The organism is Microbacterium sp. bgisy207 (assembly GCF_057706855.1).
The window spans coordinates 1-55907 of the sequence record NZ_JBYIPB010000006.1; the positions used below are offsets into that span (position 1 = coordinate 1).

Below are 55907 nucleotides of genomic sequence, written 5' to 3' on the forward strand. Positions count from 1 at the left end.
CCTAGGCCTCGATGACCAGCGGCACGATCATCGGGCGTCGTCGGAGCGACTGGTTGACCCAGCGCCCGATCGTGCGTCTGACGACCTGGGACAGCGCATGGTTGTCGCGTACGCCGGATTGCGCGGCATCCGCGAGCGCCGCCGCGATCTTCGGCTTCACGCTCTCGAACACGGCCGCGTCCTCCGCGAACCCGCGCGCGTGAATCTCGGGGCCCGAAATGATGCGGCCCGTCGCGGCATCGACGACCACGATCACGGAGATGAACCCCTCCTCGCCGAGGATCCGCCGATCCTTGAGGTCGGCATCCGTGATCTCGCCGACGCTGGAGCCGTCGACGTACACGAATCCCAGATCGAGTTGGCCGACGTTGCGCGCGACGCCGTCGCGCAGATCGATGACCGACCCGTTCTCGGCGACGATCGTGTTCTCGGCCGGAACGCCGGTCTGCTGCGCGAGCTGGGCGTTGGCCATGAGGTGTCGGTACTCACCGTGCACGGGCAGGACGTTGCGGGGCTTGAGGATGTTGTAGCAGTAGAGCAACTCCCCTGCTGCCGCGTGCCCCGACACGTGGACCTTCGCATTGGCCTTGTGCACGACGTTGGCGCCGAGCTTGGTGAGCCCGTCGATGACCCGGTAGACGGCGTTCTCGTTGCCGGGGATGAGGCTCGAGGCGAGGATGACGGTGTCTCCGGGCCCCGGCTCGATCTCGTGGTCGAGGTTGGCCATGCGCGAGAGCACCGCCATCGGCTCGCCCTGCGAACCGGTCGACATGTAGACGATCTGATCGTCGGGGAGGTTCCGCGCCTTCTTGTAGTCGATGAGCAGCCCGTCGGGCACATGCAGATAACCCAGTTCCTCGGCGATCGTCATGTTGCGCACCATGCTGCGCCCGAGCAGGGCGAGCCGGCGCCCGTGCGCGGCGGCGGCATCCATCACCTGCTGCACCCGATGGACGTGGCTCGAGAAGCTCGCGACGATCACACGCCGCGGCGCCTTGCCGATCACCTGGTCCAGGACCGGGCCGATGTCCTTCTCGAGCGGGGTGAACCCGGGGACGTCCGCATTGGTCGAGTCCACGAGGAACAGGTCGACACCCGCTTCGCCCAGCCGGGAGAACGCTCGCAGGTCGGTGAGCCTCCCATCCAGCGGGAGCTGATCCATCTTGAAGTCACCCGTTGCGAGCACCGTGCCGGCACTGGTGCGGATCGCGACGGCGAGCGCATCGGGAATGGAGTGGTTGACCGCGACGAACTCGAGCTCGAACGGTCCCAGCCTTTCGACCTGACCCTCTTTCACGGTCAGGGTGTACGGGCGCAGCCGGTGTTCCTTCAGCTTGGCTTCCGTGAGCGCGAGGGTCAGACCGGACCCGATGAGCGGGAGGTCCCCCTTGAGTTTGAGCAGATACGGAACGGCGCCGATGTGGTCCTCGTGACCGTGCGTGAGGACGACACCGACGATGTCGTCGAGGCGCGCCTTGAGCGGTTCGAAGTCGGGCAGGATGAGGTCGACTCCCGGCTGGTGCTCCTCGGGGAAGAGCACTCCGCAGTCCACGACGAGGATCTTGCCGTCGAGCTCGAAGATCGTCATGTTGCGGCCGACCTCGCCCAGGCCTCCCAACGGGATGACGCGAAGTGTTCCCCGCTCGAGCGGGGGCGGGGCCAGAACGGCGTTGGACATACGACTCCTATCGGCGCTGACGGTTCAGCGCGTGGTGCCCGAGACCTTGGGCAGAGCGCCGCCCGCGGCGGCATTGCGGTCGGGGCGGAAGTTGGAGAAATCGGCGCCGGGAACTCCCGAGACGAGCGCGAGTTCGTCCTCGATCTTGGCGGCCTCCCATTCCTCGGGCCCCACCAGGGGCAGGCGCACGCGGGGGCTGGTGATCCGGCCGAGCCCGTGCAGGATGTACTTCGCGGCCACGGTGCCCGGGACATGCGTCATGACAGCGCGCACGAGCGGCTCCAGTTGTCGATGCGCGGCGGTCGCCGCAGCGAGATCTCCGGCGTTGACGGCATCCACGATCACCCGGTACGGCTGGGCAGCGATGTTGGCCGTCACCCCGATCAGCCCCGTCGCCCCGATCGACAGGTGGGGCAGCACGTTCGCGTCGTCGCCGGAGAAGTACATCAGATCCGTCTGATTGAGCACGCGGCTCACCTCGCTGAAGTCGCCCTTGGCGTCCTTGATCGCGAGGATGTTCGGGTGCTTGGCCAAGCGGAGGATCGTCTCGTATTGGATGGGCACACCCGTGCGTCCCGGGATGTCGTAGAGGATCACCGGAAGGTCGGTGGCGTCGGCGACGAGGCGGAAGTGGGTGAGGATGCCGGCCTGCGTCGGCTTGTTGTAGTACGGGGTGACGATCATGATGCCGTCGGCGCCGACCTTCTCACTGGCCTTGTACAGCTCGATCGCGTGCGCCGTCTCGTTGGACCCGCCGCCGGTGATGATCGCCGCGCGGCCGGCCGCGACATCCTTGCCCACCTCGACGAGGCGTATCTTCTCGGCATCGGTGAGCGTCGAGGTCTCGCCGGTGGTCCCGGTGACCACGATGCCATCGGCCCCGGCGACGATCACGTCGTCGATGTGCTTCTCGACGGCAGGCCAGTCGACCTCGCCGTCGGCGGTCATCGGAGTGACCAGCGCGACCAGCACCTGCCCGAACGGGTTTGTCGAGTGCGTCATGGGTTCAGGCTATCGGTTCGTCATCCGCGGCAGCCCAGAGGTGGCGCCCACTCCCTCTAGCCTGGTGACATGGCGTGGCGTACCGAGTCCTCCCGATCCGTGTACGAGAACCGGTGGATCGCCGTCCGAGAGGACCGTGTCGCCGGGCCCGCGGGCGAGGGTATCTACGGCGTCGTGCGGATGCAGCATCCCGCGGTCTTCGTCATCGCCGTCGACGAGGACGACCGGGTCTGCCTGGTCACCCTCGACCGCTACCCGACCGGCAATCGATCGATCGAGGTTCCCGCCGGCGGTACCGACGGTGAGAGCCCGCGCGAGGCGGCGGAACGGGAACTGCGCGAGGAGACGGGGCTGCGAGCGCACGCGCTCACCGAGATCGGCTTCATGTACGCCCTCAATGGCATCGCCGACGCCCCCGAGCATGTGTTCCTCGCGACCGGGCTCGCGCCGGCACCGGGCGCCGACACCGCGGATCGCCAAGACGAGGGGATCGACGAGGTCTCGTGGGTGCCCTTCACCGAGGTGTTCGAGATGATCCGGGACGGCCGGATCACCGACGGCGAGACGATCGCCGCACTGATGTTCGCCGCGATCGAGCGGGGACGCGTGTCCTGAGGCGGCCGCCGGTCACCGTCCGCGACGGCCGACCGCTGCCGAGACGGATGCCGGGAGCACGCGGGCCACCGCGGTGATCGCCTTCCATCTGATCGAGGGGATGGACACCGCCTTGCCGCGCGCGGCATCGCGCAGCGACTGGGACACGACGTCGGAGGCATCGAGCCAGAGCCAGTCGGAGACCCCTTCCTTGCCCGGCGGGAGGCCCATCCGTTCGTGGAAGTTCGTGTGGGTGAAGCCGGGACACACCGCGGTCACGGTCACGCCCCGGGGCGCATAGGCGGCATTCGCCCACCGCGAGAACTCCACGACCCATCGTTTGGCGGCTCCGTAGGTCGAGCGGGGGGTGTACGCGGCAACGGAAGCGACGTTCACGATCCGCCCGTGCCCCCGGCTCAGCATCGGGCCGAGCGCAGCATGCATGAGGCGCATGGGCGCCTCGACGTGGAGCGCGAGGTGGCGCGCCTCGTCCTCGATGTCATTGCGCTCGAAGTCCAGCGGGAGCCCGAATCCCGCGTTGTTGACCAGCACCTCGATGGGACGGTCTGGCTCGGTGAGACGTCGCTCGACCTTTGCGCGCTGCCGCGGTGTGGTCAGATCCGCCGTGATGATCTCGGCTCGCACGCCGTGTCGCTCACGGATCTGCGCCGCGACCGCCTCGAGCGCGGCCGAGTCGCGTGCCACCAGAACGACGTCCGCGCCGCGCGCGGCCAGACGGCGGGCGTACTCCGCGCCGAGGCCCGAACTGGCCCCGGTCACGAGTGCGGTCTTCGGCATGCGTGCTGAGCCGGTCAGGGGGCGACGCGACCGCCGGCCACGAAGGCGGCGTGGGTCATCGGCATGAGCGTCGCCCACAGCTGTTCCATTTTCTCGGCGCACATCTCGATCTCCCGCTGCGGGAAGGACGGAAAGCGCGAACCCTCGACCTTGGTGCGTAGCGAGAGGAAGTTCATGAGGGAACGGGCGTTCATCGTCACATACATCGACGAGTAGGTGTTCAGCGGCAGCACGATCCGCGCCACCTCGCGCGCGACACCTGCGTCGAGCATCCGCTGGTAGGCGGCGAATGCGTGCACGGATGCCTCGCGCGTCGCTTCGTCGACCAGCGCCGTCTGCTCGGCGGTGCCGTCCACGAAGTCGTAGGCTCCCGGCTTTCCGACCTGCACCAGCTTGCGCTCGGGCGCGGGTACATAGAACACGGGCCGCAGTTCGCGGTAGCGTCCCGACTCCTCGTTGTAGGAGGCGATCCGGTGGCGCATGAACTCACGGAAGACGAAGATCGGCGCCTGCACGTAGAAGGTCATGGAGTTGTGCTCGAACGGAGACCCGTGTCGATCCCGCATGAGGTAGTTGATCAACCCTCGGTCGCGATCGGAGGCCTCCACGCCGGAAGCCGCGTCGCCGAGAGTCTGCTCCCCCAGGGTGGACACCCGCGCGGCGAAGAGGACGTCGGAATCTGCGGCGCTGGCTCGGACAAGCTCGACGGTCACGTCGCTGCGGAACTCGATGTCGGTCACGGCTCACACCCTACTCGCGCAGGCGGTTCCGCACCCGCCGCCGCCGGGCGCGTCTTGCGTCCTGTCGCGTCGCGTCATACTCCGTCACGCGCGCCGACCCGGCGACGACGTCGCCTAGTGTGGGATGCCGTGGAACCCGTCTCCGCCCTCCTGAGCGTGGCCGCGCTCGTCGCCGTCACCGCCGCAATCGGCGTGCTGCTGCGTGCACGACAGGGACGGATGCGACGCGACGTGCATCACGAGGTCGTCGACCCCGCACGGCTCGGCGCTGACAGACTCGGCGACGCCGCGACCCTCCTCCAGTTCAGCACCGAAATGTGCAGCAGATGCCCTGGCGTCCACCGCACGCTCGCCGAGATCGCCGCAGCCCACCCCGGCGTGCGGCACCTGGATGTCGACCTGACCCATCGGCCCGATATCGCCCGCCATTTCCATGTGCTGCAGACCCCCACGACTCTCGTGCTCGATCGGAACGGCGCCGTGCAGACGCGCTTCGGCGGCGTCCCGAACCGCCACGTCCTCGAGCTGGAACTGTCGCGACTGACCCGGGAGAACGCCAATGCCTGAGAACCCCCGCGGCATCGACCCTCGAGGTCCGCGCTTCGCGGCCGCCATCACCTCGGTCCTGCTGCTCGTCGACGTCTTCCTGGCACTGATCGGGGCGTCGGTCGCGGCATTCATCCTGCTCGCGGTGATCACCCTGCTGTTCGTGTGGGGCGTGGTGTCGCCGCGCACGGCGCCGTGGGGCGCGCTCTACCGCGCGGCCGTCCAGCCGCGACTCGCGCCTCCGGCCGAGCTCGAGGACCCGCGACCGCCTCGTTTCGCGCAGGGCGTCGGGCTGCTGGTCACCGCCGTCGGGATCGTCCTGTTCCTGGCGGGGGTGTCGTGGGGCGTCCTCGCCGCGGCGGCCGCTGCCTTCGTGGCGGCCTTCCTCAACGCCGCATTCGGGCTGTGCCTGGGGTGCGAGCTGTACCTCGTGCTGCAGCGCGCGGGGGTTCTGGGCCGTCGCCCTGCCGGCGCCGCGTGACGTGCGCATCCGGTCGCGGCACGAGTTTCGTCACGACGCTGCCGTCGCCTGCGAATCGCCGTTAGGCTGACCGCGGAAGCGCCCACCCGGGGTGCATGACGACCAGGGAGGTCCCCATGTCCGTGACGAGCGAAGCCACCACTGTCTGGAGCGGAAGCCTGACCGAGGGGTCGGGAACCGTCACATTCGACAGTTCGCATCTGGGCACCTTCGATGTCAACTGGAAGGCCCGGAGCGAGGGCTCCTCGACGGTGACGACGCCCGAGGAACTCATCGCGGCAGCGCACGCCTCGTGCTTCAGCATGGCCTTCTCGCACGAGCTCACCCAGAACGGCACCCCGCCGGAGTCGGTGCGTTGCTCAGCGGCGGTGACGTTCATCCCGGGCACCGGCATCACCGGGAGCCACCTGAACGTCCACGCATCGGTTCCCGGCCTCTCACAGGAGGACTTCGACCGCATCGCCAACGCAGCCAAGACCGGTTGCCCGGTCTCCGCTGCTCTCGCGGGCATCGAGATCACCCTCGAGGCCACGCTTGCCTGAGTCGCAGCTGCGACATGTCGTCATCGGCGGAGCGTCCGGCCTGATCGGCCGGGCGCTCGCCGAGAGCCTGCGCGCGGACGGGGTCCGCGTCACGACACTGGTCCGCACCCGCGAGACCGGCGCAGACGAGGCCGCCTGGCTCGTCGACTCCGACGTGCTCGACCCCGCCGTCCTGGCGGGCGCGGATGCTGTCGTCGGCCTCAACGGCGCGAGCATCGGCCGGTTCCCCTGGAGCCCCTCCTACAAGCACACGCTGCTGTGGTCGCGCATCACGCCGACGCGCGCGATAGCACGGGCGGTGCGCGAGCTGGGCGAGGATGCACCGCATTTCGTGTCCGCGTCGGCCGTCGGCTACTACGGTGCGAAGCCGCCGGGTGCCATCGGCGAGGACGCGCCGCGCGGAGACGGCTTCCTCGCCGATCTGTGCGGCGAGTGGGAAACCGCCGCGCACGGGGCGGGTGATGACGCGCGGGTCACGACGCTGCGGACCGCACCGATCATCCACCGAGACGGCGTTCTGAAGCCCCTGATCGCGCTCACCACGCTTGGACTCAGCGGTCCGATCGGGCGCGGGACACAGGTGTGGCCCTGGATCTCGCTGGATGACGAGGTGCGGGCGATCCGCCACATCCTGGACCATGGCATCGCCGGACCCGTGAACCTGTGCGGACCCACGCGCGCGTGCGCCAACGACATCGGCTTCGCCCTCGCCCGGGAGCTGAACCGGCCGTATCTGCTGCGCGCACCCGAGTGGGGACTGAAGCTCGTGCTCGGCTCCGACGCGACCGAGTCGCTGTTGACGACCGACGCCTACGTCATCCCCGAAGTTCTCGCGGCATCCGGGTTCGAATGGTCGCACGAAACCGCCGAGTCCGCCGTCCAGGCGGCCGTCGCGCGGGCCTGAGGCCCGCCCAGCTGCCTACCGCGAGGATCGCTCGCGTCGCTCGAGCCGAATCGCGGCGCGCACCGCGGCACGAGCGCGGCGTCTGTCCCCGGCCGCGTCGTAGACGACGCCGAGGCGGTACCACACCCGCCAGTCCCCCGGAGAGTCCTCCGCGTCGGCTTTGAACCGCGGGAACAACGCGTCCCCGTCCTCCCGCACGACCCGCCCACTGGGCCGAACCGCGACCAGGTCGTCCGGCACACCGCCCTCCGCCTCGAGGCGACGCCCCAACTGCTCGGCCCGCACGCCGAACCACAGCTCGCGGCCGAGCGCCCAGACGGCGATCACCGGCAGAACGACCAGCACCGCCCCCATCGCCACGCCGATCGGGTCGCCGCTGATCAACAGCAGCCACGCCCGCTGCGCGACGAGCGCGATGTACAGCAGCAGCAGCGCCGCCATCACCCCGACGGCGATGCGCGAACTCATGCGCCGGTGGCGCGGGCGACCTGCCCCGGCACGCCTCCCTCGTCGATGGACGCGGCGTCCGCGAACGCCGGCAGACGGATGCCGATGTCCAGGAAGCTGTCGAGGCCGACGACGATGCCCGGCTGCCTGCCCGCGTCGCGGTGTGCGACCACGCCGAGCACAAGACGGATGCCCGGCGCGTACGCCGCCGCGGGATCGACCGTGTCGTGCGTGACCGTCAGCGTCTCACCCGGCCCTGACAGCAGAACGCTTTGGCTCGCGATCACTCCGGGGCGCCGCAGCGAGTGGATCGGGATACTCGCCACCTGCTGACCCCGGGCTCGTTGATCCACGTGCGGTGCCGCGACAGGTCCGGCATCCTCCCGCGCAGCGGCGATGAGCTCGGCGGTGCGCACGGCCGTTCCGGACGGCGAATCGACCTTCGTTTCGCGGTGCGCTTCGATGATCTCGATCGAGGAGAAGAACGGAGCGGCGGCGGCGGACAGCGCCGAGCCGATCACCGAGCCCAGCGAGAAGTTCGGGATGAACACGGCCCGGATCCCCGCCTGGTCGATCTCCGGCCGGATGCGCGCGATCCGCTCGGCCGACCAGCCCGAGGTCCCCACGACGATGTCGATGCCACGCTCCGCGGCCGCCCGCACGACATCGGCCGAGACGGCGGGCGTGGACGCGTCCACGACGAGATCCGCGCCATCGAGCGCAGAGAACGGGGAACGCGAATCCAGCTCGGCGTGCACGGCGAACCCCGGTTCTGCCGCGACGACGTCACGGATGATCCCGCCGAGCTTTCCGGTGGCACCGACGATGGCGACGCGTGTGGTCATGGCCTCCAGCCTATCCGGGGCATTCGATGCCCCGGATAGGCGGTCCGATCAGAACGCGTACGATTCGGGCAGCCCCGTGCGGTCCTCGACGGGCAGGTGGGCGAGGTCGTTGTGCGAGAGCAGCGTCCACGGTCTCCCGTGCTTCTGCGCCAGCACCGTCAAGCCGCAGTTGGCCTGATTCAAGGTCATCCACTTCCACTCGGGAGCCTGGAGGACCTCCCGCACGAACCAGCCGATGACGAAGTTGTGGGTGACCAGCAACTCGTGCACCTCACCGGACTTGCGGACCAGGAAGGCGTTGACGGCGTCGGCCATCTGCGCTCGACCTGCTTCGATCTCCTCCTCGGTCACCGCACCGAAGAAGGGCTCGAACACCGACGGGGTCTCCTCGACCATGCCGGTGGGGACGCAATCGAACAGCAGCGCGGAGGGGGTCGGCGTCAGTGACGGCATGCGCTGGGCGATGACCCGCGCCGTCTCCGCCGCCCGGTCCAACGGCGAATGCCAGAGGGCATTGAAGGGAATCCCCGACAGCCGGTCGGCCAGCAATGACGCCTGCCGCGTTCCGCGGGGGGACAGGGGCCCGTCGACCAGGCCATGCTCGGCATCCAGGTGTTCACCGTGGCGAACGAGGTAGATGTAGTGGGTCACGGGGCCGCTTCCTCGACGTGCAGGGAACAGTCCTACCCTAACCGCTCGGGTTCGGCCGCAGGGGTCTCAGTCCGCAGCTCGCGCGATCTCGGCCAGCTGGGCGCGAGTGAGCCGCACTCCGACGCCTTGCACGAGCTCGTCCACTTGATGCGGGGCGTAGGCGTTGACGATCGGTGCGGTCACGATGCGCTGCGCGAGAAGCCATGCGACGGCAACTGACGCGTTGGTGACTCCGAGCTCTGCCGCGATCGCGTCCATCGCCTTGAGCGTCCGTGTGCCGCGACGATTGACGTTCGCCGTGATCTGCTTGGCCCGCACCGACAAGGGACCGTTCATGCGGTCGCGGTGCAGTCCCGACAAGAACCCGTGCTCGAGCGCATGAGAGGGCGTCACGGCCATCGACTGCGCGCTGGCTACGAGCCGCAGATCTCCGTCGAACTCATGCCGACGCAGCACATTGAACGGGACGTCCAGGACCGATATCCGCGGATACCCCGCCGAGCAGAGAATGCGCGCCTCGACCAGCTGCGCCGCCTGGTAGCCGATCGCCCCGATCGCGCGCACCTTGCCTGCACCGATCAGCCATTCGGCAGTCGCGAGCGTCTCCTCGACCGCCGTGGTGGAATCGGCGCGGGCGTCGAGGTAGAGCACGTCGATGCGATCCGTACCCAGGCGGGTGAGCGATGCCTCCGCGGCTCGAACGAGATCGACCGGTCCCAGGCCCGGGTGGTCGGGGTGAGCACCGACGCGGACGGCGAGCACGATGTCGTCGCGGATGCCGCGCTCGGCCATCCATCGACCGATGATGTGTTCGCTGCGTCCGCCGGAGAAACTGTCAGCGGTGTGGATCGCGTTGCCGCCCGCGCGCACATAGGTATCGAGGATCTCGTGGCTGGCCGCGGTGTCGACGGTCCACCCGAACTCCCCACCGCCGAGGATGAGCGGGAATACCGACATCCCCGTCTCGCCGAGAGCGACCCGGACGGTGGATCCGAGAGGCTGACCGAGCACGGGAATCGGAGCAGAAGGATGTGCGGGACTCACCGCTCCGGCTCCCGCGGTGACCGCGGCCCCAGTGCCGAAAACAGCCATTCCCTCACCCCCTTCACGGTATCCGCTGTGGTGAGCGACGGATGCCGACGCGCTCCCCGGCGCGTGTTTCGAGGTTACGGCGTACCGGCCGTCGCCAGGCGACGCCAGGCGACACAGGCGTGAATATTACATAACGCTTCGATCACGCCCGCACACGAGAACGCCCGCCCCGGGTCGGGGCGGGCGTTCTCGTCAGGGAATCAGCCTTCGGCCGGAGCCTCGGGACCGGGGTTGGCCGCGTCGCGACCCTCCTGGTCGGCTGCCTCCTCGAGCACCGGCTCGAGCGAGAGCTTGCCGCGGTCGTCGATCTTGGTGATCCGCACCAGCAGCTTCTGGCCCACGCCCAGGACGTCTTCGACGTTCTCCACGCGCTTGCCGCCGGCGAGCTTACGCACCTCGCTGACGTGCAGCAGGCCGTCCTTGCCGGGCAGCAGCGACACGAACGCACCGAACGTCGCGATCTTGACGACGGTTCCGAGGAACTGCTCGCCGACCTCGGGGTTGGTGGGGTTCGCGATCGCGTTGACCTGCGCACGAGCCGCCTCCGCCGAGGGGCCGTCGGTCGCGCCGATGTAGACGGTGCCGTCCTCCTCGATCGAGATGTCGGCGCCAGTGGCGTCCTGGATGGCGTTGATCGTCTTGCCCTTGGGGCCGATGAGCTCGCCGATCTTGTCGACGGGGATCTGGACGCTGATGACGCGCGGCGCGGTGGGCGCCATCTCGTCGGGGCCGTCGATGGCGGCGTTGATGACGTTCAGGATCGTCAGTCGTGCATCCTTGGCCTGCGTGAGCGCGGCCGACAGCACCGACGACGGGATGCCGTCGAGCTTCGTGTCCAGCTGGATCGCCGTGACGAACTCGCTCGTGCCCGCCACCTTGAAGTCCATGTCACCGAGCGCGTCCTCCGCACCCAGAATGTCGGTCAGCGCCGCGTAGCGGGTCTGACCGTCGACCTCGTCGGAGACCAGACCCATCGCGATCCCGGCGACGGGGGCGCGCAGCGGCACGCCCGCGTTCAGGAGCGAGAGGGTCGAGGCGCAGACCGAGCCCATCGACGTCGATCCGTTCGACCCGAGAGCCTCGGAGACCTGACGGATGGCGTACGGGAACTCCTCGCGCGGCGGCAGCACCGGCACGAGCGCACGCTCGGCCAAGAATCCGTGACCGATCTCGCGACGCTTGGGGCTGCCGACTCGGCCGGTCTCACCGGTCGAGTACGGCGGGAAGTTGTAGTGGTGCATGTAGCGCTTGCTCGTCGTGGGCGAGAGCGAGTCGATCTGCTGCTCCATCTTGAGCATGTTCAGCGTCGTGACCCCGAGGATCTGGGTCTCGCCGCGCTGGAAGATCGCCGAACCGTGCACGCGCGGAATCACCTGAACCTCGGCATCCAGCGGACGGATGTCGGCAAGCCCACGACCGTCGATACGCACGCCCTCGGTGAGGATACGGCCGCGCACGATCTTCTTCGTGACCGACTTGTAGGCAGCGGAGAACTCCGCCACGGCCGACTCGGGGAGCTCCCCCGCCTCGACGGCGGCGAGCAGCTCGGCCTTGACCGCGTCCTTCAGCTCGTCGTCGGCGTTCTGGCGCTCGACCTTGTCGGCGATCTGGTAGATCGGCACGAGCTTGTCGTACGCGCGCCCGGCGACGAAGTCGTAGGTCTCGTCAGCGTAGGCGGGGAAGACCGGGTAGGGCTGGATCTCCTTGGCCGCGGTGTTCGCAACGACGTTCTGCGCGGCGACGAGTTCCTTGATGAAGGGCTTGGAGGCTTCCAGTCCCTGCGCGACGATCTCTTCGCTGGGCTTGGTGGCCCCGCCCTTGATGAGGTTCCAGCTGTTCTCGGTGGCTTCTGCCTCGACCATCATGATCGCGACGTCGCCGTCAGGCAGCACGCGACCGGCGACGATCAGGTCGAAGACGGCATCCTCGAGCTGCTCGGCCTTCGGGAACGCGACCCACTGGTCCTGGTGCTCGCCATGCCCGGGGATGAGCGCGAGGCGGACGCCGGCGATCGGGCCCGAGAAGGGCAGACCCGAGATCTGGGTCGACAGTGATGCCGCGTTGATGGCCAGCGCATCGTAGAACTCGCCCGGAGCGATCGAGAGCACCGTGACGACGATCTGTACCTCGTTGCGCAGCCCCGACACGAAGGACGGGCGCAACGGCCGGTCGATGAGGCGGCACACCAGGATCGCCTCGGTGGAGGGGCGACCTTCGCGACGGAAGAACGACCCGGGGATCTTGCCCGCGGCGTAGGAGCGCTCTTCGACGTCCACCGTCAGGGGGAAGAAGTCGAAGCCCTCGCGAGGGTGCTTTCCGGCGCTCGTGGCCGACAACAGCATGGTCTCTTCGTCCAGGTAGGCGGCAACGGCGCCTTGAGCCTGCTGGGCCAGGCGTCCGGTCTCAAACCGGACGGTGCGGGTGCCGAAGCGGCCGTTGTCGAGGACGGCTTCGGCGGCGGTGATTTCAGGACCTTCCAAGAGGTCTCTCCTTCTTTGTTTCGACTCGCGTACCCGTGTGGCGCGCGAGCGCGTGCGAAGGAGCAGGAACAGGCAGTATCGAGCGCGCGACATATGACGCGTGATTCGCCTGCGCTGGCCACCAGTAGAAGACCACCCGGCGCACCGACGGGGAATCCACCACAGGGGACCAGCTTCCTGCCGGCCTGCTCCATGAAGCTCACTGTGAAGTTGAGCGGATGCCGTAAGGCAACCCGAACGATCTTATCAGGGCCGCGAACGCGGCAGCGGATCGGCAACCGGGCGCTGCGGGTCCGCGCCGGCGGAGGAGGCCGGAACCCGCGCGGTGCGGGCGGGCGTGGCGGGCGGCGCCGAGCGGCGGGAGATCGTCACGTAGTCGGCGTGCTTCGCCGTCATGCCGTCGCCGGCCGTGCGTCCGCGCAGACGCCGCCAGAGCCACGGAAGTGCGTCTCGCCGGATCCACCCCCGGGGATTGGGTTCGTCGTCGTCATGGAACGCCGAGTCGAGCGTGGCGAGTTCGTCGGCATACGGCACGCCCAGCGCCTCGGCGGCCCGGTACGCGACGAAGCGGTGCCCCTTCGAGCGCAGGTGCACCTTGTCGTCGGCCCACATTTCGAGCTCGCTGATCGCCGGCTGCGCTTCGAGATCCAGCAGCATGCAGCCCGTCTGCGCGGCGATGCGGCGGATCTCGGAGTTGTACACGGCAACGCGGCGGGCGAAGATCATCGCGGCGGGCCGCTTGGGCAGCATGATGCTCACCAGCAGCACATCGATACCTCGAGACCGCAACTCGACGATCGCCTTCTCCAGTCCGTGCGCGAGGGTCAGCGGATCGGCGCCACGGCTGACCAGGTCGTTGGCCCCCATGAACACCGACACGAGGTCGGGCGACATCTCGAGCGCGCGGGGAAGCTGCTCATCGAGCAGATCGCGAATCTTGCGGCTGCGCACCGCGAGGTTGGCGTAGCGGAACGGCTCGGCCGTGGCCGGCAGGGTCGCCTCCCGCGCACCCGCCAGCAGGTCGGCGAGGCGGTCGGCCCACCCGCGGTACTGTCCCTTCCGCATCCGCGATGTGTCACACAGCCCCTCCGTGATCGAGTCGCCGAGCGCGACGTAGCGGGACCAGCGCGGAGTTCCTTCGGTCGCGGGTGCGGGCGGAGCGGCAGGACGCGTCGCAGCGCGCGCGAACAGCGAGTCATCGATCGGACGCAGCATCCGCGCCTCCTCGTAGTGGCCGACGAGCTGACGTCCGAGGGCGTCCCACGTGCGATCGCGCACGGACTCCCGTGCGGCCGCTGCGAACGCGCGCCGCTTGGCGTCATCGCCCACGAGGTCGGACACCCGCGCACGCATGTCAGCAAGATCACCGGGACGGTACAGCCATCCGTCGACGCTGCTGCGCACGAGATCGACCGGGCCGCCTGTCCCGGTCGCCACGACCGGGACCCCTGCCGCGAGCGCTTCCTGGATCGTCTGACCGAAGGTCTCGCTCTCCCCGGGATGCACGAAGACATCGAACGAGGCCATCGCCTCGCCGAGCGCATCGCCGGAGAGGTGGCCGAGGAACACGGCGCGGGGCAGGGCACGTTCCAGCGCGGGGCGAGAGGGTCCATCGCCGACGATGACGAGTCGGGTACCGGGCAGATCGTGAAGCGCCGCCAGATCCTCAACTTGCTTCTCGGGGGCGAGGCGCCCGACGTACCCGATGATCGTCTCCCCCGGAGCCACGCGCTGACGCCAGGCACCACTTCGGCGCTCGGGGGTGAAGCGCACGGCATCCACTCCACGTCCCCACCGACGAAGACGATCGATACCGAGATCCTCGAGCTGCCTCATGCTCGCCGAGGACGGCACCAACGTCAGAGTCGACCGACGGTGAAGCCGGGTGAGGTGCGACTGGACGATCGATGTAGCAGCCGGCAGTCCGTACTTCTGCGCGTACGCGACGACATCCGTCTGGTAGACCGCGACGACCGGGACCCTGAGGGCGTCGGCAGCCGCCGTTCCCTGCCAGCCGAGAACGAAGGGCGAGGCGAGGTGCACAACATCGGGCCGAAACTCGCGCAGATGCGCGGCTAGTTTCGCGGCACGCGCGAACACGACACGCACCTGGGGGTAGGAGGGCAACGGCACCGAACGCAGCATCGCCGTGCGGGCCCCGTGCAGGTCGGCATCCACGTCACCGGCCTTGGGGGCGATGACGAGGGTCTCGTGTCCCTCGTTAGCGAGGTGACGAAGGATCTGGAGCACCGAGCCGGTGACCCCGTTCATGTGGGGGAGGAACGATTCCGCCAGTACCGCGACTCTCACGCATCCAGCGTGACGCGTGTGCGCGCGGCCGACGTGCCGACGCAGGCCCTGTCCCCGAGAGTTCACCGGATGCACGCATGCGCGTCACCGGACGTGCCCCGTTCGGTCCCCGTTCACCCTCGGGTGTTACCCAATGGGGGTGATCGATGAGGTGCTGACGCAGGTTGCCAGCAGCGTATGGGCCCTTCCCCTGATGTTCGCCCTCGTCCTGGCAGACAGCCTTCTGGTCATCGTTCCGGGAGAGGTCGCCGTGACCGCGTTCGGCGCCCTCGCGGTGACCGTGGGCTCTCCCCCGCTCGCGGGAGTCGTGCTGCTGGCCGCACTCGCGGCCTTCCTGGGCGACATGATCGTTTACATCATCGGGCGACGAGTGGGTCTCGAACGGTGGGCGTGGATGCGTGGGCGACGAGTGAGCGCCGCGATCGGGTGGGCGCACCGCCGTCTTCACCGGTCAAGCGCGACGGTCGTCTTCACCGCGCGGTTCATCCCGTTCGCCCGACTGGCCGTGAACCTCACCGCCGGCGCGGCGAGGCTCCCGGCGCCACGATATCTCGCCCTTGTGGCAGCGGCGGCGACCGGGTGGGCGATCTACCAGGCCGCGGTGGGCGCCATCGTCGGCCGGCTCGTCCCGGGCGGACCTGTCGTCGCGGTCCTCATCTCGATCGCTGTCGCGATCGTGCTCGGCGTGGCGATCGACCTCGTCGTGGCCCGGGTGTCCGCTTCGCGCGGCACGACTCCCCCCGCCTCCGCGGACTCCTCGGACTGAACTGCGCGACGCGGGGCCCGTGCGGGCGCGTGGCGTGCGCACGCCCCCTCATCCCCGGGTCGCGCCCGAATCACAGAGGAGACTCTTGTCATCTCACACATTCCCACGTAATCTCACACATACACAGATTTCGATGTCACGGACGACGTCGGGTGGGAGAGCACAGCACTCATGTACGCGACGGAGCGCCAGCAACGTATCGCCGGGATTGTCATCGACGAAGGCCGCGTCTCGGTCACCGGACTGTCGGCCCTGTTCGGCGTCGCGCAAGAGACGATCCGCCGTGACCTCGACCAGCTACAGGCCGATGGCGTGCTCCTGCGGGTGCACGGCGGCGCGGTGCCGGCAAGTCGCACCAGCTCTGCCGAGCAGAGCCTGGCAGCGCGCGAGGCCACCGCGACAGAGGCCAAGGAGCGAATCGCCGCCGCCGCGATCGACCTGATCCCCCGAGGGCTGGGCGGGGCCGTGCACATCGATGCCGGAACGACGGCGGCCAGGGCCGCTCGCCTGCTCGCGGTTCGCGAAGACGGAAACGCATCCCTCACGCTCATCACCAACTCGATCACCACTGCCGCGGCGCTGAGCCATCTGAGCGCTCCCGCCGTCCGCGTCATCGGTGGGAGGCTCCGCGCGCTCACAGCCGCCGCCGTCGGCGCCGGCGCCATCGAGCAGATCACGGGACTGCGGCCGGATGTCGCGATCATCGGCACCAACGCCGTGCATGCCGATTTCGGGCTCAGCACACCGGATGAGGCCGAGGCCGAGGTCAAACGCGCCGCCGTCAGCTCTGCCCGGCGGGTCATCGTCGTGGCCGATGCCTCCAAGCTCGGGGAGGAATCCCTCGTGCGATTCTGCTCCCTCGAAGACATCGACGCGCTCGTGACCGATGGCGAACCCGACCCCGAGCTTCGCGACGCCCTCCGCGCCGCCGACGTGGACCTGGTGCGGGCATGATCGTCACGGTCACGATCAACCCGAGCGTCGATCGCACCATTCAGCTTCCGTCTCGCCTGGAACGGGACGCGGTGATTCGCGCGACGGCCGTCACGTCGCAGGCAGCAGGCAAGGGTGTCAACGTCTCGCGAGCACTGCTGCAGGCATCCGTCGCCACGCGAGCCGTCGTCCGCGCCGACTATCACGACCCGTACGTGCGGGAACTCGTCGAGAGCGGGATGGCCGTCGTCGCCGTCGACCCCGCGGCCACGGTGCGCACCAACATCGCACTGGCCGAGCCCGACGGCACCACCACGAAGATCAATGAGCCCGGCTCGCCCCTGAGCACTGCGGCCGTGTCCGCGCTTCACGACGTCGTCGCAGCTGAGGCCCCGAGGGCGGACTGGATCGTCCTCGCCGGCTCCCTGCCACCCGGAGCGGACGTCGAGCTTCTCGCCGACCTTGCCCGGACCGCCCGGATCGCGGCCCCGCAGACGCGCATCGCAGTCGACACGTCGGGCCGGCCCCTGACCGCGCTGCGCAGCGCGGGCGTGCGCATCGATCTCATCAAGCCCAACCTCGAGGAGCTCGCCGAACTGACGGGGACCGAACCCCGCGCGCTCGAGGCCGACCCGCGAGCGGTCGCGCGCGCAGGCGACGCTCTGCGCGCGGACGGAATCGCCGCGGTCCTCGCGACGCTCGGCTCCGGCGGGGCAGTGCTGTCCACGGGCGAAGGAGCCTGGCACGCCACACACCCGCCCGTGCTCGCCCGCAGCACCGTCGGCGCCGGTGACTCCTCCCTCGCCGGCTACCTCATCGCCGATAGCGGCGGACATCCCGCCGCCGCGCGGCTGGCGCACGCGGTGGCCTACGGCGCCGCTGCGGTCGCCCTGCCGGGGACCACCATCCCCCGCCCCACAGACACCCGCCCTGACCAGGTCACGGTCACCGAACTACACCTGCCCGCCACGGTCGCCACGCCGTGACGTTCTTCGAAGGAGAGAACATGTCCATCATCATCACGGAGCTCGTCGCTCTCGACGTCGCCTTGGGGGCGACATCCGGCGACGTCATCGATGCGCTCAGCACGATCGTCGCCGGCGCGGGGCGAACCGCCGATGCCCACGCGCTCGCCGCGGACGCGCACGCCCGCGAGGCGCAGACGTCGACCGGGATGCCGGGAGGGATCGCGATCCCGCACTGCCGCACGGCCGCGGTGACCGAGCCGACACTCGCCTTCGCGCGGCTGTCCGATCCGGTCGACTTCGGCGACGACGACCCGAGTGATCTCGTGTTCTTCATCGCCGCACCGATCGGTGCCGACACCGACCACCTCGCGATCCTCTCCACGATCGCCCGAGCTCTGGTGCGCGAGGAGTTCGTGGCATCGCTGCGCGCGGCCACCTCGGCACCGGAGGTCGTCGCGCTGATCGACCAGGCTCTCTCGCCGGCTCCCGCCGTGAGCGCGGCTGCGCCGGAGGCATCCGACCAACGGCTCTTGGTCGCGGTGACCGCCTGCCCGACCGGCATCGCGCACACCTACATGGCCGCGGATGCCCTGGTCGCCGAGGCCAAGAAGCGCGGGATACGACTGGAGGTCGAGACCCAGGGCTCGAGCGGCTCGACAGCACTCGACCCCGCCGTCATCGCCGCGGCGGACGCGGTGATCTTCGCCGTGGACGTCGATGTGCGCGATCGCGCTCGCTTTGCCGGCAAACCGGTGGTTCAGGGCCCGGTCAAGCGCGGTGTCGAAGCTCCCGGGCAGATGATCGACGAAGCCCTCGCCGCCGCCGCAGACCCGTCGGCACCGCGCGTGTCCGCCGAGGCACGTCCTGCGCACGCCGACGCCGCGAGCGAACACGCGGGGCGCAAGCTGCAGCGCTGGCTGCTCACCGGCGTGAGCTACATGATCCCCTTCGTCGCCGGCGGCGGTCTGCTCATCGCCATCGGGTTCGGCCTCGCGGGCTATGACATCAACGAGACCGCCGGTGACATCGTGTCGTCGTCGTCGCTGTGGAACCTGCCCGACGGCGGGTTCTGGACCTACATCGGCGCCGTCGCCTTCGTGATCGGTGCCGCCTCCATGGGCTTCCTCGTTCCCGCCCTCGCGGGGTTCATCGCCTACGCCATGGCCGACAGGCCCGGCATCGCGCCCGGATTCGTCGTCGGCACGATTGCCGTCATGATGAACGCCGGGTTCCTCGGCGGCATCGTCGGCGGTCTCCTCGCGGGACTGGTCGCTGCCTCCCTCACCCGAATCCCGGCACCACGGTGGCTTCGCGGTCTGATGCCGGTGGTCATCATTCCGCTGCTGGCATCGATCGCGGCGTCCGGTGCCATGATCCTGTTCCTCGGCGGACCGATCGCGTGGCTCATGACGACGCTGACCGACTGGCTCAACAGCCTGACGGGCGTGGGCATCGTGCTTCTGGGCGTGATCCTCGGCCTCATGATGTGCTTCGACCTCGGCGGCCCGGTCAACAAGGTCGCCTACTCGTTCGCGGTGGCCGGACTCGGTGCCGCGTCGCTTGCCAACCAGGTTCCGCTGGAGATCATGGCGGCGGTCATGGCCTCGGGTATGGTGCCTCCGCTCGGACTGGCTCTGGCCTCCACGGTCCTTGCTCGCGCACAGTTCACGCCCGTCGAACGCGAGAACGGCGTCGCGGCGTGGCTGCTCGGCGCATCCTTCATCTCTGAGGGCGCCATCCCCTTCGCGGCAGCCGACCCGCTCCGCGTCATCCCGGCATCGATGCTCGGCGGCGCAGCCACCGGCGCACTGTCGATGGCCTTCGGAGTGACGTCGCAGGCGCCCCACGGTGGCCTGTTCGTGTGGTTCGCGATCGGCAACCTCCTCTGGTTCGTCCTGTCGATCGCCATCGGCGCGATCATCACGGCCCTTGCCGTCATCGGCTTCAAGCGCATCGGACGTCGGCCGAGCGCCGCGACGGTCGAGGCCGCCGGCGCCGCCGACGACACGGAGGCAAGCGGGGTGCTGGCCTCCGGCGCAGCACGGGCCTGAACTCGGATGGCGTCCTGGTCGTCGGGTGCGGCCAGGACGCCATCCGTCTCAGTGGGTCGTTTCGCTCGGCGCCACCCGGCCGAGCAGGCTTGCGAACGAACGCCCCTCGCCGAGGTAGGCGGCCGGGTCGAACGGATCGGTGACAGATTCGCGGGTCCGCCCGGCGATGGCGGTGACAAGTTCCCCCGCCGCGCGGTCGATGCGGGATCGAAGCGACGACGCGCCCTCGCCCGACCCGGCCCAGTCCTCGGGCGCCGCGAACACCGAGGTCGGTACCGGCTCGGCGCGAAGGTAGGCGAACAACGGGCGCATCGCGTACTCGAGCGCGAGGGAGTGTCGCGCAGATCCGCCGGTTGCGGCGAGGAGAACGGGCTTTCCCGTCAGCGCCCCCGGCTCCAGCACGTCGATGAACGACTTGAACAGTCCGGAGTAGCTGGACGAGAAGACGGGCGTCACGGCGATGACGGCGTCAGCCGACACGATCTGGTTGATGGCCGCCTCGAGCGCGGGCGGCGCGAAACCGGTGAGCAGGTTGTCGGTGATCTGGTGCGCGTGAGTGCGCACCTCGACGATGTCGACGGATGCGTCGATCCCGCGATCCGCGAGCCCGGCCACGGTGGCCGTCGCGAGGCGATCGGCCAGCATCCGGGTCGAGGAGGGCGTGGACAACCCCGCCGTGACGACGGCGACACGACGCTCAGACATGTCAGGCTCCCTTCCGGCTCGCGGCACGACCGAAGGCGGATCCGGCCGGTTCCGCGTCACGGTACGGAGACCCACCCGTCACGTTGTCGCCGCGATTGGGGCGGGGTCGCGCCTCCCGGGGACCACCGGCGGCGGCGACCCGAGCCGCGTGCGTCGGCGCGTCGGGCACCTCGGCGGGACGGTTCTCGGCGAGTTCCCGCCGGAGCACCGGGACGACCTCGCCGCCGAGGATGTCGAGCTGCTCGAGGACGGTCTTGAGGGGCAGTCCCGCATGGTCGATGAGGAACAGCTGACGCTGATAGTCACCGAAGGTCTCTCTCATGGCGGCGTAGCGGTCGATGACCTGCTGCGGAGAGCCGACGGTCAGGGGCGTCATCTCGGTGAAGTCCTCGAGGCTCGGACCATTGCCGTAGACCGGGGCCTTGTCGAAGTAGGGGCGGAACTCTCGCACCGCATCCTGTGAGTTCGCACGCATGAAGACCTGCCCGCCAAGACCCACGATCGCCTGCTCGGGCGTGCCGTGCCCGTAGTGGGCGAAACGCTGCCGGTACAGGGTGATGAGGCGCTGGAAGTGCTCCTTGGGCCAGAAGATGTTGTTGGCGAAGAAGCCGTCGCCGTAGTAAGCGGCCTGCTCGGCGATCTCCGGAGTGCGAATGGACCCGTGCCAGACGAACGGCGGCACCCCGTCGAGGGGACGCGGGGTAGATGTGAACCCCTGCAGTGCCGTCCGGAACTGTCCTTCCCAGTCGACCACATCCTCGCGCCAGAGCCGGTGCAGCAGGGCGTAGTTCTCGATCGCCAGCGACAGGCCCTGGCGGATGTCCTTGCCGAACCACGGGTAGACCGGACCCGTGTTGCCCCGGCCGAGCATGAGATCCATGCGGCCTCCCGCGATGTGCTGGAGCATCGCGTAGTCCTCGGCGATCTTGACCGGATCGTTCGTCGTGATGAGGGTCGTCGCGGTCGAGACGATCAGCCGCTGCGTGCGCGCGGCGATGGCCGCGAGCGCCGTCGTGGGAGAAGACGACCAGAACGGCGGGTTGTGGTGCTCCCCGAGGGCGAACACATCGAGTCCGACGTCCTCGGCGTGCGTGGCGATCGTGATCGTGTCACGGATGCGCTCCGCCTCACTCGGGGTGCGCCCGGTCGTGGGGTCCTCGGTGATGTCACTGACGGTGAAGATCCCGAATTGCATCTGGGTCATCGTGCTCTCCGCTCTCGGCCGCGGGGTCTGCGGCCGATCTATGCAAGTGAATGTATCCTCGTCAACGCAGGACGGGTCGATCTATTCCCCACCGTCGCCCATCGACGGTTCGGTGCCCGGCAGCGGCCCGTCGACCTCGGCGAACATCGCGAGCATGTCGCGGACGAGCTGGTGCGGAGCTGTCTCGCACGGACTGTGCCCTGTCTCGTACACGGCGACCTGCGCCCCGATGCGCTGGGCGTAGGCGACGTACTGCTCGGTCGGCCAGAGATCATGCGCGCCGGTGGCCACGAGCGTGGGCACCGATGCCGCGCGCACGGCGTCGGCGACATCCGGCATCCGCATCATGAGGCCCACGATGTCATCGACACTCTCGCGCCTGGTCAGAGCGAACCGCTCACGGACGAACGCGATTCGCTGGGGCGGCACCCGGTTCAGGTTGTTCCGGATGCCCCAGAGCATGAGTGAGGCACCACTTCGAGGCCCGGCCAGGCTGCTGAAGCGGCCGATCCGCTTGACCCCCCGGAAGACCTGGCCTGTCGCGGGAGGAGTGGACAGCAGGGTGAGGCTGGCGAACAGCTCGGGGCGACGCGAGAGCACGAGCTGCGAGACGAGTCCCGCGAATGAGTAGCCGAGCACATGCGCGGGTGCGGGTCCACTCTCGATCACCGCGGTGAGGTCGTCGATGAACAGTGGGTAGTCGTACCGCGCCCGCGGCGGACGGAGATTCTCGGGGCCGGCGTCGCGCGATTCGTACTGGCCCGCAAGATCGTACGCCTCGACACCGTATCCCGCCGCCGCCAGCAGCGGCAGCATCAGGGTGAAGTCCTCTTTGGATCCCGTCACGCCGGGAAAGAGCACAACCCGGCCCCGGGCACCGGTTCCGAGCGTCACGCGGGCCAGAGGGCCGCTCGGCGCCTCGAACTCGTCTCGCACGGTGCCCACCGGGAACACGCGCCAGTCCAGATCAGGAATCGCGGCGTCGCGTTCGCGAGCGTCATCGGTAAGCGTCATCGACGCCCGAGACTACTCCACGCGATCCGTTGCTGGCGGCATTCGGGCTACTCGAACAGCGCCGCACCGACATACGAACCCTCGCTCGGCGCCGGCGGAACCGCCCAGAGCCCCGACCCGATCGTCAGGAGGTACTCCATCATGAGGTCTGTCGCAACCGACCTCTGCACGGTGACGAACCGCTCGGGTGAGCGCACATAGGCCAGGAAGAACAGACCGGCGTCGAGCCTGCCGAGCGCCGTGTTCCCATCGACGTAGTTGTAGCCCCGGCGCAGCATCCGAATCCCGTCGTTGGCGTCGGGATGCGCGCGCGCCACGTGGGATGCGGGATCGATCGCGGGGATGCCGGATCCCGACACGGCGGTGAAGTCAGGAGGGGTGAACTCCTCTCCGCCACTCAAGGGGGCGCCGCTGCCCTTCGTGCGGCCGGTGATCTGCTCCTGCTCGGCCAAGCGGACCCGGTCCCACGTCTCGATCTTCATCGCGATCTTGCGGGCCACCAGATACGAGCCGCCGGCCAGCCATGCGGGACCGTCCTCGGTCGAGACCCACACGTGCTCGGCGAGGCCGTGCTCGTCGGTGGCGAGGAGGTTGGCGGTGCCGTCCTTGAACCCGAAGAGGTTTCGCGGGGTCTGCTGCTGCGCAGAGGTGCGGGATGTGCGGCCGAAGCCGAGTTGCGGCCAGCGCAAGCGCGCCCGACCGAACGCGATGCGACTGAGGTTGCGCACCGCGTGCACGGCGACCTGCGGGTCATCCGCACACGCCTGAATGCAGAGGTCTCCCCCGCTGTGGTCGGGGTCGAGGTCGTCACCCAGGAACGGCGGCAACGTCGCGAGTGCGGCGGGCGCCCGGTCGGCGAGCCCGAAACGATCGCTGCCGTCGGCCGCGCGGAACAGGGTGGGGCCGAACCCGAAGGTGATGGTGAGGTTGCTCGCGGGCAACCCGAGCGCCTCGCCGGTGTCATCCGGCGGCGCTTCGGGGGAGCCACCCACCGCCCCCGACGCACTCACCTCGAGGCCGAGCATCATCCGCGAGGCGGCGTAGCTCCAGTCCTGGAGCAGCTCGACGAGCTCTTCACGACTGGTCGTGTCCATGATGTCGAAGGCCGCGAAATGCAGATGGTCCTGCACGGGGGTCGTGATACCCGCCTGGTGCTCCCCGAAGAAGGGCTGCGTGTCGGCGCGGGGCGCCGCCGAGCCGTCCGAGGCGCGCCCGACCAGGGCGGCTCCGCCGACGCCGACCGCCACCCCCGCCGCGCCGGCGCCCAGCGCCAGGCCGAGCAGGCCGCGCCTACTCAGCCCCGCGGTGGCGTGCTGCTGCGATGCCGGATCGGTCATTCTCACTCCAGAACGGTCACTGTCAGCTGGGACAGCGGCTCTGCGAGGGCGTTGATCTGGTCCGACAGCGCACGCTTGTCCGCCTCGGTCAGCGCGCCGTACGCAACGAATCCGTCGCTGAGCGACCCGAATGCCGCCAGTTCCGCGTCCAACCGAGCGTAGCCGTCGTCGATCTGGGAGACGAGCTCCTGGCCGTCCGGACCGCTCGCGACCGCGAAGTCGCGCACGAGCGAGAAGGCCATCTTCGAACCCTCGACGTTGGCTGCGAAGTCGTACAGGTCCGTTCCCGACCACCAGTCCTCTTCGCCGCTGATCTTGCCGGTCGCGACCTCGTCGAGCAGCGCGATGGCACCGTTGGAGATGCCCGCGATGCCCTGCGATTCGAGCGTGTCGACGAACTCCTGGCCGTGCACGTAGTCGTAGAGCTCTTGCACGTCGGCGATGAGCAGGTCGCCGAAGTCGGCCCGCTGCTCGGGGGTGGACGGCGCCCAATCCTGCCAGGCCGGCGTCACGCCGTCGGAGTTGAGGGCATCGGATGCCGGGACCCACAGGTCCTTCTCGATGCGGTGGAAGCCCGTCCAGTCCAGTCCGTCGGCGACGGCGTCGACCTCGCGGAAGTCGATGCGCGGGTCGAGGTCGCCCAGCGCTTCGGCAACCGGTTCGATGCGCTCGTAGTACGCGCGCACCTGCGGGAACATCGCCCGGGCGGTCTCGTCGTCCCCCGCGACGTAGGCGGCGACGAACTCATCGACCGCGGGGACGAGCTGACCGACCTGGTCCTTGACGAACGCCGCGTACAGGTCGACGGCCTGCTGCTTGAGCTCGGCGTCGTCGCCATCCACCTCGACGGCCTCGCCCGTGACGGCGAAGGCGGCGCGGCCGACGCCCTCACCGACCATGCCCGGCTTGCACAGCGTGAAGTACTCCCCCGGTTGAGCGAGCACCGTCAGGGTGCGCGAGGCTCCCGGTGCAACGTTCTCGACCTCGCCGACGATGCGCAGCCCATCGCTGGCGAGCAGGTAGAACTCGGTGGTCTGCGATCCGGTGTTGGTCACCTCGAAGGTGAGGGTTCCGCTCGGCGCCGTCGGCGACGAGATCTCGCAGGCGTCATCGCTGGAGGTGACGGCGAGGGCACCGTCGCCCGACTGCTCGGAACGCGCGACGCAGCCGGCGAGGACGAGAGCCCCGGCGGCGGTCGCCGCGACGAAAGCGAGACTGCGCGAGAAAGTGGTCATTGTTCTCCTTGGTGTGCGAGGGGAGGGATCGTGCCGTGGGGCTCGAGAGCGGCATCCGCCGGCGCCGTGTTCGGGGCGGCCCGCGGAGGCGACGTCGGCGAAGCCCGGCGTGCACGAGTCACGAACACGGCGCCCACGATCGCGAGATACAGGACCCACGCGACCACTTGCAGCCAGCTCATGATCGGGGTGAAGCCGATCGTCGCCTGCAGGACCGCAGCGAGGGGGGTCCCCGGGCCGATGACGTGCGACAGGTCGAAAGCCCACCCGAAGGGGAAACCCGCCCAGCCGACCGCGACGGCGCCGCCGACCACCGGCGCGGCAGCCGTGAACGGACCGGGCAGCACGCCGGCCTCCTGCAGGTCATGCACCGCATAGGCGAGCACACCGGCAGCGACCACGATGAGGAACGCGCCGGTCCACGTGAAGAACACCCGCAGATTCATGCGCACGGCGCCGCGAGCGACCAGCCAGCCGAGAAGCGCAGCGAACAGGATGCCGAGCACGGCGCCCAGCAAAGACGCTGGCGCATCGCCGAAGGACTGCACCATCGACCACAACAGGAGCGTCGTCTCGACGCCTTCGCGCGCCACCGAGACGAAGCCGAGCACGACGACACCCCACAAGCCGCCCGCGGCGATCGCCCGATCGACGTTGGTCCGCAGTCCGCTCGCGAGCGTGCGGGCATGAGACTGCATCCAGAAGACCATCCAGGTCACCATCGCGACAGCCAGCAGCGACAACACGCCGCCGATGATCTCCTGGGCCTCGAAAGTGAGGGCGTAGGCGCCGAACGTGAAGAAGGCGCCCAGTCCGACCGCGAGCGCGATCGCCGCGAACACGCCCACCCACAGCCTGGGCAGCACGTCGCGCCGGCCCAGCTGCGTGAGATACGCGACGAGGATGCCGACCACGAGCGCCGCTTCGAGTCCTTCGCGCAGGCCGATGAGGAAGGTGGCGAACACGGCGGGCTCCGGCGAGACGTTGTGGGATGAAGATCGGTAAGGCTTACCTAATTACGGAGACTACTCGCGTCGGTGGTTCGCCGGCAACTCACGCGTGAGTGCCCCGGGCCGCCACCGACCAGACAACGACGAAGGGCCGCCCCACACCGTGGGACGACCCTTCGCGAAAGCGATATACGCGGGCGCTGCTTTATCGGCGCAGACCCAGGCGCTCGATCAGCTTGCGGTAGCGCTCGATGTCGATGTCCTGGAGGTAGCCGAGCAGACGACGGCGCTGACCGACGAGCAGGAACAGGCCACGACGCGAGTGGTGGTCGTGCTTATGCTCCTTGAGGTGCTCGGTAAGGTCCTTGATGCGCTGCGTCATGAGCGCGACCTGCACCTCGGGGGATCCGGTGTCACCGGGGTGCGTTGCGTACTCTTCGATGATCGCCTTCTTGGTCTCTGCTTCCAGTGCCATAGAACGATCCCCTCTCTCCTCGTTGCGCGGCGCCCGTCACCTGCTGTGCGAGCTCTCTTCATCCGCGGCCGATCGAACGGCAACCGAACAAGACTACCAGGGCTGGGATACCACGGCCACCCGCGACGGTAGGCTCTCCCCCGTGCGCCACACCGTCCACGTCAAACCGGGCAGTCGGAAAGGACCGCTGGTCATCGACGGCGACGGGACCTTGACCGTCTTCCTGCGCGAACGTGCGGTCGAGGGTGCCGCCAACGACGGCCTCGTCCGCGTGTTGGCGGAGCACTTCGGCGTCGCGTCCAGCCGGATCACGATCGTGCGGGGACACGCGGCGCGCGTCAAGCTCGTCGAGATCGACGCATGAGCGCACGCTCCGCGCGCGACGAACTGCTCGATCTGCGCCCCTTCCGCGCCAGCCCCGCGTTCGCCCGGCTCTGGATCGGCACAACGCTCGCGGGACTGGGCGGGCAACTGACCATCGTCGCCGTGATGTTGCACGTCTACGACCTCACCGCGAGCACGTTCGCTGTGTCGATGATCGCCGTCGTCGGGCTTGTGCCCATGGTCGTCGCAGGCCTCTACGGCGGCATGCTCGCCGATGCCTTCGACCGACGACTGGTCGCCCTCATCGCTGCGACCGTGACGTTCGCCTCCACGGCGCTGCTGGCCGCGCTTGCCTGGGCGCAGATGGAGACCGTCTGGTCGCTCTATGCCCTCAGCATCGTCAACTCCGCCGCGAACTCGGTCGTGCTCGCCACCCGGTCGGCGATCGTGCCGCGCCTGCTTCCCCGGCACCTGCTCCCCGCCGCTGCCGCGCTGCAGGGCATCACGGTGGGCATCATGGTCATGGCAGGCCCCGCACTGGCGGGGGTCCTCGTCGCGACTGTCGGGTACGCCTGGACGTACTCGGTCGATGTCGTGCTGATGACATCGCTGTTCCTGGGGCTGTGGACCCTTCCCCGCATCGTGCCCGAGGGCGCAATCGTGCGGCCCGGGCTGGAGTCGCTCAAGGACGGCGTGGCGTTCCTGCGACGGGCCGGGAACATCCGGCTGCAGTACATCCTGGACATCACCGCGATGACCTTCGGGCAGCCCTTGGCGCTTTTTCCCGCGATCGGAGCGGTGCTGCTCGGGGGTGGCCCGATCACGACCGGCATCCTGACCGCAGCCTTCGCAGCGGGGGCGTTCCTCTCGAGCCTGTTCTCGGGCCGCATCGGGCGATACCGCGCGCACGGCCTCGGGATCGAGCGTGCGATCCTCGTGTACGGCGCGGCGATCGTGCTGTTCGGCGCCGTCCTGCTGGCCGCCGCGCTCGGGATCGGAACACCGACAGATCTCGGCGAGACCTCGCCGAACCTCCTGCTGATCTCGATCGCGGTTCTCGTGCTGGCCGTTGCCGGCGGCGCCGACAACGTCAGCGCAATCTACCGCTCGACGATGATGCAGTCGGCAGTTCCCGACAGCATCCGGGGCAGGCTGCAGGGGATCTTCATCGTGGTCGTCGCGGGCGGGCCGCGTGTCGGCGCGCTCTACGCCGGGACGCTTGCGACCTTCACCACACTCTGGTTCCCGCCGCTGCTGGGCGGGCTGCTCATCCTCGCGATCGTCACGACGCTCGTACGACTGAGCCCCGGATTCCGCGCGTACGACGCCGACAATCCGGTTCCCTAGCAGGCAGTCCGAAAACAACAGCGGGACGGATGCCGCTGGCATCCGTCCCGCTGGGCGAGGCCTCAGTCGGCCTGCAGCGCACCCTGAAGGTCGAGCTCGATCGTCACGTCCTTGCCGACCAGGACCCCACCGGTCTCGAGGGCGGCGTTCCAGGTGAGGCCGAAGTCTTCGCGGTTGATGACGGTCTTGGCCGTTGCACCCGCCTTGTAGTTGCCCCACGGGTCGTTGCCGAAGCCACCGAACTCGACGGCGAACGTCACCGGCTTCGTGATGCCGCGGATGGTGAGGTCGCCGTCGACGAAGAAGTCGCCGTCCTCGACACGGACGCCGGTGGACACGAAGTCCATCGTCGGGTACTGCTCGGCGTCGAAGAAGTCAGCGGAACGGAGGTGGTTGTCACGTCCCTCATCCTTCGTGTCGACGGAGGCGACGTCGACCGATGCGGTCACGGTCGTCTCGAGCGGGTTCGCGGGAGTCACGAACGTCGCGCTCTTGACGCCGAAGGTGCCGCGCACCTTCGAGATCATCATGTGTCGAACGGTGAAGTGGACCTCGCTGTGCGACGCGTCCAACTGCCACGTACCCACGCGGTAGCCGGGGATCTCGACGGTCAGGGAATCGGTCATTGTCTCTCCTCGGAGCTATGTCGGAGTCGCCACACGGCGACATGACCCCCAACAGACGACCCCCTGACTCTATTCCCGTGAATGCGAATGTTCTCCTGTCTGTCACCGTCCCGTCACCGTGATGCGCGTGCAGACGACGGCGGCGGGTACCGAAGCACCCGCCGCCGTCGTGGTCGTTCTGCGCGAACGAGCGCCTCAGCCCACGGAGATCAGGTCGATGATGAAGATCAGCGTCTTTCCGCCGAGGAAGTGGCCACCTGCCGGACCGTATGCCAGATGCGGCGGGATGACCAGCTCGCGGCGTCCCCCCTCGCGCATGCCGGGGATGCCGTCCTGCCAGCCCTGGATCAGGCCGCGCAGGGGGAACTGGATGCTCTCACCGCGGTTCCACGACGAGTCGAACTCCTCGCCGGAGTCATACTCGACACCGACATAGTGCACGGTGACGCTGTCGCCCGGCTTCGCCTCCGCGCCCTCACCGACGATCAGGTCACGGATGACGAGGTCGGCGGGAGCAGGTCCCTGGGGCGCGTCGATGTCGGGCTTGGTGCGGTCATCAGTCATGCCCACCATCCCACCAGAGGCAGTCGCGACGCGCAATGCGACTCGCCCTTCCCCTCGAGCACGGGAGTGAGACCGAGCTCGCCCCACGGGTCGAGCGAGAGGTTACGAACTCCTGACGCCCGGGCTTTCGCCGGGTGCACGCGGGATCCGGGTGCCTATAGTGGGGCCCGTGGTGCGTCTGATGCTGGTCGAGGACGACCGGACCATGCGCGAAACCGTCGCCGCATACCTGACCCGCGCCGGCCATGAGGTGATCTCCGTCGGTGACGGGGCAGAAGCCGTCACGCGGTTCGCCGAGTCGCCCGTCGATCTCGTGCTGCTGGACCTGATGCTCCCGGGCATGAGCGGACTCGAGGTGACCCGGCGGCTCCGGGCCGTTCAGCGTGATCTGCCCCTGATCATGGTGACGGCCCGGGCTCAGGAGCACGAGAGAGTGCAGGGTCTGCTGGCAGGCGCCGACGACTACATCACGAAGCCCTACAGTCTGCGGGAGCTCGACCTGCGCATCCGATCGCTGCTGCGCCGGATCACCGCCGCAGGTCCCGAGCACCCCGACACGCTCGTCGACGGAGACCTGCGCGTCGAGGTCGCGGCCGGCCGGGCACTGCAAGACGGCGAACCGCTCTCCCTGACGGGGCGGGAATTCGATCTGCTGGTCTGGTTCTTGCAGCACCCGGCGGTGATCCACAGCCGGGAAGACCTCATCCGGGAAGTCTGGCGCTGGAACGTGGGCGATCCATCCACCGTGACGGTGCACGTGAGACGACTACGGGAGAAGATCGAGGTCGACCCCTCGCGGCCGACGCGGCTGGCGACGGTGTTCGGCAAGGGGTACCGCTGGGATCCGAGCGGGTCGACAGAGGCCGGATCATGACCCCCGACGAGAACGCCGTCGTCCTCTCGATCCTCACGACAGCGGGGGTGGGACTGGCCGGCACGGCGATCGTGGCCGCCCTCCCGCGGTCCAAGCCCATCGTCGCGGCCATCGCCGCGCCGTTCGTCGTCGTCGCCTCGCTCGGCGCGGGTGTTGCGGTGGCGACCCGGCAGATGCTGATCGACGACCACACGTCCCAGACGCTGCTCGTCGTCCTCGCCGCGTGCGCCCCGCTCGCACTGCTGGTGGGACTCGTGCTGGCCCGCCGAGCCCGGGCCGTCGAACGAGAGGCCGCCGCCGAACGCGCAGACCGGCAGCGCGCCCGCGAGGTCGAGGACTCACGACGCGAGACGATCCGCTGGCTCTCCCACGATCTGCGCACGCCCCTTGCCGGCATCCGCGCGTTGGCCGAGTCGGCGGCCGACGAGACCTCCCCCGACGACCCGCCCGCCCGCATTGTCCGCGAAGTCGACCGGCTCGACGCGATGGTCGACGACATCGTGGAGCTGTCGCGATTGCACACCGAACGCCGACGCGACATCACTGCCGCGTCGCTCGATGACCTCGTGTCGGATGCTGTCGCGTCGGTCTCCCCGCTCGCCGCGGCGGAAGGGGTCCGGATCGAGGCGAGGGCGCTGGGTGGTGACGTCATCGATGTCGAGGTGCGCGAGGTGACCCGTGCCGTCACGAACATCATCCGCAACGCCGTGCAGCACACCCCTGCGGGCGGGAGTGTGACGCTCACGACCGTCCGCGACGGAGACGACGCCGTGGTCTCGGTCACGGACGGATGCGGAGGCATCCCCGCCGACGATCTGCCCCACCTCCTCGAGCCAGGCTGGCGCGGCGACTCCGCTCGATCGGAACGGGGCATGGGCCTCGGGCTCGCAATCGTCGACGAGGTCGCGCGGGCGCACGGTGGTCGCGTGACGATCGAGGGCACCGCGCCGGCACCGGGCTGCACCGTCAGCCTGCGCCTGCCTGCGGCCACCGACCACTGACGGCTCGCACGTGTGGCACCGCGCGAGCCGGGAACTTCTTACGGTCCCATGACGAGTCGCCGCCTCCGCTGGAGCGACGGCGCACCCTCGCGTTGACTGATGCCGACAGACGATCTTTCGACCGAGCACCGGAGTCATCATGCGCCACTCATCCGTCACCGCCACCCTCGTCCTCATCGCAGGACTCGGCCTCACCGCGTGCGCCACGCCGGCCTCCACGGGCGCGGGCGCGACGCCGACACCGACTCATCTGGCCGAGGAGATGACCGAGGAGATGGCCACGAGCGAGCCGATGGACGATATGTCAGTCGACGCGATGGCAGCGGGCGCCTACCTCTCGCTCGAGGAGTACCAGAACCAGATGGCGGAGCGGGCCGACACGACGGTCGTGTACTTCTTCCACGCGGACTGGTGCCCGAGCTGCCGCGCAACCGACGAATCGTTGACCACCGCGGGGATCCCGGATGGCCTCACCGTCGTGAAGGTCGACTACGACACCGCCAACGATCTCAAACGCGAGTACGGGATCACCCAGCAGCACACGTTCGTCCAGGTCGATCGCGACGGGACACAGCTGGCCAAGTGGACCGGATCGGTGACCGGCGAGGACATCAAGGCGCAGGCGATCCAGGGATGATCACCGCCCTGGCAGGAGCGCTGCTGGCGGGGGCGTTGACGACACTGGCACCCTGCTCGCTCACCCTCCTGCCGATCATCGTCGGCGGCTCATTGCAGGGTGCATCGAATCGAGACGCGACCCGCCGCGCGGTCGTCATCACGCTGTCTCTGGGCGCGAGTGTCACGGCGTTCACGCTGCTTCTGCGGGCCACGACCGCGCTCATCGACATCCCCACGCAGGTGTGGCAGGTCGCCAGCGGCATCCTGCTCATCGTCCTGGGGCTGTTCTCGGTCTTTCCCGGCGCGTGGGATCGGATCACGCTCCGGACCGGACTGACCGGAGCATCGGCGCGGAACCTGGATGCGGCACACCGGCGCGGCGGCACCGTGGGCGCGATCCTCACCGGCGCCGCGCTCGGCCCCGTCTTCACCTCGTGCAGTCCGCTGTTCGCGTACGTGATCGTGACGGTGCTGCCCGCCGAGCCCGGCCGTGGTCTCGCTCTGCTTGCCGCCTATGTCGTCGGCCTCATGGCGGTTCTGCTCGTGATCGCGCTGGCCGGCCAGCGCGCCGTGCGCAGGATGCGGTGGGCGGCCGACCCGCATGGGTGGTTCCGCCGCGGGTTGGGCATCCTGTTCATCGTCATCGGCATCCTGATCGCCACCGGGGTGATGCAAGACATCGAGGCCTGGATCCTCACCTCCTCACCGATCGCGCCGTGGGAGATCGGCTCGGACATCGGACGGTGATCCCCGGTGCGGTCTCCCTCGCCGAGGGGTCTTGACAGGGCACGCAGGCAGAGAGAAGCTGTTATAGATCTACTCAGCGCCCGGATAGGACTCGCAGGCATCGCCGCGGCACCGGGCGCTGAGTCTTTGTCCGGCCGAGGACGGCTGTCGACGCTAGCGTGGATGAATGCGCTTCGCCCACGTCTCTTTTCCCGGGTCGGCCTCCCTTCAGCTCGTCACCGTGGACGATGGCGGTGCGGCCGTCGTCTCCGAGCTGTTCGACGGTGCCCCGGCAACACTCAACGACCTCATCGACGGCGGTGCGGAGATGCTCGAGCGGGTGAGGCTCGCCGCGGCCGACGCCGCGCGCGTCCCGCTGTCGGGCGCGGTGTTCGGGCCCGCCGTCCCCCAGCCTCCCGTGATCCTCGCGGTGGGTCTGAACTACGCAGCACACTCCAGCGAACTCGGCTTGAAGACCGACACTGCTCCGACAGTCTTCGTCCTCTGGCCGGGTTCTCTCGCGGGCCACGACGGAACGACGCGCTGGCCTAGGACACTCAGCGAGGCGGTGGACTACGAGGCGGAGCTGGGTGTGATCATCGGGCGACCCGCGAAAGACGTCACACCCGAGAATGCCCTCGATCACGTCTGGGGCTACACCGTCGTCAACGACATCACCGCCCGCGACATCCAGTTCGCCGAGGCGCAGTGGTCGCGGTGCAAGTCCTTCGACGGCTTCACTCCCGTGGGCCCGGTCGTCGTCACCGCTGACGAGATCACCGACCCGCAGGATCTCCACATATGGACGGTGCTGGACGGGCACACGCTGCAGGATGCATCCACGAGCCAGATGGTCCGCCCCGTCGCGACCCTGATCGCGCACCTTTCGGCATCAGCGACCTTGCTCCCGGGGACGTTGATCTCGACCGGCAGCCCCGGCGGCGCCGGCTATTCCCGCGACCCGCAGGTGTTCCTGCGTGATCGGTCGACCGTGACGGTGGGCGTAGAGGGCATCGGAGAACTGAGAACGCACTGCCGGATCATCGACTGATCCGGCAGTGCGTTCGGGCGGCTCGCGAACTCAGCCGCAGGTGATGGTGACCCCGTTCACCTCGTGCACGCCGGTGCCGAGCTCGGAGCACACGGCCAGCGCCGAGCCGAGCGAGCTGAACACGGCGATCGCGATGATGATCCCGATCACCATGAAGACGATCGAGAGGATGATCGCCCACAACGCGGGACCGTTCTTCGCTCCAGCCTTGCGGCTCTGGACCAGGGCGACGATCCCGAGGATGAGCCCGAGGAGCTGGAAGAAGAAGGCGAGGATGAGGGCGACGATGCCGAGCGTCTTGCCGGGCACGGCCGCGGTCGGAGCTCCTGCGGGCGCCTGCGGCGCAGGCTGGTAGGCGGATGAATCGGACATGGGCGACTCCTTGCGTCCATTGCGGGTGACGTTGGCCGCACATCATTGAGCGACTTTTCCGCAATCTAGCGGCATTTTCCCAGCTACCGCAATCTGCTTCCGTCGCGCTACAGATCGGTGTCGCCCGTGGGAGCGTTCTCGAAGCCCACGATGGGGATCGCGGCGGTGACGGCCTCGATCCCGGACAAGCGGGCCGGGGACAACTGCTTGTCTACCTCGGCCCGGGACATCAGACCTCCTTCGACGACGAGATCGGCGATGTTGCGCCCCGACGCCAGCGCCGACTTCGCGAGGGCGGCCGCCGCGGCGTAGCCGATGAACGGGGTCAGCGCCGTCACCACACCCACCGAGGCCCCGACGGTGGCAGCCAGTCGCTCGTGGTTGGCGGTGATCCCGTCGACGCAGTTGACACGCAGCGTGCGCATGGCGCGCCGCATCCACGTGATGGACTGGAAGATCGAGTGAGCGATGATCGGCTCGAAAGCGTTCAGCTGCAATTGCCCGCCCTCCACCGCCATCGTGACCGTGAGGTCAGCACCGGCGACCGCGAACGCCACCTGGTTGACCACCTCCGGGATGACGGGGTTCACCTTGCCGGGCATGATGCTCGATCCCGCCTGCCGGGGCGGCAGCGAAATCTCGCCGAGTCCGGCCTGCGGGCCCGAGGAAAGCAGACGAAGATCATTGGAGATCTTCGAGAGCTTGATCGCGTTGCGCTTGAGCGAGGCCGAGAACGACATGAACGCTCCGGTGTCGCTGGTCGACTCGACGAGGTCGGATGCGGTCTCCAGATCCAGCCCCGTGATGTGACGGAGGTGCCGGAGAACCGCGGCCGCGTAATCGGGGTGCGCGGTGATGCCCGTGCCGATGGCCGTCGCCCCGAGGTTCACCTCGAACAGCAGATGGGCGTTCTCTGTGAGCCGCTGATAGTCCTGACCCAGGGTGGTCGCGAAACCGTGGAACTCTTGCCCGAGAGTCATCGGAACGGCATCCTGCAACTGGGTGCGACCGACCTTGAGAACGTCGTGGAACTCGACAGCCTTGCGCAGGAACGATGTGCGCAGCATGTCGAGCTCTTCGAGGAGCGTCTTCAGGTCGAGGCTCAGTCCGATCTTGATGGCCGTGGGATAGACATCGTTGGTCGACTGGCTGCGGTTGGTGTCGTCGATGGGTGAGAGGAACGCGTAATCGCCGCGTGGGCGCCCGGCAAGCTCGAGAGCGATGTTGGTGATGACCTCGTTGGCGTTCATGTTCGTCGAGGTGCCCGCACCGCCTTGGACGACACCGACAACGAACTGGTCGTGGAACTCGCCGTCGATCACGAGCTGCGCCGCCCGGTCGATGAGCGTTGCCTTCTCGGGATCCAGCACCCCGATCTCGGCGTTGGCTCGAGCGGCAGCCTGCTTGACCATCGCGAGCCCCCGCACGAGGTCTGCATAGACCGAGATGGGGCGCTGTGAGATCGGGAAGTTCTCGAGCGCTCGGGCGGTGTGGATGCCCCAGTAGGCATCCGCGGGAATCTCCATCGAGCCGAGGGAGTCGGTCTCCGTGCGCGTGTGACCGGGCGTGTGGTGCGTCATTGTTCCTGCCGTTCAGGAGCGCTTGCGCGAGAATGCCTCGAGCCGCTCTTGGGGGGTGAGTGCCGCCATCCGTTCGACCCACTCCTCAGAGAAGTAGTCGCCGGTGTCGGCATCGACGACCGGCACGACCGCGTGCGTGATCGTCGTCTCGTACACGTGCACGAGGTGGAAGGACTGGCCGGCGTCCATGCCGTTGACCTCCCGCGGGGGCCGTGCGAGGTTCATGGTGTAACAGGTGGCTGCCGAGACCGAGACCGGGATCCCCGCGAAGGTCGCGCTCGTCGAGTAGTGCAGGTGGCCGGCGAGGATGCCGCGGACATCCGACCCCTCGAGGGCGTCGGCGAGCCGCTGCTGGTCGCGCAGCTCGAGGATGTCGAAAAACGGCAGGTGAGACGGAATCGGCGGATGGTGCATCGCCAGGAGCGTACCCAGCGGCGCGGGCACGGCGAGTTCCTCCCGCAGCCACGCCAGCTGTCCCTCGTCGAGGTCGCCGTGGTTCCAGCCGGGAACCGACGTGTCGAGAGCGATGAGCCTCAATCCATCGAGGTCCCAGACCCCCGTGACCGGATCCTGCGTCGGTTCGGTGTCCAGGAGCTGCGCACGCAGCGCCGGCCGCTCGTCGTGGTTGCCGGCGACCCAGACCAGGGGCGTGGACAGCTCGTCGGCCAGCGGCTCGAGGGCTGCGCGCAGCTCGCGGTAGGCCCCGGGCTCTCCCTGATCGGTGAGGTCGCCGGTCACGACGATCGCGTCCGGGCGGATGCCCAAGCCCCGCACCTTCTCCAGGGTCCGGTGGAGGTTCGCGGCCGTGTCGAACCGGCCCGAGAGCGGCCTGTTCGCGTCGAGGAAGTGAGTGTCGCTCAGATGCACGATCGTGCGAAGCGCAGGCGGGTACTGACCAAAACGCACGGGAGCGGCAGCCATGTCGCCAGCATACGTCGCGCCGGTGACGCAGCCCCCTCGACTAGCGTGGGTCGGGTGACCTCCGTCCCCCCTTCGCCCCGCGCGCTGCGCCGCCCCAGCCTCCGCTCCCATCACGGCGACGTCTTCGACGACGCCTATGAGTGGCTTCGCGCGAAGGACGACGCCGACGTCCGCAGCCATCTCGCGGCAGAGAACGCCTTCACTGAGGCGCGTACCGCCCACCTTGCCCCGCTGCGGGAGCAGATCTTCGAGGAGATCCGCTCCCGCACTCGGGAGACCGACATGTCGGTTCCGGTCCGCCGGGGACAGTGGTGGTACTACACGCGGTCCGTCGAGGGACAGCAGTACGGCATCCACTGTCGCGCACCGTTGGCTGCACCCGACGACTGGGACCCTCCGGCCCTGTCCCCCGAGGTCGAGGTGCCGGGCGAGCAGATCCTGCTCGATGCGAACCAGGAAGCCGAGGGCCACGACTTCTTCGCGCTCGGGAGTTTCGAGGTCTCCACCGATGCCACCCGACTCTTGTATGCCGTCGACACCGTCGGCGACGAGCGCTACACCGTCCGCGTACGGGATCTGACCACCGGTCAGATGCTCCCCGACGAGATCCCGAACACGTTCTCGGGAGCCACCTTCTCCCCCGACGGGCGCCATATCGTGTACACCACCGTCGATGACGCGTGGCGGCCCGACACCGTCTGGCTGCACACGCTCGGGTCCCCCACATCCGAGGACCGGACGCTGTTCCACGAGGCCGATGAGCGCTACTGGGTGGGCGCCGGATTCACCCGCAGCGACAGGTATCTGGTCATCGAACTCGGCTCCTCGATCACGTCCGAAGAGTGGCTCCTGGACGCGGATGACCTCGTCGGGGAGCCCCGCGTCGTGTGGCCCCGGCGGGAGGGTGTGGAGTACTCCAGTTCCCACGCGGTCGTGAACGGCGAGGACGTGCTGTACGTCATCCACAACGACGGCGCTCGCGACTTCGAGCTCGTCCGGGTGCGTGCCGACGACCCGCAGGGCGCTCGCGACATCGTCATCCCCCACCGCCCGGGGCAACGGCTCCTGGGCATGTCGACATTCCGCGACTGGGCGGTGCTGGCCTATCGCCGGGAGGGACTCGCGCGGCTCGCCACGTTCGACTACGCGAGCGCGACAGTCACGGAGATCCGCTTCGACGAGGAGCTGTACGACGCCGGCACGGCGGGCAATCCCGAGTGGGCACCGCCCATGATCCGGATCGCGTTCGGATCCTTCGTCACGCCATCGACGGTGCTCGACCTGGTGGTCGCGACCGATGAGCGTCGCATCCGCAAGCAGCAACCGGTGCTCGGCGGGTACGACGCCTCGGACTACGGGCAGCGCCGGGTCTGGGCGCTTGCCGATGACGGCGTCCGCATACCCGTCTCGATCGTGTGGCGCCGCTCGTTCGGCGAGCCGGGCGAGCACCCTCGTCCCCTGCACCTGTACGGTTACGGCTCCTACGAGCACTCGATCGACCCCGGATTCTCGATCGCGCGCCTATCCGAGCTCGATCGCGGCGTGATCTTCGCCGTCGCACACGTCCGGGGCGGCGGTGAGATGGGTCGCGGCTGGTACGAGGACGGCAAGCTGCTGAACAAGCGCAACACGTTCACCGACTTCGTCGCCGTCGCCCGCCACCTCATCGACAGCGGGTACACGGATGCCGATCACCTGGTCGCCGAAGGCGGTAGCGCCGGCGGGCTCCTGATGGGCGCTGTCGCGAACATCGCTCCCGAGCTGTTCGCCGGCATCCTCGCGGTCGTGCCGTTCGTGGATGCGCTCACGACGATCCTCGACCCGTCGCTGCCGCTGACGGTCATCGAGTGGGACGAGTGGGGCAACCCCCTGCATGATGCCGATGTCTACGCCTACATGAAGGGCTACACGCCGTACGAGAACGTGCGCGATGGGGTGCGCTACCCACGCATCCTCGCCGTGACCTCGCTCAACGACACGCGGGTCTTGTACGTCGAGCCGGCCAAGTGGGTGGCCCGACTACGCGACGTGGGCGCCGATGCGCTGCTGAAGTGCGAGATGTCGGCGGGGCACGGAGGCGTCAGCGGCCGGTACAACTCCTGGCGCGAGCGGGCCTACGAACTCGCGTGGATCTTCGACGTCCTCGGCGTCGCCGACGCCTGACCTCCCGCGCAGCGAGGGCTGGGGGCGAACGGCACCTCAGCCGAAGAGTGCGGCTGCCTCTTCGTAGCGGTACAGGGGAACGGTGTTGAGTTCGCCGAGCGCCTCTTCGAACGAGACCCGAACGATATCCGTTCCGCGCATGGCGACCATCTGGCCCCATGCCCCGTCGACGAGCGCATCGGCGGCGTGCAGGCCCAGTCGGGTCGCCAGAACACGGTCGAACGCCGAGGGCGATCCGCCGCGTTGGATGTGACCGAGAACCGTCGCGCGCGTTTCGATTCCCGTGATGCGCTCGATCTCGGGGGCGATGAGCTCGCCGATCCCCCCGAGGCGCGGACGGTTGAACGCGTCGAGACCCTTGTGGCTGTGCGCTTCATCCATTCCGGTGAGCGTGAATCCCTCCGAGACCACGACAAGCGGTGCGCGGCCGCGGTCGTGCGCGCTGGTCACCTGCTGGCAGATCTCGTCGATCGACATCGGCACCTCGGGAATGCAGATGACGTGCGCACCGGCGGCGATACCGGCGTGCAGGGCGATCCACCCGACGTGGCGTCCCATGACCTCCGCGACCATGCAGCGCTGGTGCGAGTCGCCGGTGGTGCGAAGACGGTCCATCGCGTCCGTGGCGATGTTGACGGCGGTGTCGAAGCCGAACGAGTAATCGGTCGCGCGAAGGTCGTTGTCGATCGTCTTCGGGACGCCGAGCACCTTGATGCCGTCCTTCCAGAGCCGGTCGGCGGCGGCGAGAGTCCCCTCCCCGCCGATCGCGAGGATGCCGTCGATCCCCGCATCCTCCAGTGTGCGTGTGATGTTCTCGGCGCCGCCGCGGGGGCCCTCGTACGGGTTGGTGCGGCTCGTTCCGAGGATCGTCCCGCCGACCTTCGACAGACCCTTCACGTCGTGGCGCGAGAGCGGAAAGAAGTCACCGTCGACGACACCGCGCCATCCGTCGCGGATGCCGACGAAGTCAAGACCGTACGACGTCGTCCCCTTGAGGACCACGCCGCGGATGACCGCGTTCAGTCCGGGGCAATCGCCGCCGCTGGTGAGGATGCCGATTCTCATGTGCCGTCCCTGTTGGAGTGTCCGGATGCAAGGTGGCGACGTTGCCTCCACCGACACTAGCGTCCGTATCCCGTGCCAGCCATCCCCATGCCGCCGTGATTACCCGGCGACGAGGCGAGCTGCCGCGATACGGCCTACTCGGTGTCGCCGAGCGCCTGACGAAGCAGGTGCATGAGCGCGGCGAGCTGGACCGAGTCGCTCGAGCCCGGATCCACCGCCTCACCGTCGAGGGCACGCAACGCGAGACCCTGTTTGGTGTCGATCAGTTCGGCGATCTTCGTATCGATCGTGTGAGCTGCGATGATCCGCCACGCCGTGACCGGCTCGTCCTGCCCGATGCGGTGGACCCGATCGATTGCCTGCGTCTGCTCGGCTGCCGTCCAGCTGAGCTCCGCGAGCACGACGTTCGAGGCAGCCTGCAGGTTCAGGCCCACACCTGCCGCGGTGAGCGAGCAGACCGCGATCGCGACATCCGCGTCCGCGTTGAACGCGTCGATCGCCTGCTGGCGCGCGGCGGTGGTCTGCTCCCCGCGGATCGAGACCGTCCGTAGTCCTGCCTGCGCGAAGTGACGCTCGGCGGCATCCATGACATCGATGTGCTTGGCGAAGAAGACGACTTTGCCGACCGATCGCTGCAGCTGAGCCGCGTAGTCGGCGGCAACGGTCGCCTTGGCCTGGCCGATGCGGCGCACCATCGTGAAGACGTTCTCGGATCCCGCGCCCGCAGCCTTCGACTCCTCGAGTTCACCCTCCGCAACGAGCCGGACGATGTCGCCGTCGATCTCGCCGGGCGCGAGCCCGCGGTCACCGCGAGCGTCGATGATCCGGCGGTACTTCGCAGCCAGCCGAGCGCCGAGCTCACGCTCGGCCTGGCGGATGGAGCGGCCGTACTCGTCGTCGAGTTCGACGGGAAGGTCGGCGATGAGCTTGTCGGGCAGGTCTGCCGCGACATCCTTCTTCTTGCGCCGCACGATGCCCATCGAGATGACGGCAGAGCGGGCCTCAGGGTAGAACGCCTTGTCCGCCGGGGTGAGACCCGTCTCGTCGAGCTTGGCCATCAGCTCCGGGCCGGGCTTCTCACCGGTCGTCCAGCCGAGGAAGCGCCAGATCGCGTCGAAGTCCTCGACATCGTTGATCAGCGGAGTTCCGGTGAGTGCCAGCAAGAGCGGGTCGCGCACCTGCTCCCGGATCCGACCGGCCAACGCAAGCACGTTCTGGGAGCGCTGCGACGTGAGGTTCTTGATGAAGTGGGCCTCGTCGACGACCATGCCCTTCAGGCCGATCGAGCCGAGCCACGACAGGTGTCGGTCAAGGATCTCGTAGTTGACGATGAAGACGTCGGCGAAAGCGTCAAGGTCCTCGCCGTCGCCCGAGATGACGGTCGCGCGACGCTGCGGCGTCCACCGCTCGACTTCGCGCGCCCAGTTCATCTTCACGACGTTGGGCACGACCGCCAGCAGCGGGTAGGCGCCGGCGACGGATGCCGCGAGCACCGACTGCGCGGTCTTTCCCAGGCCCGGCTCGTCGGCGAGGAGGAACGTGCGGTGGCCCTCACGCACGGACTCCAGGAAGCGGGACTGGTGCGGCATGATCTCGAGTCCCCGCGGCGAGAGCCTGTCGAACTCGGGAACCGGCGGCAGGTCCATCGATGCGGCAGCTCCGCCTGCACCGGTTTCGAACGCCTTGTACAGGGGACCCATCAGTTCCCAGCCGTCCAGGCGGCGCCGCGGCGTCTCCCGGGGAGCGCGCATCGTGAGGTCGGGGGCGAGGAACGGATGCGCCATCTGACGCGCCTCGATCGACGCGGGCACCACCTGTCGCTCCGCGAGCGCTGCGGGCACGACCTGCTGCGCGGGCGCCGGGGTGTCGGTGATGATCAGCTCGTCCGGAGGCAGCTCGGCACCGGACTCCAGCAACCAGTCACGGCGCATGCGGCGCGCGACCGGCGATGTCGCTTGATCGACCTCGAGCAGTTGGATGAGCGACGTATCCCGGGCGGCGGTCTTCGCCAGGATGGTCGCCACGCCGTCGAGTCGCTTGAGCAGCTCGACGCGAGCGGCATCCGTGATCGACGAGTCTGCCTTGACGCGCGCACGCTCCTCACGCACCAGGAACGCGATCACCTGGAACTTCACACGGTTGGTCGGCCCGAGTTTGCCGCGCTGGGCTTTGGCCTCGACCTCGCGCACCTTGCGGGCGAGGATCGGAATGATCGGGGCTTCGTCGTCGCGGCGCGCCGACGAGGACTTCTTGCGCCGCTGAGCGGCGGTTGCCGTGGCCGGCATGCTCCTCCTGAGCGTTCGTACATCTGTGACCGCCGCCCTGATGGCGGCGTATGAGCGTCTGGGACAGACGCGATCTCACTCGAACATCGACACCTGCGGCTCACAACAGCACGGGCACTCGCTTCGGCGAGCTGCGCGGTGTGACACGGCGTCCGCTCCATTCTAGCGCGAGTCGGAACCTCGCCAACGCGACGGGCCGTGGACGGCATCCGTGCGAGGTATCAGCTGCCGCTCACTGCCACAGCGTCGCGACGATATCCTCCGTATAACCGCTCGGTGCGAAGTCGACCCAGTGCGTGGCTACCCAGCCGCTGCCCTGCAGGTAATGGGTCTCACCGATGCGCACGATGTTGTCTTGCCGATCGATGGTCTGTTGCTCGATCCGGCACACCGTGCCGCCGGCAAGCGAATCGCAGGCCATTCCCGAGGCAGCGAAGGCCTCCCGCAGCGTGTCGGCCTCGGCTGCAGAGACCACGGAGACGTTCGTGACAAGACCCGGGGCCCCGGCCTCCCCCCAAGAGCAGCGGATCGTCGGAATACCGGATGCGAGGACCTCCAGTGCGTCGACGTTCTCGGTTGCGTAGATCGTGATGCCCGGGTCGTTCAAGGGCGGATTCGTCCGAGTCAGCTCATCGAGCATCGCCGGCGAGTAAAGGGCCTCGCACGACCCCGGCAGAGCGAAGTCCGCCGCGGCGGTCGGCGAGCTGGTCGGGGCGGATGTCGCACTCGGGCTCGACGCGCTGATCGACGCGGATGCTGTCGGTGTCGGTGTCTGGGCGGGAAGCGCATCGCACCCCGCGAGAACTGAGACGCCGACGACCAACATGGCGGCGGCGAGACCTCTCGACTGCATCCCTGCTCCTTGGACTCGGCGGCATGAGCGACGATACCCGGCCCCGGATGGCTCCGCTGTCCCCCGCGCCGCGCGATGCGTAGGCTGATGGCATGAGCCAGATCACCGAGGCGCAGCTTGCCGCCACGATCGACCACGCGATCCTCAAGCCCGAATTCACGCGGGACGACGTCGACGAACAGCTCGCGATCGCCCGCGAGTGGAACGTCTTCAGCGTGTGCGTACGCCCGTCCGACATCGCTCATGCCGTCGAGGTCCTCACCGATTCCGACGTGGCGGTGGGCACCGTGATCGGTTTTCCGCACGGCACCACCTCGACGGCCGCCAAGGTGGCAGAAACCCGCCAGGCCGCCCAGGACGGCGCGAGCGAGTTCGACATGGTGATCAACATCGGCGCGTTGCGTTCGGGCTTCGATGACGTCGTGCGTGACGACATCCGCGCCGTCGTCGCCGCTGCCGACGGCGCCGTGACCAAGGTGATCCTGGAGGTTTCGCTGCTCAACGACGAGCAGATCGAGCGAGGCTCACGGCTTGCCGAAGAGGCGGGCGCGACCTTCGTCAAGACCTCGACGGGCTTCGCCGGCGGCGGCGCGACGGTCGACACCGTGCGTCTGATGCGACGCTCCGTGGGTCCGCAGACGCAGGTCAAGGCATCCGGCGGGGTGCGCAGCCTGCAGGACGCGCTCGCGATGCTCGAGGCCGGTGCGACGCGGCTGGGAACCAGCGGCAGCGCAACCATCCTCGGCGAGCTCCGCGCGATCGAGGCGGGCGAGTCTGCCAGCGGCGCAGTCGACGAGTCGTCCTACTGATCAGTCGGGCGGCTGATCCCGCCCGAGGACTTCTCGCGTGCGTTCGACGTCATCGGCGATCTGCGCGACCAACGCGTCGACCCCCGCGAAGGCACCCATACCGCGGATCCGCTCGACGAAGCGGACTTCGACATGATGCCCGTAGAGGTCCAGATCGGTCTCGTCGAGCACGTAGGCCTCGACCTGTCGAGCCGAGACATCATCGAAAGTGGGATTCGTTCCGATACTGATCGCGGCCGGGTAGCGGGTTCCGGGGCGCAGGCCGCCGGCATCCGCCTCGTCCACGAGCCACCCCGCGTACACGCCGTCCGCCGGGACGAATCCCTCGAGGTCGTGACTGAGGTTCGCCGTCGGATACCCGATCTCTCGGCCCCGCTTGAGCCCGTGCACGACCTCTCCGACGACGGCGTGGTCGCGGCCGAGCAGCTTGCGCGCATCGCCCACGTGACCCGCGCTCAGCAGTTCGCGGATCCAGGTCGAGGAGACACGGCGACCGCCGTCGGCGGCCCGGACGTCATCGACGATGTCGACGTCGAATCCGTGTGCCCTCCCGAAGGACCGGAGCGTGTCCGCGGTACCGGCGCCCCCTCGCCCGAAGCGGAAATCGGAGCCGACGAGCACTGCGCGTGCCGCAAGTGCGTCCATGAGGACCGCACGGGCGAACTCCTCCGCCGTCAGCGACGCGAGGTGCTCGTCGAAGCGCAACACCAGGACGGCGTCCACGCCGGTATCGGAAAGCAGCCGCACCTTCTGGTGGACGCCGATGAGGCTCTCGGGGCACTTGTCCGGAGCAAGGAGCGCGAGCGGATTACGGTCGAAGGTGACTGCGACGACCTTGGCGCCCAGGGATACCGCCTCCACCTGGGCACGGTCGATGACCGCACGGTGGCCGGAATGCACACCGTCGAACTTGCCGATGACCACGACGCACGGACCGAAGTCCGACGGTACTTCGGCAGGGTCACGGAACACGATCATGAGGGGGCGAGTACCTCGGTCGGGGTCGAGAAGCGTGCAGGCCGGTGCGCCCAGAGCCACCACAGCCCGAGGAAGGGAAGCACGAGCGGAACGAACAGGTAGCCGATGTACCCGTCCGGTCCCAGCCCGCCGAAGTAGGACCACACGGACGGATGACCGAAGATGTCGGGGATCAGGTAGCTGAGCGTCCCGACGACGAGCACGCCTGCCAGTTCGAACGAGATCGCTATCCACGCGATCAGGTACCAGCCGCGTCGGCCCGCGAAGATCAAGGCGAGCGTGGCGATGATGTAGACCACCGCGGCGAGCGCCGACAGGGTGTAGGCCACCGGCGCCTCGTCGAACTCGCGGACGATCTGCACGAACGAGCGGCCGGTCGCAGCAAGAGCCATGATCAGGTAGACGATCACGAGGACCCGTCCGATTCCGGTCATGCGGGGTCGCGAAGGCGTAGTCATGGCGGCATTCATCCTACGTGCCCGCAGGGCCGGATTCGCGCCTCCAGGCTGCTGTGGGCGGACGAGCTCACGCGATCTGGACCGTCCAGATGACCTGCATCCGCCACACCATGACGGCCACGGACAGCGCCGCTATCCCCATGATGACGGTGCTCCAGCGGCTTCGCTCCAGGAGCGCCCAGATCACGGCCGCCGGCGGCAGGAGCGCCGCCGAGACCAGGTACACCCAGAACTCGAGGACGCTCCCGGTCGGGATGTTGCCCACGAACGGCGCCACGATCGCGACGACGACCTGCGCGACCAGGAGCAGTTCGAGCAGCGCGAGCGCGCCGACCGTGTAATCGCTCGGGCGACGGCCGACGAGCCCGAGGATGACACACAGCAACCCGCCGAGGACGGCGACCGCCACTTGCACATAGGTGAACCACAGGGTCATGAGCCCTCCGCCATGTTCATCGTGCTCTTGAGGTCATCGCCACGCCGCTCGAGGATGCCGACCAGCCGTCCGCCCGGGTCGATGGCCGCCCGTCCAGACGCCAGCCGGCCCGCGGCACCGAGGATTCGTTTTCCGTGTCGGAGGTCGCGCGCCTCGTCCTCGGTCACGGCAACAGGCCCGAGCACGGCGCTCGCGACAGCGGCCGCAGACAGCAGCCTGCCCGGATCCAAATCCTCGAGCCCGACGGCTTCGGTCACCGAGAAGGGGCCGATGCGCGTGCGCCGCAACGCCGTGAGGTGACCACCGACCTCGAGCGCGGCGCCCAGGTCGCGGGCGAGCGCCCGCACGTAGGTGCCGCTCGAGCAGTCGACGACGACATCGAGATCGATCACGGGTCGCTCGCCACCGGTTCCCTCCACGAGACGACGAGGAGAACGCGCCTGGAAACGCGACACCGTCACGGTGCGGGCAGCCAGGGCCACCTGCTCTCCGGAGCGCACGCGGTCATACGCTCGACGTCCGTCGACCTTGATCGCTGACACGGTACTCGGAACCTGCTCGATCGTGCCGGTGAGGGCGGCGATACCGGCCGCGATGTCGGCATCCGTGACTCCCTGGACGGGGACGGATGCCGTGACGGCGCCGTCCGCGTCGTCGGTGTCGGTCGACTCCCCCAGCCGGATCGTCGCCTCGTAGGTCTTGTCGAGACCGACCACGAATGTCAGCAGTCGCGTCGCGGCGCCGACACCGAGCACAAGCAGACCCGTCGCCATCGGATCGAGCGTGCCCGCGTGGCCGACCTTGCGGGTGCCCATCGCGCGGCGGGCGCGGGCGACGACGTCATGGCTGGTCATTCCACCGGGCTTGTCGACGAGCAGGATGCCGCTCGGATCGGTCATCGGACCACCTTCGGGTTCACGAGGTCGGCGGTGTCGACGACATCGGGTGCGCCGACCGGCTCCCGCACCAGCGTCACGGGAGGGGTGGCGGGCAGACACATGGATCCAGCCTATTCGGCCACCCCGTCCTCCTCCGCCTCCGGCTTCGCAGACCTGTCTGACCCCTGCGCGAGGCGGATCCGACGCAGCGCGGCCGGGGCGACCGAACCAAAATAGGCTGGGGCCGTGCATCCGTTCGCGACCGACCTCAACCGGTGGTTTCGAGAGAATGCGAGAGATCTCCCGTGGCGGGCCCCCGGCGTGGGGGCGTGGGCCATCCTCGTGAGCGAGTTCATGCTCCAGCAGACGCCGGTGAGTCGTGTGATCCCCCACCTGACGGCCTGGCTGGACCGCTGGCCGACTCCCGCCGCCCTCGCCGCGGCCTCACCAGCGGACGCCGTCACCCAGTGGGCGAACCTGGGGTATCCCCGCCGCGCGCTCTGGCTGCACCGCGCCGCAGAGGAGATCACCGAGCGCCACGACGGGGTGGTACCCCGTGACGTCGACCAGCTGTTGGCGCTGACCGGCATCGGGGACTACACGGCGCGGGCGGTGGCGGTGTTCGCCTACGGTGATCGGCATCCCGTCGTCGACACCAACACTCGCCGGGTGCTTGCCCGTGTCGTCGACGGATGCTCCCAGCCCGGCTCGCCCTCTCGGCGAGACCTCGAGGCGATGGCCGCGCTGCTGCCCGAGGATCATGCGGATGCCGCGCTGTTCAACGCGGCGGCGATGGAGTTGGGCGCGACGGTGTGCACGGCACGGCGGCCTCGCTGCGACGCGTGCCCCGTCGCATCCCGATGCGCGTGGCGCGAAGCCGGCTATCCGGACACCGGCGACAGTCGTCGCCGCCAAGCGAGATACGAGGGAAGCGACCGCCAGGTGCGCGGAGTGGTCCTCAAGGCGCTCCGCGACGCCGCGCCCTCCGCTGTGCCTGTTGACTCGCTTGCGGCGCAGTGGCCTGACCGGGTCCAGCGCGATCGTGCGATCGACTCGCTCGTCTCCGACGGTCTCATCGAGCTCGAGGATGACGTCGCCACTCTGCCGCGAGGCCGAAGGTCCCTATCCGAGGGCGTCCAGACCCATCTAGCGTCGACACCGTGAAGACGATCGTGGTCTACGAGTCGATGTTCGGGAACACGCGGGACATCGCCCGCGCCGTCGCCGAGGGACTGGCCGAGTGGTCGGATGTCTCGATCACGGATGTCGACGGCGCGCACAACGCCGTGCCGGAGGATGCCGCACTGGTCGTCGCGGGCGGCCCGACACACGCCTTCTCGATGACGCGCGAAGCGACCCGCCAGGACGCGGTCTCGCGCGGGGCAGTGGCGGCGACCACGCGAGGTCTGCGCGACTGGCTCGAGAACGTCACCGTCTCGAGACGTGTGCCCCTTGCCACGTTCGACACCCACGCCAAGCAGCGGTGGATCCCCGGCTCGGCGAGCAAGGCCGCGGCGAAGGAAGGGCGCTCGCGCGGCTTCGCACCGGTCGCATCCATCAGTTTCTTCGTGAGCGACGTCCAGGGTCCGCTCGTGGCCGGCGAACTGGAGCGCGCACGCCACTGGGGACGCTCCCTCCGGTCGAGGGTGCGTGCCTGAGGACCGTCAGTCCTCGTCCTCGGCGCCAGTACGCGGCGTCACGTACGGGTCGGCGTCACCGGCGTAGGTCGCGGACGCGGCAAGGCCCGCGACCGCGCTGTCCCGCTCGCGTGCCTCACGCAGCAGCTCCTCGATGTGGCCGGCGTCTTCAGCGAGGCCGTCATGGATGAACTCCAGCGTGGGCGTCAGCCGAACGCCGAGCTTGCGCCCCACCTCGCTGCGCAGCATCCCGGTCGCGGCGCGCAGCGCCTCGGCGGTCGCGGTGCGCTCCTCCTCGCTGCCCAGGACGGTGTAGAACACCGATGCGTGCTGCAGGTCACCCGTCACTCTCACGTCGGTGATGGTGACAAAGCCCATCCTCGGATCGCGCAGACCCTTCTCGAGCCGCTCGGCCACGAGCACCTTGATGCGGTCGGCCAAGCGGGCCTGACGTTCCCCAGTCATCTCATCTCTCCTTGCGCTTGCAGGACCGCCGAGATTCAGGATGCCCCGACCCGAGGGGGGACATCCTGAATCACAGCGTCCAGCGGCTCTCAGCCGCGAGGCTTCTCGACGAGCTCGGTCGTCTCGATCTCGTCGCCGACCTGGATGTCGTTGAACTTGCCGAGGCCGATACCGCACTCGTAGTCGGTGCGCACTTCGGTGACATCATCCTTGAACCGACGGAGCGACTCGATCGCAAGGCCGTCGGCGATGACGACACCCTCGCGGATGACGCGCGCCTTGGCGTTGCGGGTGATCGTGCCGCTGCGGACGATACATCCGGCGATGTTGCCGAACTTCGAGGAGCGGAACACCTCGCGGATCTCCGCCACACCCGACTGCACTTCTTCGAACTCCGGCTTGAGAAGACCCTTCAGGGACTGCTCCACGTCGTCGATCGCGTTGTAGATGACCGAGTAGAACCGGATGTCGACACCCTCGCGGGCAGCCCTCTCGCGCGCCTTCGAGTCCGGTCGCACGTTGAACCCGAGGATGATCGCGTTGTCGATCGTCGCGAGGTTCACGTCGGACTCGGTGATCGCGCCGACACCGCGGTGGATGATGCGCAGCTGCACCGAGTCGTCGACCTCGATCTTGAGGAGTGACTCCTCCAGCGCCTCGACGGCACCGGACACGTCGCCCTTGATGATGAGGTTGAGCGACTCGACCTTGCCCTCTTCGAGCGCACGGGTGAAGTCCTCGAGCGAGATCCGCTTGCGCGCCTTGGCCAGCTGAGCGTTGCGCTCGGCAGCCTCACGCTTCTCGGCGATCTGGCGGGCCATCCGGTCCTCGTCGGTGACGATGAACACGTCGCCGGCGCGAGGCACGGAGTTCAGACCCTGCACCTGGACCGGACGTGAGGGCGCTGCCTCCTCGACGGGGTCACCGTTCTCGTCGACCATGGCGCGGACGCGTCCGTATGCGGTTCCCGCAACGATCGCGTCGCCCACACGCAGCGTTCCGGACTGGATGAGGACGGTCGCCACCGATCCGCGGCCCTTGTCGAGCTTGGCTTCGATCGCCACACCGCGGGCGTCCTTGTTGGGGTTCGCGCGCAGGTCGAGCCCGGCATCCGCCGTCAGGAGCACGGCGTCCAGCAGATCCTGGATGCCGGTGCCCTGACGCGCCGATACGTCGACGAACATGACGTCGCCGCCGTACTCCTCAGCGACCAGTCCGTACTCGGTCAGCTGCTGGCGGACCTTCGCGGGGTTGGCGTCGGGCTTGTCGACCTTGTTGACGGCGACGACGATGGGCACCCCAGCGGCCTGCGCGTGGTTGAGCGCCTCCACCGTCTGGGGCATGATGCCGTCGTCGGCGGCGACCACGAGGATCGCGAGGTCGGTCACCTGCGCACCACGGGCACGCATGGCGGTGAACGCCTCGTGACCGGGGGTGTCGATGAAGGTGATCGCACGCTCGATGCCCTCGTGCTCGGTCCACACCTGGTACGCACCGATGTGCTGGGTGATCCCGCCGGCTTCGCCCGCCACGACGTTGGTCTGACGGATGGCGTCCAGAAGCCGCGTCTTTCCGTGGTCGACGTGACCCATGACGGTCACGACCGGGGGACGGATCTCGAGGTCCTCGTCGTCTTCCTCGGCAAGCTCCTGCTCGAGGTTCAGGCCGAATCCTTCGAGCAGCTCCTTGTCCTCATCCTCAGGAGAGACCATCTGGATCTTGTAGCCGAGCTCTTCACCGAGCACCTCGAAGGTGGCTTCGTCCAGCGACTCGGTGGCCGTGGCCATCTCGCCGAGGTTGAAGAGGATCGTCACGAGGGTGCCGGGCTGCACGGTGTAGCCGCGGATCGCTTCGAGCTTGTCGGCGAAGTCCGAGATCGACGCGCCCCGGCGCAGGCGAATGATCTCGCCGTTGCCCTTCTGGACGTTGACGCCGCCGACCTGCGGGGCATCCCGCATCTCGAATTCTTGACGCTTTGCCCGACGCGACTTGCGCTGCTTGGACTTGCCGCCGCCCTTACCGAAGGCACCTGCGGTGCCTCCGCCGGGGCCACGACCGCGCCCGCCACCGCCGGGGCGGGCGGGGAATCCACCGCCGCCACCGGGTGCGCCGGGACGAGCAAAACCGCCGCCACCACCACCGGGACGACCGGGTCCGCCGGGACGCTGCTGGAACGGAGCGCCGGGACGACCGCCGCCGCCGGGACGACCAGCGCCACCGGGACGACCGGGCGCGCCGGGACGACCGGGTGCGCCGGGGCGCGGAGCCTGCGGCCTCGGGATGTTGGCGGGCGTCGGACGCTGGCCCATACCCTGCTGCGAGGCGAACGGATTGTTACCCGGACGCGGACCGGCAGGCCGCTGACCCATGCCCTGCTGCGAGGCGAACGGGTTGTTGCCCGGACGCGGCGCCCCACCGGGACGCGGAGCCTGCGGGGTCGGCGCGGCCGACCCGCCCGTCGATGCGGGACTCGCGGGGGTCGGCGAACTCGGCGGTGTGGGCGATGCCGGGGCCGGCGTCGCGGCGGGCTCGGCAGCAGCCGGAGCCTCGGGCTTCTCCGCCGGCTGCGGGGTCGGACGCGGCCCCGGGGTCGCGGAGGGCCGCGCGGGGGTCGAACGACCGGATGCCGCACCCGGACGCGGGGCAGGGCGGGCGCCGCTCTTGCTCGAGGGGGCCGGCGCGCCGCTGGCGGGCGCCCCCTGGGAGGCGTCAGCCGCCTGTCCTTCGAATGCCGCGCGGAGCTTCCGCGCGACGGGAGGCTCAATCGTCGAAGAAGGGCTCTTGACGAACTCGCCGAGCTCCTTCAGCTTCGCGAGAGCCACTTTGCTGTCGATGCCGAGTTCGGATGCGATCTCGTGCACGCGTGGTTTTGCCACAGTTCTCCTGTCTGGGGCCCACCCAGACAGGGCGGACCGCTAGTTGCGGACGGGTCTCATTTCGAGCCGTTCACTTCGTGTCCATTGCCATTCAGCCGTTTCTCGTTCAGCCGTTTCGTGAGCGCTTGCGAATCCAGGGGTCCGGGTGCGCGAAGCGCGCGTACAAAAGCTCGACGCTTCAGTGCCGCGTCGATGCATTCCCGCTTCGGATGCACCCACGCGCCCCGCCCCGGCGCCGACGCTCGCTCGTCCCAGACGAGCGAGGAATCGATGGCTACGACGCGAAGAAGCGCCGACCGGGCAGCACGCGTGCGGCAACCGACGCACGTTCGTACGGCTTCCATCCTACACCTGCCCCCTGCGGCCGGCCCACGCGGGACGCTGCCCGTCAGGACTCGTCGAGGATGCTGTCGGGCTGGATGTCGATCTTCGCGCCCGTGAGCTTCGCCGCCAGTCGCGCGTTCTGCCCCTCCTTGCCGATGGCGAGGGAGAGCTGGTAGTCGGGCACGAGGGCGCGCACCGCCTTGGTCTTCGCATCGAGCACGAAGCTGGAGGTGACCTTCGCCGGCGACAGCGCATTCCCCACGAAGGTCGCAAGATCCGGGCTGTAGTCGACGATGTCGATCTTCTCGCCGCCGAGCTCTTCGGTGACGGCGCGGACGCGCCGCCCCAATTCCCCGATGCACGCGCCCTTGGCATTGATGGACGGATCGTTCGCCTTCACCGCGATCTTGCTGCGATGCCCTGCTTCTCGCGCGAGCGAGACGATCTCGACCAGCCCCGCGGGGATTTCGGGAACCTCCAGGGCGAAGAGCTTGCGCACAAGCCCCGGATGGGTCCGCGAGACGGTGATCGACGGGCCCTTTGTCCCCTTCGAGACCGACGTCACGTACACACGCAGACGCGAGCCGTGCGCGTAGTCCTCGCCGGGTACCTGCTCCTCCGGGGGCAGGATCGCCTCCACGGTCCCCAGGTCGACATGCACCATCCGCGGGTTCGGCCCCTGCTGGACGACCCCCGCGACGATATCGCCCTCCTTCCCACGGAACTCCCCGAGCACAGCGTCATCGGCGATATCGCGCAGTCGCTGGCTGATCACCTGCTTGGCAGCGAACGCGGCGATGCGCCCGAAGTCCTCGGGAGTCGTCTCCTCCTCGCCGATGACGACGCCCTCATCGTCCAGAAGCGGCACGAAGATCGCAACGTGACCGGTCTTGCGGTCCAGTTGCGCACGCGCTCCCTCGGGAGCCTCCCCGCTGGGCGAGGTGTGCTTGGCATAGGCGGTCAGGATCGCCTGCTCGATGATGCGAACGAGTTCGTCGAACGGAATGTCCTTCTCCCGCTCGACCGTTCTGAGCAGCGTCAGATCGATATCCATCGTGACCTCCCTATTCAGCTCTACCCGTCGCGAGTCGCATCGCGCGGAATCATCCCACGCTACCCGATCGCCCGCGCGCGCGTCCCGTGGTGCTCGCCCATTCGATCCCGGAACCGACATACTGAACCCGTGGATGCCGTCAACGCCCTCATCGTCGAGTGGGGCGATCTGCTCTGGACCTGGGTGGTCCTGCCGATCGTCGTGGGACTGGGGCTGTACTTCACCGTCCGGTCCGGCGTCGTGCAGATCCGGCTCTTCCCCGAGATGTTCCGCACGCTCACCGACAAGACGCCTCGGACGGCGGATGGCGCACCCCAGTCCGTCTCCTCGTTCCAGGCCTTCACGATCTCCGCCGCCTCGCGCGTCGGTGTCGGCAACATCGCCGGCGTGGGCACGGCGATCGCGCTCGGCGGCCCAGGAGCGGTGTTCTGGATGTGGCTCATGGCCCTCGTCGGTGCGTCCTCGAGCTTCATCGAGTCCTCGCTCGCGCAGCTGTTCAAAGTGCGCGACGCGGAGGGGGGCTTTCGTGGCGGACCCGCCTACTACATGCAACGCGGGCTTCGCGCACGGTGGATGGGGGTCCTGTTCGCCATCATCCTTCTCATCTGCTTCCCGTTCGCTTTCTCGTCCTTGCAGGCCAACACGATCGCCGACACGGTGTCGTCGAGCTTCGGCGCTGACGCCACGTGGGCGGGGCCGGTCGCGGGCGTCGTGGTCGCTCTCTTGACCGCGCTCGTGGTGTTCGGCGGCATCCGTCGCATCGCCTCGGTCACCCAGACGCTCGTGCCGCTGATGGCCCTGGCCTACCTGCTGCTCGGGCTCGCCGTCGTGGCGATCCATATCGAGCAGCTGCCGGTGGTGTTCGCCGAGATCTTCACCCAGGCGTGGGGCCTGAACGAAGTGGTGGGCGCGACGTTCGGGTACATCGTGCTCACGGGAGTCCGCCGCGGCATGTTCTCGAACGAGGCCGGCCTCGGTTCGGCGCCGAACGCGGGGGCGAGCGCGGCCGTGACGCATCCGGTCAAGCAGGGGCTGGTGCAGTCCCTCGGCGTCTACTTCGACACGTTCCTGGTCTGCTCCATCACGGCGTTCATCATCCTGGTGTCCGTGCCCGATCTGGCCGGCGCTTCCCGAGGCATCGCCCTGACGCAGGGTGCGCTCGTCGCGACGCTGGGCGAGTGGTCGAACATCGCCTTGAGCATCATCATCTTCCTCCTGGCGTTCTCGTCGATCCTCGGCAGCTACTACTACGGCCAGTCCAACATCGAGTTCATCACCACCCGTCGCGGCATCCTGCCCGCCTACCGGGTCGCTGTCGTCCTCGCGGTCCTCGCGGGATCGTTGGCCTCGGCAGACCTGGTCTGGAGCTTCGCCGACGGGGTCATGGGGGTGATGGCGCTCATCAACCTGGTGGCCATCGCGCTCCTGTCGGGCATCGCCTTCCGGCTGCTGCGCGACTACACGCGCCAGCGACGAGAAGGACGTGATCCGGTGTTCACGCGAGATCTGCTCCCGGGAGTCTCGGGTATCGAGTGCTGGGAGGACGAGCTCACCGTCACCGGCCCGCTCGATATCGTCACGAAGAGGCGACAGTCGCAGAAACACCGCGATCACCTGCACGGGGCGCGGCCATGACGCGCGGACGGGTAGCGCTCACCCTTTCCGCGCTCGTCGTCTCGCTCGGTCTCACCCTGTCGGGCTGCTCGCTGATCGGCTTCCCGGACCTCGCCACGGTCGACCAGACCAGGGATATCGCCGGATTCGGCGAGCAGGCCGACGGTGAGATCTACACCGAGGAGGACGAAGATCTCGGCATCGTCGAGGTCTACACGGTCGAGCCCGACGCGTCGCTCTCCCCCACCGCGGACGAGACGACCGAGTCGGTGTGGGACATGTTCGTGAGGATCGTGACGCCCGAGGTCGCCGGCAGCGTCATCCGTGACTTCCGGGTGGGCGAGTCCGAATCGAGTGACACGCTGGCGTACGTCATCCAGACCGACGACCCCGCGCAGTGGACGCTCGTCGTGAACCTCGCGTACGCGTCGGACGAGGATCTCCTGCTCTCGACGCTGATCCACGAGTACGCGCACATCTTGAGCCTGTCGCCGGGACAGACCGATCCGGATTCCTGGAGCTGCGACACCCTCCAGCTGGATGAGGGGTGCGCAGAACCCGATTCCGCGCTCTGGGAGTTCGACCAGGAGTTCTGGGCCGGCTACGGCTCGGACGCGCCCGATCCGGGCAACGCGGATGCCGACGTTGCGTACGAGTTCTACCTTGCGCACGAGGACGATTTCGTCAGCGACTACGCGGCGACGAACGTCGTCGAGGACTTCGCCGAAAGCTTCATGACCTTCGTCCTCGAGCCGGAGCCAGACAGCGACACCATGGTCGCCCGGAAGCTCCTCTTCTTCTGGGATCGGCCGGAGTATCTCGCCATCCGTGATCACGTTCGGGCCGAGTTCGGTCTCTGAGGCCCGCCGCGGCGGGATAGGGGCACCCGCGGACGCTGTCAATCCCCTCGCGCCCCACCATCCGTCGTCGCACCCTGGGTGCCATGACGGAAGTGACAGGAACCGAAGCCCTCAGCCGCGCCCAGGAACTCGTCGAGGAGATCGACGTCGCGATGCTCACGACGCGCGACGAGAACGGCAACCTCGTGAGCCGGCCGATGAGCACGCGGCGGATGGACGGCACCGGAGACATCTGGTTCTTCACCGACGCGGACACCAAGAAGGTCGAGGAGGCCGAATCGGATGATGAGGTCGGTCTGTCGTACTGCGACCCGAAGGGCATGCGCTACGTCTCGGTCGCCGGCCGCGCCCGGATCGTCCACGACGACGCACTCATGCAGGAGTTGTACTCGCCCTCGCT

General features: G+C 68.5%; 56 protein-coding genes (1 of these 56 running past the window's edge). 23 read left to right on the forward strand and 33 right to left on the reverse strand.

Annotated features, from left to right (window positions below):
- Position 1 precedes the first annotated feature (1 nt).
- Together AC3ENO_RS06850 and dapA are read right to left on the reverse strand one after the other, a co-directional pair.
- Entirely contained in the window at positions 2-1678 is a 1677-nt protein-coding gene (locus AC3ENO_RS06850; protein ID WP_434969903.1) for a ribonuclease J, read from the reverse strand.
- A gap of 24 nt (positions 1679-1702) precedes the next feature.
- Positions 1703-2680, reverse strand: a complete 978-nt coding sequence (dapA, locus tag AC3ENO_RS06855; RefSeq protein WP_434969904.1) for a 4-hydroxy-tetrahydrodipicolinate synthase — start codon at positions 2678-2680, stop codon at positions 1703-1705.
- Between the two features lie 69 nt (positions 2681-2749).
- Here dapA and AC3ENO_RS06860 point away from each other — a divergent pair, with 69 nt between their 5' ends.
- Entirely contained in the window at positions 2750-3295 is a 546-nt protein-coding gene (locus tag AC3ENO_RS06860) for an NUDIX domain-containing protein (protein ID WP_434969905.1), read from the forward strand.
- Positions 3296-3307: 12 nt separating this feature from the next.
- Here the strand turns inward: AC3ENO_RS06860 and AC3ENO_RS06865 are convergent, their stop codons facing one another.
- The gene (locus AC3ENO_RS06865; protein ID WP_434969906.1) at positions 3308-4072 is read right to left on the reverse strand and encodes an SDR family NAD(P)-dependent oxidoreductase; all 765 of its coding nucleotides are present in this window, start codon (positions 4070-4072) and stop codon (positions 3308-3310) included.
- Between the two features lie 14 nt (positions 4073-4086).
- The gene (gene thyX, locus AC3ENO_RS06870) at positions 4087-4812 is read right to left on the reverse strand and encodes an FAD-dependent thymidylate synthase (protein WP_434969907.1); all 726 of its coding nucleotides are present in this window, start codon (positions 4810-4812) and stop codon (positions 4087-4089) included.
- Between the two features lie 129 nt (positions 4813-4941).
- Here thyX and AC3ENO_RS06875 point away from each other — a divergent pair, with 129 nt between their 5' ends.
- The 4 genes from AC3ENO_RS06875 (at position 4942) to AC3ENO_RS06890 (ending at position 7285) form a co-directional block, all read left to right on the forward strand.
- Positions 4942-5379 carry a TlpA family protein disulfide reductase gene (locus AC3ENO_RS06875; protein WP_434969908.1) on the forward strand — a complete coding sequence of 146 codons (438 nt, stop codon included), beginning with the start codon at positions 4942-4944 and terminating at the stop codon, positions 5377-5379.
- Positions 5372-5839, forward strand: coding sequence for a DUF4395 domain-containing protein (locus AC3ENO_RS06880; RefSeq protein WP_434969909.1), 468 nt, complete (start codon positions 5372-5374; stop codon positions 5837-5839). The genes AC3ENO_RS06875 and AC3ENO_RS06880 overlap by 8 nt, the downstream gene beginning before the upstream one ends.
- A gap of 116 nt (positions 5840-5955) precedes the next feature.
- On the forward strand, positions 5956-6381 hold the full coding sequence (locus AC3ENO_RS06885) for an OsmC family peroxiredoxin (RefSeq protein ID WP_434969910.1): 426 nt from the start codon (positions 5956-5958) through the stop codon (positions 6379-6381).
- Positions 6374-7285 carry a TIGR01777 family oxidoreductase gene (locus tag AC3ENO_RS06890; protein WP_434969911.1) on the forward strand — a complete coding sequence of 304 codons (912 nt, stop codon included), beginning with the start codon at positions 6374-6376 and terminating at the stop codon, positions 7283-7285. The genes AC3ENO_RS06885 and AC3ENO_RS06890 overlap by 8 nt, the downstream gene beginning before the upstream one ends.
- Positions 7286-7300: 15 nt before the next feature.
- Here AC3ENO_RS06890 and AC3ENO_RS06895 read toward each other — a convergent pair whose 3' ends face one another.
- The 6 genes from AC3ENO_RS06895 to AC3ENO_RS06920 all read right to left on the reverse strand — a co-directional run bounded on the left by AC3ENO_RS06895 (position 7301) and on the right by AC3ENO_RS06920 (position 15110).
- Positions 7301-7753, reverse strand: a complete 453-nt coding sequence (locus tag AC3ENO_RS06895) for a hypothetical protein (protein WP_434969912.1) — start codon at positions 7751-7753, stop codon at positions 7301-7303.
- Positions 7750-8577: a 4-hydroxy-tetrahydrodipicolinate reductase gene (dapB, locus tag AC3ENO_RS06900; protein ID WP_434969913.1), complete on the reverse strand. Its 828-nt coding sequence runs from the start codon at positions 8575-8577 to the stop codon at positions 7750-7752. Before dapB ends, AC3ENO_RS06895 begins: the two co-directional genes overlap by 4 nt.
- A gap of 48 nt (positions 8578-8625) precedes the next feature.
- Positions 8626-9228, reverse strand: a complete 603-nt coding sequence (locus tag AC3ENO_RS06905; protein WP_434969914.1) for a histidine phosphatase family protein — start codon at positions 9226-9228, stop codon at positions 8626-8628.
- A 66-nt stretch (positions 9229-9294) separates the two neighbouring features.
- The gene (locus AC3ENO_RS06910) at positions 9295-10320 is read right to left on the reverse strand and encodes an aldo/keto reductase (protein ID WP_434969915.1); all 1026 of its coding nucleotides are present in this window, start codon (positions 10318-10320) and stop codon (positions 9295-9297) included.
- 200 nt (positions 10321-10520) lie between these two features.
- Positions 10521-12800, reverse strand: a complete 2280-nt coding sequence (locus AC3ENO_RS06915) for a polyribonucleotide nucleotidyltransferase (protein WP_434969916.1) — start codon at positions 12798-12800, stop codon at positions 10521-10523.
- Positions 12801-13046: 246 nt separating this feature from the next.
- Positions 13047-15110: a GDSL-type esterase/lipase family protein gene (locus AC3ENO_RS06920; RefSeq protein ID WP_434969917.1), complete on the reverse strand. Its 2064-nt coding sequence runs from the start codon at positions 15108-15110 to the stop codon at positions 13047-13049.
- A 133-nt stretch (positions 15111-15243) separates the two neighbouring features.
- Here AC3ENO_RS06920 and AC3ENO_RS06925 point away from each other — a divergent pair, with 133 nt between their 5' ends.
- The 4 genes from AC3ENO_RS06925 (at position 15244) to AC3ENO_RS06940 (ending at position 19828) form a co-directional block, all read left to right on the forward strand.
- Entirely contained in the window at positions 15244-15876 is a 633-nt protein-coding gene (locus AC3ENO_RS06925; RefSeq protein WP_434969918.1) for a DedA family protein, read from the forward strand.
- A gap of 171 nt (positions 15877-16047) precedes the next feature.
- A complete protein-coding gene (locus AC3ENO_RS06930; RefSeq protein WP_434969919.1) occupies positions 16048-16830 on the forward strand; it encodes a DeoR/GlpR family DNA-binding transcription regulator in 783 nt (260 codons plus the stop codon).
- Complete coding sequence (locus AC3ENO_RS06935; RefSeq protein WP_434969920.1) at positions 16827-17795, forward strand: 1-phosphofructokinase family hexose kinase; 969 nt, start codon at positions 16827-16829, stop codon at positions 17793-17795. The genes AC3ENO_RS06930 and AC3ENO_RS06935 overlap by 4 nt, the downstream gene beginning before the upstream one ends.
- Before the next feature lie 20 nt (positions 17796-17815).
- On the forward strand, positions 17816-19828 hold the full coding sequence (locus tag AC3ENO_RS06940; RefSeq protein WP_434969921.1) for a PTS fructose transporter subunit IIABC: 2013 nt from the start codon (positions 17816-17818) through the stop codon (positions 19826-19828).
- A 48-nt stretch (positions 19829-19876) separates the two neighbouring features.
- Here AC3ENO_RS06940 and AC3ENO_RS06945 read toward each other — a convergent pair whose 3' ends face one another.
- The 7 genes from AC3ENO_RS06945 to rpsO form a co-directional block, all read right to left on the reverse strand.
- On the reverse strand, positions 19877-20533 hold the full coding sequence (locus AC3ENO_RS06945) for an FMN reductase (RefSeq protein WP_434969922.1): 657 nt from the start codon (positions 20531-20533) through the stop codon (positions 19877-19879).
- Position 20534: 1 nt separating this feature from the next.
- Positions 20535-21728, reverse strand: a complete 1194-nt coding sequence (locus AC3ENO_RS06950; protein WP_434970089.1) for an LLM class flavin-dependent oxidoreductase — start codon at positions 21726-21728, stop codon at positions 20535-20537.
- Between the two features lie 90 nt (positions 21729-21818).
- The gene (locus tag AC3ENO_RS06955; protein ID WP_434969923.1) at positions 21819-22751 is read right to left on the reverse strand and encodes an alpha/beta fold hydrolase; all 933 of its coding nucleotides are present in this window, start codon (positions 22749-22751) and stop codon (positions 21819-21821) included.
- Between the two features lie 47 nt (positions 22752-22798).
- Complete coding sequence (efeB, locus tag AC3ENO_RS06960) at positions 22799-24088, reverse strand: iron uptake transporter deferrochelatase/peroxidase subunit (RefSeq protein WP_434970090.1); 1290 nt, start codon at positions 24086-24088, stop codon at positions 22799-22801.
- A 2-nt stretch (positions 24089-24090) separates the two neighbouring features.
- Positions 24091-25323: an iron uptake system protein EfeO gene (gene efeO / locus AC3ENO_RS06965; RefSeq protein ID WP_434969924.1), complete on the reverse strand. Its 1233-nt coding sequence runs from the start codon at positions 25321-25323 to the stop codon at positions 24091-24093.
- Positions 25320-26288: an iron uptake transporter permease EfeU gene (gene efeU / locus AC3ENO_RS06970; protein ID WP_434969925.1), complete on the reverse strand. Its 969-nt coding sequence runs from the start codon at positions 26286-26288 to the stop codon at positions 25320-25322. The genes efeO and efeU overlap by 4 nt, the downstream gene beginning before the upstream one ends.
- 190 nt (positions 26289-26478) lie before the next feature.
- A complete protein-coding gene (gene rpsO / locus AC3ENO_RS06975; protein ID WP_228177722.1) occupies positions 26479-26748 on the reverse strand; it encodes a 30S ribosomal protein S15 in 270 nt (89 codons plus the stop codon).
- 142 nt (positions 26749-26890) lie between these two features.
- On the opposite strand from rpsO, the gene AC3ENO_RS06980 reads away from it, so the two are divergent.
- Together AC3ENO_RS06980 and AC3ENO_RS06985 are read left to right on the forward strand one after the other, a co-directional pair.
- On the forward strand, positions 26891-27112 hold the full coding sequence (locus AC3ENO_RS06980) for a DUF167 domain-containing protein (RefSeq protein ID WP_434969926.1): 222 nt from the start codon (positions 26891-26893) through the stop codon (positions 27110-27112).
- The gene (locus AC3ENO_RS06985) at positions 27109-28419 is read left to right on the forward strand and encodes an MFS transporter (protein WP_434969927.1); all 1311 of its coding nucleotides are present in this window, start codon (positions 27109-27111) and stop codon (positions 28417-28419) included. Before AC3ENO_RS06980 ends, AC3ENO_RS06985 begins: the two co-directional genes overlap by 4 nt.
- A gap of 62 nt (positions 28420-28481) precedes the next feature.
- On the opposite strand, the gene AC3ENO_RS06990 is transcribed toward AC3ENO_RS06985, so the two are convergent.
- Positions 28482-29045 (reverse strand): YceI family protein, encoded by a 564-nt coding sequence (locus tag AC3ENO_RS06990; RefSeq protein ID WP_434969928.1) that lies wholly within the window; start codon positions 29043-29045, stop codon positions 28482-28484.
- Positions 29046-29240: 195 nt separating this feature from the next.
- Positions 29241-29609: an FKBP-type peptidyl-prolyl cis-trans isomerase gene (locus tag AC3ENO_RS06995; protein ID WP_434969929.1), complete on the reverse strand. Its 369-nt coding sequence runs from the start codon at positions 29607-29609 to the stop codon at positions 29241-29243.
- A gap of 169 nt (positions 29610-29778) precedes the next feature.
- Here AC3ENO_RS06995 and AC3ENO_RS07000 point away from each other — a divergent pair, with 169 nt between their 5' ends.
- The 5 genes from AC3ENO_RS07000 (at position 29779) to AC3ENO_RS07020 (ending at position 33879) form a co-directional block, all read left to right on the forward strand.
- Positions 29779-30483 (forward strand): response regulator transcription factor, encoded by a 705-nt coding sequence (locus AC3ENO_RS07000; protein WP_434969930.1) that lies wholly within the window; start codon positions 29779-29781, stop codon positions 30481-30483.
- Positions 30480-31484: a sensor histidine kinase gene (locus AC3ENO_RS07005; protein WP_434969931.1), complete on the forward strand. Its 1005-nt coding sequence runs from the start codon at positions 30480-30482 to the stop codon at positions 31482-31484. The genes AC3ENO_RS07000 and AC3ENO_RS07005 overlap by 4 nt, the downstream gene beginning before the upstream one ends.
- Before the next feature lie 139 nt (positions 31485-31623).
- Complete coding sequence (locus AC3ENO_RS07010; RefSeq protein WP_434969932.1) at positions 31624-32121, forward strand: thioredoxin family protein; 498 nt, start codon at positions 31624-31626, stop codon at positions 32119-32121.
- Entirely contained in the window at positions 32118-32849 is a 732-nt protein-coding gene (locus AC3ENO_RS07015) for a cytochrome c biogenesis CcdA family protein (protein WP_434969933.1), read from the forward strand. Before AC3ENO_RS07010 ends, AC3ENO_RS07015 begins: the two co-directional genes overlap by 4 nt.
- Positions 32850-33015: 166 nt before the next feature.
- On the forward strand, positions 33016-33879 hold the full coding sequence (locus AC3ENO_RS07020; protein WP_434969934.1) for a fumarylacetoacetate hydrolase family protein: 864 nt from the start codon (positions 33016-33018) through the stop codon (positions 33877-33879).
- Between the two features lie 30 nt (positions 33880-33909).
- Here AC3ENO_RS07020 and AC3ENO_RS07025 read toward each other — a convergent pair whose 3' ends face one another.
- The 3 genes from AC3ENO_RS07025 to AC3ENO_RS07035 form a co-directional block, all read right to left on the reverse strand.
- The gene (locus tag AC3ENO_RS07025; protein ID WP_434969935.1) at positions 33910-34251 is read right to left on the reverse strand and encodes a DUF4190 domain-containing protein; all 342 of its coding nucleotides are present in this window, start codon (positions 34249-34251) and stop codon (positions 33910-33912) included.
- 107 nt (positions 34252-34358) lie between these two features.
- Entirely contained in the window at positions 34359-35831 is a 1473-nt protein-coding gene (locus AC3ENO_RS07030; protein ID WP_434969936.1) for an aspartate ammonia-lyase, read from the reverse strand.
- A 12-nt stretch (positions 35832-35843) separates the two neighbouring features.
- The gene (locus AC3ENO_RS07035) at positions 35844-36752 is read right to left on the reverse strand and encodes a phosphodiesterase (protein ID WP_434969937.1); all 909 of its coding nucleotides are present in this window, start codon (positions 36750-36752) and stop codon (positions 35844-35846) included.
- A gap of 54 nt (positions 36753-36806) precedes the next feature.
- Here AC3ENO_RS07035 and AC3ENO_RS07040 point away from each other — a divergent pair, with 54 nt between their 5' ends.
- Positions 36807-38915 (forward strand): S9 family peptidase, encoded by a 2109-nt coding sequence (locus AC3ENO_RS07040; protein ID WP_434969938.1) that lies wholly within the window; start codon positions 36807-36809, stop codon positions 38913-38915.
- 36 nt (positions 38916-38951) lie between these two features.
- On the opposite strand, the gene AC3ENO_RS07045 is transcribed toward AC3ENO_RS07040, so the two are convergent.
- The 3 genes from AC3ENO_RS07045 to AC3ENO_RS07055 all read right to left on the reverse strand — a co-directional run bounded on the left by AC3ENO_RS07045 (position 38952) and on the right by AC3ENO_RS07055 (position 43118).
- The gene (locus AC3ENO_RS07045; protein ID WP_434969939.1) at positions 38952-39980 is read right to left on the reverse strand and encodes a 6-phosphofructokinase; all 1029 of its coding nucleotides are present in this window, start codon (positions 39978-39980) and stop codon (positions 38952-38954) included.
- A 134-nt stretch (positions 39981-40114) separates the two neighbouring features.
- Complete coding sequence (locus AC3ENO_RS07050; protein ID WP_434969940.1) at positions 40115-42265, reverse strand: DEAD/DEAH box helicase; 2151 nt, start codon at positions 42263-42265, stop codon at positions 40115-40117.
- Positions 42266-42497: 232 nt separating this feature from the next.
- Entirely contained in the window at positions 42498-43118 is a 621-nt protein-coding gene (locus AC3ENO_RS07055; protein WP_434969941.1) for a hypothetical protein, read from the reverse strand.
- A gap of 92 nt (positions 43119-43210) precedes the next feature.
- Between AC3ENO_RS07055 and deoC the strand changes: the two genes are divergently transcribed.
- Positions 43211-43927: a deoxyribose-phosphate aldolase gene (deoC, locus tag AC3ENO_RS07060; RefSeq protein ID WP_434969942.1), complete on the forward strand. Its 717-nt coding sequence runs from the start codon at positions 43211-43213 to the stop codon at positions 43925-43927.
- On the opposite strand, the gene AC3ENO_RS07065 is transcribed toward deoC, so the two are convergent.
- The 4 genes from AC3ENO_RS07065 to truB all read right to left on the reverse strand — a co-directional run bounded on the left by AC3ENO_RS07065 (position 43928) and on the right by truB (position 46698).
- A complete protein-coding gene (locus AC3ENO_RS07065) occupies positions 43928-44905 on the reverse strand; it encodes a bifunctional riboflavin kinase/FAD synthetase (protein WP_434969943.1) in 978 nt (325 codons plus the stop codon).
- The gene (locus AC3ENO_RS07070) at positions 44902-45363 is read right to left on the reverse strand and encodes a hypothetical protein (RefSeq protein ID WP_434969944.1); all 462 of its coding nucleotides are present in this window, start codon (positions 45361-45363) and stop codon (positions 44902-44904) included. Before AC3ENO_RS07070 ends, AC3ENO_RS07065 begins: the two co-directional genes overlap by 4 nt.
- 67 nt (positions 45364-45430) lie before the next feature.
- Positions 45431-45799 carry a hypothetical protein gene (locus tag AC3ENO_RS07075; protein WP_434969945.1) on the reverse strand — a complete coding sequence of 123 codons (369 nt, stop codon included), beginning with the start codon at positions 45797-45799 and terminating at the stop codon, positions 45431-45433.
- On the reverse strand, positions 45796-46698 hold the full coding sequence (gene truB / locus AC3ENO_RS07080; protein WP_434969946.1) for a tRNA pseudouridine(55) synthase TruB: 903 nt from the start codon (positions 46696-46698) through the stop codon (positions 45796-45798). Before truB ends, AC3ENO_RS07075 begins: the two co-directional genes overlap by 4 nt.
- Positions 46699-46923: 225 nt before the next feature.
- Between truB and AC3ENO_RS07085 the strand changes: the two genes are divergently transcribed.
- Both AC3ENO_RS07085 and AC3ENO_RS07090 read left to right on the forward strand, forming a co-directional pair.
- A complete protein-coding gene (locus tag AC3ENO_RS07085; protein WP_434969947.1) occupies positions 46924-47841 on the forward strand; it encodes an HhH-GPD family protein in 918 nt (305 codons plus the stop codon).
- A complete protein-coding gene (locus AC3ENO_RS07090) occupies positions 47838-48335 on the forward strand; it encodes a flavodoxin family protein (protein ID WP_434969948.1) in 498 nt (165 codons plus the stop codon). Before AC3ENO_RS07085 ends, AC3ENO_RS07090 begins: the two co-directional genes overlap by 4 nt.
- Positions 48336-48341: 6 nt before the next feature.
- On the opposite strand, the gene rbfA is transcribed toward AC3ENO_RS07090, so the two are convergent.
- From rbfA to nusA, 4 genes are all read right to left on the reverse strand, one after another.
- The gene (gene rbfA, locus AC3ENO_RS07095; RefSeq protein ID WP_434969949.1) at positions 48342-48779 is read right to left on the reverse strand and encodes a 30S ribosome-binding factor RbfA; all 438 of its coding nucleotides are present in this window, start codon (positions 48777-48779) and stop codon (positions 48342-48344) included.
- Positions 48780-48868: 89 nt separating this feature from the next.
- Positions 48869-51655, reverse strand: a complete 2787-nt coding sequence (gene infB / locus AC3ENO_RS07100) for a translation initiation factor IF-2 (protein ID WP_434969950.1) — start codon at positions 51653-51655, stop codon at positions 48869-48871.
- 56 nt (positions 51656-51711) lie between these two features.
- A complete protein-coding gene (locus tag AC3ENO_RS07105; RefSeq protein ID WP_434969951.1) occupies positions 51712-51999 on the reverse strand; it encodes a YlxR family protein in 288 nt (95 codons plus the stop codon).
- Between the two features lie 44 nt (positions 52000-52043).
- Entirely contained in the window at positions 52044-53033 is a 990-nt protein-coding gene (gene nusA, locus AC3ENO_RS07110; RefSeq protein WP_434969952.1) for a transcription termination factor NusA, read from the reverse strand.
- Between the two features lie 129 nt (positions 53034-53162).
- On the opposite strand from nusA, the gene AC3ENO_RS07115 reads away from it, so the two are divergent.
- From AC3ENO_RS07115 to AC3ENO_RS07125, 3 genes are all read left to right on the forward strand, one after another.
- Entirely contained in the window at positions 53163-54668 is a 1506-nt protein-coding gene (locus tag AC3ENO_RS07115) for an alanine/glycine:cation symporter family protein (RefSeq protein WP_434969953.1), read from the forward strand.
- Entirely contained in the window at positions 54665-55507 is an 843-nt protein-coding gene (locus AC3ENO_RS07120; RefSeq protein ID WP_434969954.1) for a zinc-binding metallopeptidase, read from the forward strand. The genes AC3ENO_RS07115 and AC3ENO_RS07120 overlap by 4 nt, the downstream gene beginning before the upstream one ends.
- An 83-nt stretch (positions 55508-55590) precedes the next feature.
- A protein-coding gene (locus AC3ENO_RS07125) for a pyridoxamine 5'-phosphate oxidase family protein (RefSeq protein WP_434969955.1) crosses the window boundary here: on the forward strand, positions 55591-55907 show its 5' portion. Its footprint extends 187 nt past the window's final position; the window shows 317 of its 504 coding nt (coding positions 1-317); it begins with the start codon at positions 55591-55593; its stop codon lies off the right edge, out of view.

Coding starts and splice junctions, on each gene's coding strand:
- AC3ENO_RS06895 (WP_434969912.1), bottom strand. CDS start 7,753: ATGAGTTCGCGCATCGCCGTCGGGGTGATGGCGGCGCTGCTGCTGCTG.
- AC3ENO_RS07015 (WP_434969933.1), top strand. CDS start 32,118: ATGATCACCGCCCTGGCAGGAGCGCTGCTGGCGGGGGCGTTGACGACA.
- AC3ENO_RS06865 (WP_434969906.1), bottom strand. CDS start 4,072: ATGCCGAAGACCGCACTCGTGACCGGGGCCAGTTCGGGCCTCGGCGCG.
- AC3ENO_RS06885 (WP_434969910.1), top strand. CDS start 5,956: ATGTCCGTGACGAGCGAAGCCACCACTGTCTGGAGCGGAAGCCTGACC.
- AC3ENO_RS07050 (WP_434969940.1), bottom strand. CDS start 42,265: ATGCCGGCCACGGCAACCGCCGCTCAGCGGCGCAAGAAGTCCTCGTCG.
- AC3ENO_RS07055 (WP_434969941.1), bottom strand. CDS start 43,118: ATGCAGTCGAGAGGTCTCGCCGCCGCCATGTTGGTCGTCGGCGTCTCA.
- AC3ENO_RS07045 (WP_434969939.1), bottom strand. CDS start 39,980: ATGAGAATCGGCATCCTCACCAGCGGCGGCGATTGCCCCGGACTGAAC.
- AC3ENO_RS06880 (WP_434969909.1), top strand. CDS start 5,372: ATGCCTGAGAACCCCCGCGGCATCGACCCTCGAGGTCCGCGCTTCGCG.
- AC3ENO_RS06850 (WP_434969903.1), bottom strand. CDS start 1,678: ATGTCCAACGCCGTTCTGGCCCCGCCCCCGCTCGAGCGGGGAACACTT.
- AC3ENO_RS06940 (WP_434969921.1), top strand. CDS start 17,816: ATGTCCATCATCATCACGGAGCTCGTCGCTCTCGACGTCGCCTTGGGG.
- AC3ENO_RS07030 (WP_434969936.1), bottom strand. CDS start 35,831: ATGACGCACCACACGCCCGGTCACACGCGCACGGAGACCGACTCCCTC.
- AC3ENO_RS07120 (WP_434969954.1), top strand. CDS start 54,665: ATGACGCGCGGACGGGTAGCGCTCACCCTTTCCGCGCTCGTCGTCTCG.
- rbfA (WP_434969949.1), bottom strand. CDS start 48,779: ATGACTGGGGAACGTCAGGCCCGCTTGGCCGACCGCATCAAGGTGCTC.
- AC3ENO_RS07105 (WP_434969951.1), bottom strand. CDS start 51,999: ATGGAAGCCGTACGAACGTGCGTCGGTTGCCGCACGCGTGCTGCCCGG.
- AC3ENO_RS07065 (WP_434969943.1), bottom strand. CDS start 44,905: ATGATCGTGTTCCGTGACCCTGCCGAAGTACCGTCGGACTTCGGTCCG.
- AC3ENO_RS07020 (WP_434969934.1), top strand. CDS start 33,016: ATGCGCTTCGCCCACGTCTCTTTTCCCGGGTCGGCCTCCCTTCAGCTC.
- dapB (WP_434969913.1), bottom strand. CDS start 8,577: ATGACCACACGCGTCGCCATCGTCGGTGCCACCGGAAAGCTCGGCGGG.
- AC3ENO_RS06955 (WP_434969923.1), bottom strand. CDS start 22,751: ATGACGCTTACCGATGACGCTCGCGAACGCGACGCCGCGATTCCTGAT.
- AC3ENO_RS06935 (WP_434969920.1), top strand. CDS start 16,827: ATGATCGTCACGGTCACGATCAACCCGAGCGTCGATCGCACCATTCAG.
- AC3ENO_RS06950 (WP_434970089.1), bottom strand. CDS start 21,728: ATGCAATTCGGGATCTTCACCGTCAGTGACATCACCGAGGACCCCACG.
- rpsO (WP_228177722.1), bottom strand. CDS start 26,748: ATGGCACTGGAAGCAGAGACCAAGAAGGCGATCATCGAAGAGTACGCA.
- truB (WP_434969946.1), bottom strand. CDS start 46,698: ATGACCGATCCGAGCGGCATCCTGCTCGTCGACAAGCCCGGTGGAATG.
- nusA (WP_434969952.1), bottom strand. CDS start 53,033: ATGGATATCGATCTGACGCTGCTCAGAACGGTCGAGCGGGAGAAGGAC.
- deoC (WP_434969942.1), top strand. CDS start 43,211: ATGAGCCAGATCACCGAGGCGCAGCTTGCCGCCACGATCGACCACGCG.
- efeO (WP_434969924.1), bottom strand. CDS start 25,323: ATGACCACTTTCTCGCGCAGTCTCGCTTTCGTCGCGGCGACCGCCGCC.
- efeB (WP_434970090.1), bottom strand. CDS start 24,088: ATGACCGATCCGGCATCGCAGCAGCACGCCACCGCGGGGCTGAGTAGG.
- AC3ENO_RS06945 (WP_434969922.1), bottom strand. CDS start 20,533: ATGTCTGAGCGTCGTGTCGCCGTCGTCACGGCGGGGTTGTCCACGCCC.
- AC3ENO_RS06860 (WP_434969905.1), top strand. CDS start 2,750: ATGGCGTGGCGTACCGAGTCCTCCCGATCCGTGTACGAGAACCGGTGG.
- AC3ENO_RS06995 (WP_434969929.1), bottom strand. CDS start 29,609: ATGACTGATGACCGCACCAAGCCCGACATCGACGCGCCCCAGGGACCT.
- AC3ENO_RS06925 (WP_434969918.1), top strand. CDS start 15,244: ATGGGGGTGATCGATGAGGTGCTGACGCAGGTTGCCAGCAGCGTATGG.
- AC3ENO_RS07035 (WP_434969937.1), bottom strand. CDS start 36,752: ATGGCTGCCGCTCCCGTGCGTTTTGGTCAGTACCCGCCTGCGCTTCGC.
- AC3ENO_RS06930 (WP_434969919.1), top strand. CDS start 16,048: ATGTACGCGACGGAGCGCCAGCAACGTATCGCCGGGATTGTCATCGAC.
- AC3ENO_RS06985 (WP_434969927.1), top strand. CDS start 27,109: ATGAGCGCACGCTCCGCGCGCGACGAACTGCTCGATCTGCGCCCCTTC.
- AC3ENO_RS07070 (WP_434969944.1), bottom strand. CDS start 45,363: ATGACTACGCCTTCGCGACCCCGCATGACCGGAATCGGACGGGTCCTC.
- AC3ENO_RS07005 (WP_434969931.1), top strand. CDS start 30,480: ATGACCCCCGACGAGAACGCCGTCGTCCTCTCGATCCTCACGACAGCG.
- AC3ENO_RS07025 (WP_434969935.1), bottom strand. CDS start 34,251: ATGTCCGATTCATCCGCCTACCAGCCTGCGCCGCAGGCGCCCGCAGGA.
- AC3ENO_RS06910 (WP_434969915.1), bottom strand. CDS start 10,320: ATGGCTGTTTTCGGCACTGGGGCCGCGGTCACCGCGGGAGCCGGAGCG.
- dapA (WP_434969904.1), bottom strand. CDS start 2,680: ATGACGCACTCGACAAACCCGTTCGGGCAGGTGCTGGTCGCGCTGGTC.
- AC3ENO_RS07075 (WP_434969945.1), bottom strand. CDS start 45,799: ATGACCCTGTGGTTCACCTATGTGCAAGTGGCGGTCGCCGTCCTCGGC.
- AC3ENO_RS06990 (WP_434969928.1), bottom strand. CDS start 29,045: ATGACCGATTCCCTGACCGTCGAGATCCCCGGCTACCGCGTGGGTACG.
- AC3ENO_RS07010 (WP_434969932.1), top strand. CDS start 31,624: ATGCGCCACTCATCCGTCACCGCCACCCTCGTCCTCATCGCAGGACTC.